Annotated in this window: 69 protein-coding genes and 3 tRNA genes (1 of these 72 running past the window's edge); 28 read left to right on the forward strand and 44 right to left on the reverse strand. The window is 45.3% G+C overall.

Features of this window, described 5'->3' with window-relative positions; translation table 11 throughout:
* On the forward strand, positions 1–1,528 hold a 1,528-nt coding region (locus JFQ59_RS03350), incomplete at its 5' end, for an acetate--CoA ligase family protein (RefSeq protein ID WP_202319009.1).
* Between the two features lie 268 nt (positions 1,529–1,796).
* Here the strand turns inward: JFQ59_RS03350 and JFQ59_RS03355 are convergent.
* The 5 genes from JFQ59_RS03355 to JFQ59_RS03375 all read right to left on the reverse strand — a co-directional run bounded on the left by JFQ59_RS03355 (position 1,797) and on the right by JFQ59_RS03375 (position 4,528).
* Positions 1,797–1,870 (reverse strand) — tRNA-Arg (locus JFQ59_RS03355).
* A gap of 37 nt (positions 1,871–1,907) precedes the next feature.
* Entirely contained in the window at positions 1,908–2,774 is an 867-nt protein-coding gene (locus JFQ59_RS03360; protein WP_202319010.1) for a UbiA family prenyltransferase, read from the reverse strand.
* Positions 2,749–3,438 carry a phosphoglycerol geranylgeranyltransferase gene (locus JFQ59_RS03365; RefSeq protein WP_202319011.1) on the reverse strand — a complete coding sequence of 230 codons (690 nt, stop codon included), beginning with the start codon at positions 3,436–3,438 and terminating at the stop codon, positions 2,749–2,751. The genes JFQ59_RS03360 and JFQ59_RS03365 overlap by 26 nt, the downstream gene beginning before the upstream one ends.
* Positions 3,439–3,478: 40 nt before the next feature.
* Complete coding sequence (locus JFQ59_RS03370) at positions 3,479–3,652, reverse strand: hypothetical protein (protein WP_230972268.1); 174 nt, start codon at positions 3,650–3,652, stop codon at positions 3,479–3,481.
* Positions 3,653–3,670: 18 nt separating this feature from the next.
* Complete coding sequence (locus JFQ59_RS03375; protein WP_202319012.1) at positions 3,671–4,528, reverse strand: PfkB family carbohydrate kinase; 858 nt, start codon at positions 4,526–4,528, stop codon at positions 3,671–3,673.
* A gap of 193 nt (positions 4,529–4,721) precedes the next feature.
* On the opposite strand from JFQ59_RS03375, the gene JFQ59_RS03380 reads away from it, so the two are divergent.
* From JFQ59_RS03380 to JFQ59_RS03415, 8 genes are read left to right on the forward strand one after another with little or no spacing between them, the layout of a single operon-like run.
* On the forward strand, positions 4,722–4,904 hold the full coding sequence (locus JFQ59_RS03380; protein WP_202319013.1) for a ribbon-helix-helix domain-containing protein: 183 nt from the start codon (positions 4,722–4,724) through the stop codon (positions 4,902–4,904).
* A 12-nt stretch (positions 4,905–4,916) separates the two neighbouring features.
* Positions 4,917–6,059: a cell division protein FtsZ gene (ftsZ, locus tag JFQ59_RS03385; protein ID WP_202319014.1), complete on the forward strand. Its 1,143-nt coding sequence runs from the start codon at positions 4,917–4,919 to the stop codon at positions 6,057–6,059.
* A 22-nt stretch (positions 6,060–6,081) separates the two neighbouring features.
* Entirely contained in the window at positions 6,082–6,375 is a 294-nt protein-coding gene (locus JFQ59_RS03390) for an MTH1187 family thiamine-binding protein (protein ID WP_202319015.1), read from the forward strand.
* A gap of 28 nt (positions 6,376–6,403) precedes the next feature.
* Entirely contained in the window at positions 6,404–7,006 is a 603-nt protein-coding gene (locus JFQ59_RS03395) for an amino acid kinase family protein (protein ID WP_202319016.1), read from the forward strand.
* 5 nt (positions 7,007–7,011) lie between these two features.
* Positions 7,012–7,173, forward strand: coding sequence for an HVO_2753 family zinc finger protein (locus tag JFQ59_RS03400; protein ID WP_202319017.1), 162 nt, complete (start codon positions 7,012–7,014; stop codon positions 7,171–7,173).
* Positions 7,174–7,182: 9 nt separating this feature from the next.
* The gene (locus JFQ59_RS03405; protein WP_202319018.1) at positions 7,183–7,449 is read left to right on the forward strand and encodes an elongation factor 1-beta; all 267 of its coding nucleotides are present in this window, start codon (positions 7,183–7,185) and stop codon (positions 7,447–7,449) included.
* Complete coding sequence (locus tag JFQ59_RS03410; RefSeq protein WP_202319019.1) at positions 7,446–8,075, forward strand: MBL fold metallo-hydrolase; 630 nt, start codon at positions 7,446–7,448, stop codon at positions 8,073–8,075. The genes JFQ59_RS03405 and JFQ59_RS03410 overlap by 4 nt, the downstream gene beginning before the upstream one ends.
* Positions 8,072–8,335: a TIGR04140 family protein gene (locus JFQ59_RS03415; protein WP_202319020.1), complete on the forward strand. Its 264-nt coding sequence runs from the start codon at positions 8,072–8,074 to the stop codon at positions 8,333–8,335. Before JFQ59_RS03410 ends, JFQ59_RS03415 begins: the two co-directional genes overlap by 4 nt.
* Before the next feature lie 156 nt (positions 8,336–8,491).
* Here JFQ59_RS03415 and JFQ59_RS03420 read toward each other — a convergent pair whose 3' ends face one another.
* The 13 genes from JFQ59_RS03420 to JFQ59_RS03475 all read right to left on the reverse strand — a co-directional run bounded on the left by JFQ59_RS03420 (position 8,492) and on the right by JFQ59_RS03475 (position 14,840).
* On the reverse strand, positions 8,492–8,782 hold the full coding sequence (locus tag JFQ59_RS03420; RefSeq protein ID WP_202319021.1) for a 2TM domain-containing protein: 291 nt from the start codon (positions 8,780–8,782) through the stop codon (positions 8,492–8,494).
* Positions 8,783–8,984: 202 nt separating this feature from the next.
* Positions 8,985–9,056, reverse strand: coding sequence for a hypothetical protein (locus JFQ59_RS12765; RefSeq protein ID WP_202319193.1), 72 nt, complete (start codon positions 9,054–9,056; stop codon positions 8,985–8,987).
* A 310-nt stretch (positions 9,057–9,366) separates the two neighbouring features.
* Positions 9,367–10,158: a class I SAM-dependent methyltransferase gene (locus tag JFQ59_RS03430; protein WP_202319022.1), complete on the reverse strand. Its 792-nt coding sequence runs from the start codon at positions 10,156–10,158 to the stop codon at positions 9,367–9,369.
* A 124-nt stretch (positions 10,159–10,282) separates the two neighbouring features.
* The gene (locus tag JFQ59_RS03435) at positions 10,283–11,128 is read right to left on the reverse strand and encodes a DUF6544 family protein (RefSeq protein WP_202319023.1); all 846 of its coding nucleotides are present in this window, start codon (positions 11,126–11,128) and stop codon (positions 10,283–10,285) included.
* A 164-nt stretch (positions 11,129–11,292) separates the two neighbouring features.
* Positions 11,293–12,177, reverse strand: a complete 885-nt coding sequence (locus JFQ59_RS03440; protein ID WP_202319024.1) for a hypothetical protein — start codon at positions 12,175–12,177, stop codon at positions 11,293–11,295.
* Positions 12,178–12,364: 187 nt separating this feature from the next.
* Positions 12,365–12,451, reverse strand: a complete 87-nt coding sequence (locus JFQ59_RS12770; protein WP_202319194.1) for a type II toxin-antitoxin system HicA family toxin — start codon at positions 12,449–12,451, stop codon at positions 12,365–12,367.
* Positions 12,452–12,478: 27 nt separating this feature from the next.
* The gene (locus JFQ59_RS03450) at positions 12,479–12,715 is read right to left on the reverse strand and encodes a type II toxin-antitoxin system HicB family antitoxin (protein WP_407928331.1); all 237 of its coding nucleotides are present in this window, start codon (positions 12,713–12,715) and stop codon (positions 12,479–12,481) included.
* A 106-nt stretch (positions 12,716–12,821) separates the two neighbouring features.
* The gene (locus JFQ59_RS03455; protein WP_230972269.1) at positions 12,822–13,091 is read right to left on the reverse strand and encodes a HepT-like ribonuclease domain-containing protein; all 270 of its coding nucleotides are present in this window, start codon (positions 13,089–13,091) and stop codon (positions 12,822–12,824) included.
* 70 nt (positions 13,092–13,161) lie between these two features.
* Positions 13,162–13,458, reverse strand: a complete 297-nt coding sequence (locus JFQ59_RS03460) for a nucleotidyltransferase family protein (protein ID WP_202319025.1) — start codon at positions 13,456–13,458, stop codon at positions 13,162–13,164.
* A 136-nt stretch (positions 13,459–13,594) separates the two neighbouring features.
* Complete coding sequence (locus JFQ59_RS12400; protein ID WP_330999836.1) at positions 13,595–13,858, reverse strand: HepT-like ribonuclease domain-containing protein; 264 nt, start codon at positions 13,856–13,858, stop codon at positions 13,595–13,597.
* Between the two features lie 11 nt (positions 13,859–13,869).
* Positions 13,870–14,010, reverse strand: coding sequence for a HepT-like ribonuclease domain-containing protein (locus JFQ59_RS12405; RefSeq protein WP_230972270.1), 141 nt, complete (start codon positions 14,008–14,010; stop codon positions 13,870–13,872).
* Entirely contained in the window at positions 14,003–14,320 is a 318-nt protein-coding gene (locus JFQ59_RS03470) for a nucleotidyltransferase family protein (RefSeq protein WP_230972271.1), read from the reverse strand. The genes JFQ59_RS12405 and JFQ59_RS03470 overlap by 8 nt, the downstream gene beginning before the upstream one ends.
* A 22-nt stretch (positions 14,321–14,342) precedes the next feature.
* On the reverse strand, positions 14,343–14,840 hold the full coding sequence (locus JFQ59_RS03475) for a hypothetical protein (RefSeq protein WP_202319026.1): 498 nt from the start codon (positions 14,838–14,840) through the stop codon (positions 14,343–14,345).
* Between the two features lie 236 nt (positions 14,841–15,076).
* Between JFQ59_RS03475 and JFQ59_RS03480 the strand changes: the two genes are divergently transcribed.
* From JFQ59_RS03480 to JFQ59_RS03525, 10 genes are all read left to right on the forward strand, one after another.
* Positions 15,077–16,696: a class I adenylate-forming enzyme family protein gene (locus tag JFQ59_RS03480; protein ID WP_202319027.1), complete on the forward strand. Its 1,620-nt coding sequence runs from the start codon at positions 15,077–15,079 to the stop codon at positions 16,694–16,696.
* Positions 16,697–16,731: 35 nt separating this feature from the next.
* Positions 16,732–16,959 (forward strand): Lrp/AsnC ligand binding domain-containing protein, encoded by a 228-nt coding sequence (locus JFQ59_RS03485; RefSeq protein WP_202319028.1) that lies wholly within the window; start codon positions 16,732–16,734, stop codon positions 16,957–16,959.
* Between the two features lie 164 nt (positions 16,960–17,123).
* Entirely contained in the window at positions 17,124–18,050 is a 927-nt protein-coding gene (locus tag JFQ59_RS03490) for a PAS domain S-box protein (protein ID WP_202319029.1), read from the forward strand.
* A gap of 4 nt (positions 18,051–18,054) precedes the next feature.
* The gene (locus JFQ59_RS03495) at positions 18,055–18,696 is read left to right on the forward strand and encodes a hypothetical protein (RefSeq protein WP_230972272.1); all 642 of its coding nucleotides are present in this window, start codon (positions 18,055–18,057) and stop codon (positions 18,694–18,696) included.
* A 39-nt stretch (positions 18,697–18,735) separates the two neighbouring features.
* Entirely contained in the window at positions 18,736–19,509 is a 774-nt protein-coding gene (gene xth, locus JFQ59_RS03500; protein ID WP_202319030.1) for an exodeoxyribonuclease III, read from the forward strand.
* A gap of 37 nt (positions 19,510–19,546) precedes the next feature.
* Entirely contained in the window at positions 19,547–21,136 is a 1,590-nt protein-coding gene (locus JFQ59_RS03505) for a flippase-like domain-containing protein (protein ID WP_230972273.1), read from the forward strand.
* Positions 21,133–23,013: a DUF2298 domain-containing protein gene (locus JFQ59_RS03510; RefSeq protein ID WP_202319032.1), complete on the forward strand. Its 1,881-nt coding sequence runs from the start codon at positions 21,133–21,135 to the stop codon at positions 23,011–23,013. The genes JFQ59_RS03505 and JFQ59_RS03510 overlap by 4 nt, the downstream gene beginning before the upstream one ends.
* 19 nt (positions 23,014–23,032) lie before the next feature.
* Complete coding sequence (locus tag JFQ59_RS03515; RefSeq protein ID WP_202319033.1) at positions 23,033–23,473, forward strand: Lrp/AsnC family transcriptional regulator; 441 nt, start codon at positions 23,033–23,035, stop codon at positions 23,471–23,473.
* A complete protein-coding gene (locus JFQ59_RS03520) occupies positions 23,470–23,742 on the forward strand; it encodes a hypothetical protein (protein ID WP_202319034.1) in 273 nt (90 codons plus the stop codon). Before JFQ59_RS03515 ends, JFQ59_RS03520 begins: the two co-directional genes overlap by 4 nt.
* Positions 23,739–24,173 (forward strand): hypothetical protein, encoded by a 435-nt coding sequence (locus tag JFQ59_RS03525; protein ID WP_202319035.1) that lies wholly within the window; start codon positions 23,739–23,741, stop codon positions 24,171–24,173. The genes JFQ59_RS03520 and JFQ59_RS03525 overlap by 4 nt, the downstream gene beginning before the upstream one ends.
* Here JFQ59_RS03525 and arcS read toward each other — a convergent pair.
* Together arcS and tgtA are read right to left on the reverse strand one after the other, a co-directional pair.
* The gene (gene arcS / locus JFQ59_RS03530) at positions 24,163–25,767 is read right to left on the reverse strand and encodes an archaeosine synthase subunit alpha (protein WP_202319036.1); all 1,605 of its coding nucleotides are present in this window, start codon (positions 25,765–25,767) and stop codon (positions 24,163–24,165) included. The genes JFQ59_RS03525 and arcS overlap by 11 nt on opposite strands.
* Positions 25,754–27,199: a tRNA guanosine(15) transglycosylase TgtA gene (gene tgtA, locus JFQ59_RS03535; protein ID WP_202319037.1), complete on the reverse strand. Its 1,446-nt coding sequence runs from the start codon at positions 27,197–27,199 to the stop codon at positions 25,754–25,756. Before tgtA ends, arcS begins: the two co-directional genes overlap by 14 nt.
* Positions 27,200–27,282: 83 nt before the next feature.
* Here tgtA and prs point away from each other — a divergent pair, with 83 nt between their 5' ends.
* Positions 27,283–28,140: a ribose-phosphate diphosphokinase gene (prs, locus tag JFQ59_RS03540; protein WP_202319038.1), complete on the forward strand. Its 858-nt coding sequence runs from the start codon at positions 27,283–27,285 to the stop codon at positions 28,138–28,140.
* A gap of 24 nt (positions 28,141–28,164) precedes the next feature.
* On the forward strand, positions 28,165–29,085 hold the full coding sequence (hisG, locus tag JFQ59_RS03545) for an ATP phosphoribosyltransferase (protein WP_230972274.1): 921 nt from the start codon (positions 28,165–28,167) through the stop codon (positions 29,083–29,085).
* On the opposite strand, the gene JFQ59_RS03550 is transcribed toward hisG, so the two are convergent.
* From JFQ59_RS03550 to acs, 4 genes are all read right to left on the reverse strand, one after another.
* On the reverse strand, positions 29,082–29,480 hold the full coding sequence (locus JFQ59_RS03550) for a type II toxin-antitoxin system VapC family toxin (RefSeq protein WP_202319039.1): 399 nt from the start codon (positions 29,478–29,480) through the stop codon (positions 29,082–29,084). The genes hisG and JFQ59_RS03550 overlap by 4 nt on opposite strands.
* The gene (locus JFQ59_RS03555; RefSeq protein ID WP_202319040.1) at positions 29,447–30,670 is read right to left on the reverse strand and encodes a translation initiation factor IF-2 subunit gamma; all 1,224 of its coding nucleotides are present in this window, start codon (positions 30,668–30,670) and stop codon (positions 29,447–29,449) included. The genes JFQ59_RS03550 and JFQ59_RS03555 overlap by 34 nt, the downstream gene beginning before the upstream one ends.
* A gap of 72 nt (positions 30,671–30,742) precedes the next feature.
* Positions 30,743–31,357 (reverse strand): acetate uptake transporter, encoded by a 615-nt coding sequence (locus JFQ59_RS03560; protein ID WP_202319041.1) that lies wholly within the window; start codon positions 31,355–31,357, stop codon positions 30,743–30,745.
* A 5-nt stretch (positions 31,358–31,362) separates the two neighbouring features.
* Entirely contained in the window at positions 31,363–33,342 is a 1,980-nt protein-coding gene (acs, locus tag JFQ59_RS03565) for an acetate--CoA ligase (protein ID WP_202319042.1), read from the reverse strand.
* A 190-nt stretch (positions 33,343–33,532) separates the two neighbouring features.
* Between acs and JFQ59_RS03570 the strand changes: the two genes are divergently transcribed.
* Positions 33,533–34,060: a ribbon-helix-helix protein, CopG family gene (locus JFQ59_RS03570; RefSeq protein ID WP_202319043.1), complete on the forward strand. Its 528-nt coding sequence runs from the start codon at positions 33,533–33,535 to the stop codon at positions 34,058–34,060.
* Here the strand turns inward: JFQ59_RS03570 and lonB are convergent, their stop codons facing one another.
* Genes lonB through JFQ59_RS03585 form a run of 3 tightly spaced genes read right to left on the reverse strand, consistent with a single transcriptional unit; the run spans position 34,061 to position 36,564 of the window.
* Positions 34,061–35,923 carry an ATP-dependent protease LonB gene (lonB, locus tag JFQ59_RS03575; protein WP_202319199.1) on the reverse strand — a complete coding sequence of 621 codons (1,863 nt, stop codon included), beginning with the start codon at positions 35,921–35,923 and terminating at the stop codon, positions 34,061–34,063.
* Between the two features lie 36 nt (positions 35,924–35,959).
* A complete protein-coding gene (locus JFQ59_RS03580) occupies positions 35,960–36,343 on the reverse strand; it encodes a helix-turn-helix transcriptional regulator (RefSeq protein ID WP_202319044.1) in 384 nt (127 codons plus the stop codon).
* Positions 36,340–36,564 (reverse strand): LSM domain-containing protein, encoded by a 225-nt coding sequence (locus tag JFQ59_RS03585; protein WP_202319045.1) that lies wholly within the window; start codon positions 36,562–36,564, stop codon positions 36,340–36,342. The genes JFQ59_RS03580 and JFQ59_RS03585 overlap by 4 nt, the downstream gene beginning before the upstream one ends.
* A gap of 65 nt (positions 36,565–36,629) precedes the next feature.
* On the opposite strand from JFQ59_RS03585, the gene JFQ59_RS03590 reads away from it, so the two are divergent.
* On the forward strand, positions 36,630–37,532 hold the full coding sequence (locus tag JFQ59_RS03590) for an NAD-dependent epimerase/dehydratase family protein (RefSeq protein WP_202319046.1): 903 nt from the start codon (positions 36,630–36,632) through the stop codon (positions 37,530–37,532).
* Here JFQ59_RS03590 and JFQ59_RS03595 read toward each other — a convergent pair.
* The 6 genes from JFQ59_RS03595 to mvk are packed head-to-tail and all read right to left on the reverse strand — an operon-like array spanning position 37,521 to position 42,073.
* Complete coding sequence (locus JFQ59_RS03595) at positions 37,521–38,219, reverse strand: DUF1614 domain-containing protein (RefSeq protein WP_202319047.1); 699 nt, start codon at positions 38,217–38,219, stop codon at positions 37,521–37,523. The genes JFQ59_RS03590 and JFQ59_RS03595 overlap by 12 nt on opposite strands.
* Positions 38,216–38,455, reverse strand: coding sequence for a PRC-barrel domain-containing protein (locus tag JFQ59_RS03600; RefSeq protein ID WP_202319048.1), 240 nt, complete (start codon positions 38,453–38,455; stop codon positions 38,216–38,218). Before JFQ59_RS03600 ends, JFQ59_RS03595 begins: the two co-directional genes overlap by 4 nt.
* A gap of 47 nt (positions 38,456–38,502) precedes the next feature.
* The gene (locus JFQ59_RS03605; RefSeq protein ID WP_202319049.1) at positions 38,503–39,456 is read right to left on the reverse strand and encodes a polyprenyl synthetase family protein; all 954 of its coding nucleotides are present in this window, start codon (positions 39,454–39,456) and stop codon (positions 38,503–38,505) included.
* A gap of 1 nt (position 39,457) precedes the next feature.
* A complete protein-coding gene (gene fni / locus JFQ59_RS03610; RefSeq protein ID WP_202319050.1) occupies positions 39,458–40,501 on the reverse strand; it encodes a type 2 isopentenyl-diphosphate Delta-isomerase in 1,044 nt (347 codons plus the stop codon).
* Positions 40,498–41,220: an isopentenyl phosphate kinase gene (locus JFQ59_RS03615; protein ID WP_230972288.1), complete on the reverse strand. Its 723-nt coding sequence runs from the start codon at positions 41,218–41,220 to the stop codon at positions 40,498–40,500. Before JFQ59_RS03615 ends, fni begins: the two co-directional genes overlap by 4 nt.
* On the reverse strand, positions 41,213–42,073 hold the full coding sequence (gene mvk / locus JFQ59_RS03620; RefSeq protein ID WP_202319052.1) for a mevalonate kinase: 861 nt from the start codon (positions 42,071–42,073) through the stop codon (positions 41,213–41,215). Before mvk ends, JFQ59_RS03615 begins: the two co-directional genes overlap by 8 nt.
* Before the next feature lie 74 nt (positions 42,074–42,147).
* On the opposite strand from mvk, the gene JFQ59_RS03625 reads away from it, so the two are divergent.
* Positions 42,148–43,164, forward strand: a complete 1,017-nt coding sequence (locus JFQ59_RS03625; RefSeq protein ID WP_202319053.1) for a TIGR04084 family radical SAM/SPASM domain-containing protein — start codon at positions 42,148–42,150, stop codon at positions 43,162–43,164.
* Positions 43,161–43,928: a histone deacetylase family protein gene (locus JFQ59_RS03630; RefSeq protein ID WP_230972276.1), complete on the forward strand. Its 768-nt coding sequence runs from the start codon at positions 43,161–43,163 to the stop codon at positions 43,926–43,928. The genes JFQ59_RS03625 and JFQ59_RS03630 overlap by 4 nt, the downstream gene beginning before the upstream one ends.
* A gap of 17 nt (positions 43,929–43,945) precedes the next feature.
* On the opposite strand, the gene JFQ59_RS03635 is transcribed toward JFQ59_RS03630, so the two are convergent.
* The 3 genes from JFQ59_RS03635 to JFQ59_RS12660 are packed head-to-tail and all read right to left on the reverse strand — an operon-like array spanning position 43,946 to position 45,979.
* Positions 43,946–44,803, reverse strand: a complete 858-nt coding sequence (locus JFQ59_RS03635; RefSeq protein WP_202319054.1) for a hypothetical protein — start codon at positions 44,801–44,803, stop codon at positions 43,946–43,948.
* On the reverse strand, positions 44,781–44,996 hold the full coding sequence (locus tag JFQ59_RS03640; protein WP_202319055.1) for a hypothetical protein: 216 nt from the start codon (positions 44,994–44,996) through the stop codon (positions 44,781–44,783). Before JFQ59_RS03640 ends, JFQ59_RS03635 begins: the two co-directional genes overlap by 23 nt.
* 41 nt (positions 44,997–45,037) lie before the next feature.
* Positions 45,038–45,979 carry an L-threonylcarbamoyladenylate synthase gene (locus JFQ59_RS12660; RefSeq protein WP_202319056.1) on the reverse strand — a complete coding sequence of 314 codons (942 nt, stop codon included), beginning with the start codon at positions 45,977–45,979 and terminating at the stop codon, positions 45,038–45,040.
* A gap of 91 nt (positions 45,980–46,070) precedes the next feature.
* On the opposite strand from JFQ59_RS12660, the gene JFQ59_RS03650 reads away from it, so the two are divergent.
* Complete coding sequence (locus JFQ59_RS03650; RefSeq protein WP_230972277.1) at positions 46,071–47,015, forward strand: replication protein A; 945 nt, start codon at positions 46,071–46,073, stop codon at positions 47,013–47,015.
* Entirely contained in the window at positions 46,978–47,697 is a 720-nt protein-coding gene (locus tag JFQ59_RS03655) for a hypothetical protein (RefSeq protein ID WP_230972278.1), read from the forward strand. Before JFQ59_RS03650 ends, JFQ59_RS03655 begins: the two co-directional genes overlap by 38 nt.
* 3 nt (positions 47,698–47,700) lie before the next feature.
* On the opposite strand, the gene JFQ59_RS03660 is transcribed toward JFQ59_RS03655, so the two are convergent.
* The 7 genes from JFQ59_RS03660 to JFQ59_RS03690 all read right to left on the reverse strand — a co-directional run bounded on the left by JFQ59_RS03660 (position 47,701) and on the right by JFQ59_RS03690 (position 52,416).
* Positions 47,701–48,621 (reverse strand): DUF1152 domain-containing protein, encoded by a 921-nt coding sequence (locus tag JFQ59_RS03660; protein ID WP_202319058.1) that lies wholly within the window; start codon positions 48,619–48,621, stop codon positions 47,701–47,703.
* Between the two features lies 1 nt (position 48,622).
* The gene (gene eif1A / locus JFQ59_RS03665; RefSeq protein WP_202319202.1) at positions 48,623–48,916 is read right to left on the reverse strand and encodes a translation initiation factor eIF-1A; all 294 of its coding nucleotides are present in this window, start codon (positions 48,914–48,916) and stop codon (positions 48,623–48,625) included.
* Positions 48,913–49,884 (reverse strand): tyrosine--tRNA ligase, encoded by a 972-nt coding sequence (locus JFQ59_RS03670; protein WP_202319059.1) that lies wholly within the window; start codon positions 49,882–49,884, stop codon positions 48,913–48,915. The genes eif1A and JFQ59_RS03670 overlap by 4 nt, the downstream gene beginning before the upstream one ends.
* Positions 49,885–49,926: 42 nt before the next feature.
* The gene (locus JFQ59_RS03675; RefSeq protein WP_202319060.1) at positions 49,927–50,832 is read right to left on the reverse strand and encodes a DUF6206 family protein; all 906 of its coding nucleotides are present in this window, start codon (positions 50,830–50,832) and stop codon (positions 49,927–49,929) included.
* On the reverse strand, positions 50,829–52,103 hold the full coding sequence (locus JFQ59_RS03680) for a class-III pyridoxal-phosphate-dependent aminotransferase (RefSeq protein ID WP_202319061.1): 1,275 nt from the start codon (positions 52,101–52,103) through the stop codon (positions 50,829–50,831). The genes JFQ59_RS03675 and JFQ59_RS03680 overlap by 4 nt, the downstream gene beginning before the upstream one ends.
* A gap of 90 nt (positions 52,104–52,193) precedes the next feature.
* Positions 52,194–52,265 (reverse strand) — tRNA-His (locus JFQ59_RS03685).
* Between the two features lie 70 nt (positions 52,266–52,335).
* A tRNA-Ser gene (locus JFQ59_RS03690) sits at positions 52,336–52,416 on the reverse strand.
* A 117-nt stretch (positions 52,417–52,533) separates the two neighbouring features.
* Between JFQ59_RS03690 and JFQ59_RS03695 the strand changes: the two genes are divergently transcribed.
* A complete protein-coding gene (locus JFQ59_RS03695; protein ID WP_202319062.1) occupies positions 52,534–52,788 on the forward strand; it encodes a helix-turn-helix domain-containing protein in 255 nt (84 codons plus the stop codon).
* Here the strand turns inward: JFQ59_RS03695 and JFQ59_RS03700 are convergent.
* Positions 52,785–53,762 carry the 3' portion of a formate--phosphoribosylaminoimidazolecarboxamide ligase family protein gene (locus tag JFQ59_RS03700; RefSeq protein ID WP_202319063.1) on the reverse strand. 144 nt of this gene lie beyond the right edge of the window, so the window shows 978 of its 1,122 coding nt (coding positions 145–1,122); the start codon falls outside the window, past its right edge — the gene reads right to left on this strand; its stop codon occupies positions 52,785–52,787. The two genes, JFQ59_RS03695 and JFQ59_RS03700, sit on opposite strands and share 4 nt — an antisense overlap.

The raw sequence follows: 53,762 nt of genomic DNA on the forward strand, positions 1-53,762 counted from the left end.
TGTCGATCTCATCGTCAGAGTTGGGGAGATGGTCGAGAAAGAGGGTATAGTTGAGATGGACCTGAATCCCGTCTTCGTCTACGAGAATGGATGCGTTGTTGCGGATGCGAGGATTGCTGTTGGGGAGAGAAAGAGGTTTGATTACGTGATCCCTGATCTTGGCAATCTTTTCTACCCAAAAAGTGTTGCGGTAATTGGGGCCTCGAGGACCATAGGCAAGCCGGGCTTTAACATCGTGTGGAATCTGAAGCAGAACGGCTTCTCAGGGAAAATCTATCCGGTAAATCCAAATGCTGAAAAAATACTTGATCTGAATTGTTATCCGTCAATTCTTGATATTCCTGGAGATGTTGATGTGGCAATCATAGCTGTACCTGCAAAGATTGTTCCGGCAGTGATGAGGGAATGTGCGCAGAAAGGTGTTAAGGGTGTCGTGATTGTCAGCTCTGGGTTCAGTGAAGAGGGAGAGAAGGGAGCGGAGTACGAGAGAGAGGTTCTGGAGATAGCTAAAAAACATGGTATAAGGATATTCGGTCCCAACACCACAGGTGTGCTGAACACCGAAAACGGATTCATCACCTCATTCGCCCTTCAGCCAGTAATAAGGAAAGGTTCGATTGGGATAATCGCCCAGACAGGCCTGTTTCTTGGAATAATGATGGATATCGTTGCATCAAATCATCCGAGTATAGGATTTAGCAAAATCGTGGGGATGGGTAACAAGATAGATGTTGAGGATTATGAAGTTCTCGATTTTCTGCTCAGAGATTCTCAGACAGGTGTCGTTGGGATGTATGTGGAGGGAATAAAAAATGGAAGAGCCTTTTATGACGTTGCAAAAAACGCCTCCAAGCCGGTGGTGATTTTTAAGAGTGGCAGGACTGAGTATGGCAAGAAAGCTGCTATGAGTCATACAGCTTCGATAGCTGGAGATGATGATGTGTTTGATGCCGTCTGCAGGCAGGCAAATCTAACGAGGGTTTATAGTTTTGAGGAACTGTTCAATGTAACCAAAGCCTTCGCTCTTCAACCCCTGCCCAGGGGCGACAGGGTTGCGATAATCCACTACACCGGTTCAGGATGTGTGCAGGGTTCTGATGCGGCATACTTTGCCGGGCTGAAACTTGCCGAGTTTTCTAACGAAACTGTTGAGAGGATACTTGAGGTTACACCCGAATGGCACAACGTCAACAATCCCATTGATATCTGGCCGATGGTGGAATACTATGGTGCATACAAGGCTTATGAAACGGCGATTGAGGCTGTACTTGAGGATGATGGAGTGGATTCAGTGGTGGCCTGTGTCTGGGCAAGCAGAATAACACATGCAAACTTCCAGCCGGACTACAGGAAGCTTAAAAAGTATGGCAAGCCAGTTTATTTCACAGCAGAGGGGCCCAGGGATGTGGTTTTCGATCTGAAGAATGACTACGAGCTGAATGGAATTCCAGTATATCCCGACGTGATCACCGCCATAAACGTTCTCGGAAAAGTTACGAAATACGCTCGGAGAAAATCAGTTCAGTAGAATCCTTTTTTAATATTTACCATTTTCAGGATATCCCTTTTTGTCAGATGTTCCGAACCAAGCTTTACCCTTTCCTTGATCGTTTCGTATTTTCTTGTTTCGATCATAAATTATTACTGACCTGGAAACTTAAAAATTTTTTCATTAAATTCTATATAATTGTTGTAATAGTTATTGTTATCATTATGGTGAAAACGGTCTGTCACGGGATTCCATGCAATGTCTCAGTTTTGGGCTTTCTCAGTTGACTGGTGTGTAAAGAAAGGAGCGGACCCGGCGGGATTCGAACCCGCGACCTTGGGCTTAGGAGGCCCACGCCCTGTCCTGCTAGGCTACGGGTCCCTGATAGTAGTGCGGTAAAGGTATTATAAATCTTGCTCTAAAATGCTCCTGCGAAGAAGCCTATCAATCCAAATATCATTGCTAGCAGTGTAGTCTTTCTGTATTTGCGAATGGATCTCTTACTGCAGTCTTTGAGAAGTCTAATGGCCACATAGCAGAGGATTACATCAGTGACCATTACCGGAAATGCATACTTCACGTCAAGATAGTATTCCTTAATACCGAGGAACGGAATCGGACTGATCGAAACGGCCGAAATGTAAAATACACTTGAGATGACAGCCGCCCTCTTTTCTCCAAAAATCCTTGCAATACTCCTCACGTTTCTAAGTGCGTCCCCTTCAACATCTTCAATTCCCTTCATTATCTCTCTTCCAATCCCTGTCAGGAAGGCCATTGAAGAAAGCAGCGCTGCGCTTTCCGTAATGCTATCTGAAACAATTATGCTGCCGAAGAGAAATGGTGTGGCCATGGTAAAAGCGATGTAAATGTTTCCAGCAAAACCATACTCCTTGAGTTTCAGGTTGTAAAAATAGCCAGCAAATGTGACTATAACCGCAAAAAAGAATGCAAGTGGAGATACAAGCCAGGCAGCGAAGAATCCCAGAGGCATCATGATGATTCCGAGCTTCAGTGCAGTACTTCTATCAAGATCTCCCCTTACAAGCGGTCTGTCGGTGCGGTTGTTGGCCAGGTCAACGGCATAATCTGAGTAGTCGTTGAGGGCAAAACTCGATGCCTGGAGGAATAACGCTGTGAGATAGCCGTAAAATATTTTCCAGAAATTACCGTAAAAAGGATCAGACACAAATACGCCTATAACAACCCCAAATCCGTACATCAGGCCGTGTTCAAGCCTGAAGAGATCCCATATAGCTTTAAGGTATCGTTTGCAGGTAGGCATCCACACCTTTCTCGTAGATTACATTTCCCACAATAATCGTGTCTGCATATTTCAGCATTTCCATTGCCTTTCTCCCGGAATCTATTCCGCCTCCGTAGAACAGTCTTGAATTTGTTAGTGCACTCTTCACTTCTCTCACAAGCTCGGGATCTCCGTATGTACCGCTGTACTCAATGTAGATCACCGGCAGATTCAGCATTCTTTCACCGACAACAGCGTAGCATGCAGCGAGTTCTTTGCTGATACTGCAGTTGGCTTTGGTGACCATCCCAACGGCAGATTTTGGATTCAGCACGATATATCCTTCCATAACAACAGATTTGAGCGTATTGAGAAAATCTCCGAGATTTGAGTAGTGCATGTAAACCCACTTTGCGTGCTTCCCCGTAATCCACTCACCATCCATGGAGTTCAGTACGGTGGGAATGAATAGGTACTCTGCATCATATACCACGTTTGTGGGATCTGAGGGCTCCACAACAACTGGGAGCCCGTGATCGATGATCTTCTCTATCAGCTCCCTTGTCTTTTTATAGGTGACATTCTGGGTTCCGGAGATCATAACGGCATCAGTTCCACTGTCCACTACCGCCCTGATTATTTCGTCGGTGTTTTCTCTATCTGGATCGAGCTTGGTTATGTGCTTCCACTTTCTCCAGTCCATTGTACCTCCACACCACGTTTAAATAATAAATCTTTTGGGTTCAGAACTTCAGGCGTGGGTCTTTCTTTGCCGCCTCTCTAACGCAGAAAAACTCTCTACCAATTTTGCGAAGGTAAGGACATTTTTTGCCGGTGTATCCTACAATGCATAGCTCACAATCCTCCTTGTACACCCTTTTGAATCCGAGTTTTTCAGCCATTATTCTTATGTCCATCATAAATTTATTGAACGTTCACCTTAAAACTGTTGCGAGAAAATCTTTGATGGTTTTTGGGGATGGGAAATTTCTTGCACCAACTCTTTCAACGTTGTAGGCACCACAGAAATTTCCCAGCTTTAAACATACGTCAACGGGGTAATCCATAATGAAACCATAAATAAAACCTGCAGCGAATGCATCTCCAGCCCCAGTGGCGTCTACAACTTTGGCCTTGAAAGCATCTGCCCGATAGCTCTCACCTTTCCTGGTATAACAGACACTGCCAAGCCTGCCCTGTGTGACAATGAGATAGTCAACGTGTTTTAGAAGATCGACAACTTCCACATTCAGCATCGAAAATTCATCCGAGGATAAAATGAGCATGTGTGTGCTGTCGAGAAGAGGTTTGAGTGCCTCATACCCCAAATGCACGTATGGGAATCCTGGATTGAGGATTACAAATCCGTCAAATTTTTCGGCAGCTTCCCTCTGCAGACCAAAGCTTTTTTCCGATGGAAATGGGTCAAGGTACAGAAACTCACCCCCCTGAACTTTGACGAAAGGCTTTCCAGCAGCGTTTGGTTCAACAAAAAAAGTCCTTTCTCCATCTTTGTCAACAAAAACATGAACTCTTCCGGTTTTTCTGTCAGTGAATTTCGCAACAACCTCGGCGGCTGTATTCCTAATAAAGTACTCCGCATCCTCGTCTCTGCCCAGAGTTGTGTAGATCGAAGCTTTTATTCCAAGAGATGCAATATTGTGTGCCACATTGCATCCCGCACCTCCCGGTGATTTGCTGGTCTTTTTAATTACGGAGTGTCCTCCTCGGGTGGGATACCTGTCAATCATGTAGATGTAGTCGACCAGTGCCGGAGCGTAAGCTGAGAACACAGTATGGTTTCAACCCGGGTTTATTTAATGCTTTCATTGGAATTTTTTAAACCTTTTATCATAATAGAAACCGAAACTCTTAAATATTATAATGTCGGACAATTGATACCTGATTGAGGTACATTGGCGGACAGGTGGAGGCTCATGTTATCCACCATGTCCGCCAATAGAGGGCATCGCTTCCGGTGGAAATATGCCTCCGACCAGAAAGATAAGCATAAGGCTGACCGAGAAATATTACACGAAACTCGAGCTCCTCGTGGAGAGCGGGGAGTTCACGTCGGTTAGCGAAGCGATCAGGGAGGCAGTAAAGCTTCTGCTTGAAAAATATAGTGCCCAGCTTGAGAGTATTGCTAAAATGGATAGTTTCAGGTAGGAGGTAATGTGAATGAAGAGTATAGTTAGTAAGGCCCAGATGTTTTTGGAGCAGGAAAGGTTGAGCAGAGGAGAGGACGATATAAAGGACTTTGAAACGCCAAAGATCGTTGTTGTCGGCTGCGGTGGGAGTGGAAACAACACCGTTAACAGACTTTCAAACATGGGTGTTGAAAGTGCGATGACAGTTGCAATAAATACGGACAAGCAGCAGCTTTTGAGGACAAAGGCCGACAAGCGAGTTTTGATTGGCAGAAGTATAACAAGGGGTCTTGGTGCCGGCGGATATCCAGATATAGGGCGGAAAGCAGCGGAACTGGCAAGAAATGTACTCGAAGAGCTTCTCTGCGACTCGGATATGGTTTTTGTATGTGCAGGACTTGGTGGCGGTACCGGAACCGGTTCAGCGCCTGTTGTTGCTGATGTAGCCAAAAAACAGGGAGCGATAGTTATCGGCTTCGCCCAGATGCCGTTCAAGGTTGAAAGGGCCAGAATTCAAAAGGCGCTTGACGGTTTGGAGGAGATGAAGGAGGTCTGTGATACTGTCGTCGTTCTTGACAATAACAAACTTCTCGAATACTATCCAAATCTGCCAATTGATGCCGCCTTTAGTGTTATGGATCAGCTCATAGCCGAAACAATAAAGGGCATTTCTGACACGATAACAGTCCCATCCCTTGTTAACATCGACTTTGCGGATGTTAAGGCGATAATGGGTCATGGTGGAGTTGCAGTAATGCTGGTTGGCGAGGCAAAAGCTCAGGACAAGGCAAATGCAGTTGTCAGGGATTGCCTAACCCACCCACTGCTCGATGTTGATTACAGAGGTGCAACGGGCTCTCTTGTTCACATCTCGGGAGGGCACGATCTGACTCTAAAAGAGGCAGAGGAAATCATCCGGAACCTCACCTTTGAGATTGACGACTACGCCAACGTCATCTGGGGAGCAAGGATAGACAGGGAGTTTGAGGGATTCGTCAGGGTTGTTTCAATAATGACCGGGATAAAGGACAGGGACTTTGTCGGTTCACTAAACTATGACATCGTTCCGCAAAAGAAGAAAATCAGGGACTTCAGAGTTGAGGAGAACTTTACCAGACCGAATGGAAGGGTAAAGTCCAGCAAGGCTGCAGTACCGATAATAGATAGACTCTAATCCAACCACCTCCCATTTTTTTATGATAGTGGAGATTTCTGTTGTGCCGATTGGTGTTGGCGAATCCTTGAGCAGGTATATTGCTGTGGCAATACAGGTTTTAAGCAAAATGGGGTTGAAATTTGAACTGAACCCAATGGGTACGGTTTTTGAAGTAGGCGATTTTCAGAAACTGGCAGAGGTGCTTGAAGAAATTGACAGAAGTCTCTTTGAATCGGGATCTCCGAGAAACTACTTTGTCGTAAAAATCGATCACAGAAAGAAGGGCGGAAAAATGGAGGACAAGGTTAGGTCGGTAATTCAGAAAACGAAGTAGTTTTTAAGCATCAACTCAATTTTTTTCTGTGATCGTAAAGGTCGGTGGTAGCGTAGTGGGAAACCTTGAAGAAGTTTTTGAGGCTCTCGGCTTGACGGACAGGGTTTGTGTTCTGCCAGGAGGATGGATTTTTGCAGATACCGTTAGAAAAGTTGACTCGGAATTTGGCCTGTCCCAAAGCGCATCACACTGGATGGCGATAAATGCGATGAACATGTACGGGCATGTGCTCGGAGAGGTGGGCAAAAAATATGGATTTTCACTCATCGAACCGGAGAGCTTTGACGAAATTGTGGATGGCAGGTGCATATTGCTTCCATACATTTTGCTCAGGAGATACGACGAGCTTCCCCATTCCTGGGATGTGACCTCAGACAGCATAGCCGTGTGGATTGCATCAAAATTAAAGGTCGGTGAAGTTGTCAAGGTAACGGCAGCCGGAGGGGTCATGGGAGAGGCTTCAGTTTTATCCAGAGTCAGAGCTTCGGAACTTTCCACAGATGTTGTTGACAGACTCACTCCCGAGCTTCTCTGTAGATATGGAATAAACATGTTCGTCTGCTCTCCGAAAGAGCTAAAATATTATATATTGAGAGGAAGAGCGAATGGCACGCTGATAGAAGGGAGGTGATCAGGATGGACATAACAAGATGCATTAGTTGTGGCGCAGTACTTGTGGGTGCTAATTATGTAGCTTTCCCGTGTCCGGAATGTGGTGAGATGATCTATCGCTGTAAGAAGTGCAGAAAGCTGTCAAATCCCTATGTTTGTGAGAACTGTGGATTTGAGGGTCCATGAGGTGATAGAATGGGTAGTGTTGTGATGAAAATCCGTGTGATGCCGAGCGATGTCGACGTGAATCTTGATGAGGTTCTGGAGAAGATAAAAAACATTCAGATGGAGGGTGTGGAGCTGAGGGATAGTGCGATTCAGCCGATAGCCTTTGGGTTGAAAGCGCTGGTACTTATGGCGGTGATGCCCGATACCGGGGGAGTCGGAGACAGGTACATAGAGGAGATAGGAAAGATAGATGGAGTGGAGAGTGTCGAAATAGAGGATATGGAGTTGCTATGAAACCGATAAGGATTGTTGCTCCACCCCTTGCAGCAAACTGCTATCTTCTTGCTGATGAGAAGAAGGCCTTGATAGATGTCGGTGGGGATATAGAGTTCATTCTCAGGGCTGTGTCGAAGTATATCGATCCCAAGGAACTTGACTACGTCATCTTGACACACTCCCATTATGACCATGCGGCTGCTGCGGGGCACTTTAAGGGTTTGGCGAAGATAGCAATTCACAGGGATGAGTATTCGCTGATAAAGGCTCAGGGGTTCACATCATTCATGTTCGGTGTCAGCTTCAAACCCTTTGAGCCCGATATTATGCTTGAGGGTGGGGAAAGAATAGAGCTTGGAGAGATAAATCTGGAGGTCATTCACACTCCCGGACACTCTCCCGGAAGTATCTGCCTTTACGAGCCGGAAAAGAGGTGGCTTTTCAGCGGAGATACGGTTTTTGCCCACGGTAGTTTTGGCAGGGTTGATCTGCCCGGTGGAAGTGCGAGGGAACTGATAAAATCTCTGGAAATGCTCTCCAAGCTTGACGTTGAAAATCTGTATCCGGGACATGAGGACATTGTTGAGGGAAATGCGAGCAGACACATAGCCAACTCTCTCAGAATCGCAAAGATGTTTCTGTGAAGTACATACACCTCTTCGGAATGAATGCTGAGGAGATAAGGGCTGAAATCAGGAGAGTGCTTGATAGACTTGGATTCGAGATTTTTGAAAAAGATTTTGAAATCGTTGCATCAAGGGATGAAGAAAAGGTAAGGGTAGAAATGAGGTATATGGGGAAAAGCAACCTCAACCTGCCCCAAACTGAAGTGATTTTTGAATGTGCTGAAGACGTTCACGCCGAAATCATCAAAGAGCTCCGAACTTCGAGGATGGGGGGATGATACTCGTTAGCATCTTTTAGACTTCCGGTTTATCTCTCCGTAAGTTTTCATTCATGGCGATCGCTCCCGCATTCCCGTGTGTGCTAACTTCTGGGGATAGGTGAAGTCCGGCGAAGCCGAATTCGGGAGCGAAGGCTGTGGGAGTGGCCGGTGAAGTTATTTTTTAGCCTTCCGTGCTCTGTATTCAGCTTTAGCTTCCCTTTCCTCAAGTGTTCTCTCTAACCAGTGAACACCGAATAGGTAGTGCATCGATATTCCAATTCCCCAGCCGATAAGCGGGTAAATGAACCAAATCGCTTCTGGAGAATATATCAGGTTGATGACTATCAACATGGCGTTAACCAGTAAGTATACCGCTAAATGGACTAAAAACCCTCTTTTCTCCTCCTCCTTTCTTATTTCTCTGTATGCTTTTTTATAATCCTCTAATGTAATTTCCTCTGCCATTTTATTTTCACCTCTTTTTATGAATTATTTTTTCTTTTTAAATTTTTTTAGTTGAAGTTGAAACTTGGTGGGTGCGACCGAAGGGAGCCGATCCTGGCGTAGCAGAGCGGAGTCAAATATCTGCCCGTTAAGCGACATTAGGCGATTTGGGTTCTGTAAGAACCGTGTATCCACTGTCAGATGACTTCTGGAATTCTCTTTTTTACAGAGTCCCAACCACCTTCAAATCCACCCCAAAATATCCGTGAATAACTTTGTCTTTCATCCCAGCCATTCCTTTCCATGGAACTTCAGGATATATCCATTTATATCTTCAATAAAGTCACCAGCTTCTCTTTTCATATGTAAACTACCTCTTCCAATATGCGCTTTCCTATTTGCGGCTTTAAAGCGGATTTCATTACCAGATCAACTTTTGCTCTCAGTAAATCAGACAAATATTCTTCGAGTTCAGCAAATTTTATTAAGTCCATTATTGTTTTTTAAGGTTTCACTTAATATCCAGTATGCGAAGTCCTGAGCGTAGCGAAAGATTTGGCTAAAGCATAGCGAAGCCAGATGCCCACTGTTATCTGCCGCTACTATCACTCTTTTACCGCTATCAGAAATACCCTGTTGAATTTTAGTTTCACCATTCCATTTTCATCTGATTGCCGTTCAAATGCTTTTTTCACGATTTCCATGAATGCTGAAATATAGTCTTCTGTCAGCTCCACCTCATAGCAGTCTTGGTTTAGATATCCGGCTATTGCTCCAGAGGAAAGTATCTTAAACACGTCTTCAGGCGTGTGTTCCGTTGTGATTGAAAACATAACTTTAAAACCGCATCTCTCGAACAGAGATTTATATTCTTCTGCAGTTTCAAGGAAGAACCATGGTTCTCTAAAGTGAGCGAATATTTTCTCCGTTCTTTTGTCTCTCTTCATCATTTCAATAGCCTCTATAAAATTGGGACAGTATATTTTCTTCGCAGGCGCCTGAGTCCCGATTCTTCCACTCCTCTTCAATGATCTGTAGCAGTTTTTTATCGCTTTCTCCGGATCTTTAAACCACTGAAAGGCTGAGTTACAGAAAATAACATCAAAACCTTCTTCATAATCCATGTTTTCTGCACTTTTAATTTCGTATGTTATGTCCAACCCTTTGCTTTTTTCAATGGCTTCCCTTATCATCCCTTCAGAAGGATCTATTCCCACAACTCTTCCCTTCGTCAGACTCCTTATCTTTCTCGTTAAATGTCCGGTCCCGCATCCCAAATCTAAAACATCGTCATTCTCTCCGATTTTCAGAAGTTTTAAGAGTATTTCTGATGCTGATTTTTGAACAGTGGCATATTTTTCATACCCATAGCAATTTTTGAAAAATCCACTTTTCATACCCCCGCAATGAGCGTTCTGGGAACATGTAAACTTTGCCGTAGGTTGAGCCTGAGGGCGAAGACACACATTAACCCCAATGGAGCAAGGCACTGCAGAGTGCCAAGCACAGTCTCATTCCCGCTTAATACACTGAAGGCCTGTTATACTCAATGTCGGTGATCTCAATTTTGTCATAGCAGAAATCTCCGGTTTTTAATTTCCAGACAATATTTACCTTGTTCGGAATGATAACGCCGTTAAACTCCCTGTATTCGGCGATCAGCCCTTCCCAGTCCTCAAGTACAAATCTGCCATCCACTTCCCTATATCGCTTTGCTGTTATCTTTGTTACCTCTCCTTTTTCATTAAAATGAAAAATGGCAGAGGCTTCAGTTCCTTTATAATTAATTGTTGCTTTTGCTGAACTGCTATTGATGGCTTCCCACCTGATGTAGTCATTCAAGAACGCTGAGGGAAACCATATGCACTCAGCAAGAAATCTCAGGATTTCTCCATTATCGACTTCATATCCCTTTGCATCAGCAACCTTGACAAGTCCGAGCAGTTTCACCTCTAAATTTCCTTTACCATCGATAAATTCGTCCTTTGCGAATATTGACACAAATGGAAGGATTCTAACTTTTGCGATCCAGACAAACTCAACAGAATCAGCATTGAAGTATTGTTCTGCTTTTATTGGCATCCACTTTTGATTCTCGTTCGTCCGAAAATATCCACCCTGTTTCAACCTCACTGTTTTGATCTTTTCTTTACCTATAATCTGCGTGTACTTCAAATACCTTTGAACGGGTTCGGGCAATCCTTCTATATCCCTCTCAGTAACGACTTCCAGTTTCTCTTTGTCCTCTGTAAATAGTGCCTCCGCCTCTTCTTTCGCCTTTTTGGTAAATGCAAAGCTGCCTATAACACAAGCTGATACTATTAGGACAACAGTTAGGCCTAAAATAATCAGAGTAATTTTTAACATTTTATCTCCTTTTTACTGATTTAGTAACTATCTATATAAATGTTTTTCTGAGCTTAGACATCTCGTTTAACGATCGGCGGGTATGCGAGATGTGAAGCGAAGCCGAGGATTTGGGTGAACACCGTAGGTGCTAAAACTGCATGCCCACTGTTAGACGGAGGAACTTATCCAGTTTCTTCTGACCACCGAAGTAATTCGCGTAGAGAACCGTGGTGGCGGTTCAATAGCCAGACTACGATCCAGCCGAATATGAAGTTTGAAGATGACACCTCTACAAAATGGGCAATTCGTATTGTATGGGGCATATAGGGGTTCGGCAGCAAAAGAAGTGATCCCATCAGAACCGAGAAAAGCAGAGCTACTGCCATCCCTGCCTCCCACCATTCACCCCTCATCATCTGAATTATCGGCAGTGCCAGAGCAGTCCATATCATCGCCCTCACCATCTGAAACGGGAGTATCCACACGGGCAACTGGAGGCCAGCATAATACTTCTGGAATGCATTGCCTGCGAGCGGCTTAAAGACAAACATACCAAATGAGATGTAAAGGATGACGTAGATAACTACAATCAGTGTCAGTTTCCAAACCCACTCTGTCAAAGGCATGATTAGGCGTTGATTGGCTCCCTGCGATTCCTTAGCCGTTTTCATTCGTCCGTGGATCAGAACGGCTAATGGCGAAAATAATGCTGCAACGATAGCTCCATGCATAAACAGCATGGGAATGATCTCAGCCGGCACAATGTCCACTAAATATCTGAGAAACACAACAGTCTCGATTTGAGACTGAAATGTCATCACTCCATAGAACACGAAGAAGATCGTTAAGACCAGTCGCCAGCCACTCCATCGGGATCGTATGATTGGATAGCTCAGTACGATGGTCTGAAGAGCGCACACAGTCAGCAGAGCCACTACCGTACCCGTCAGATCGGCAGTTTGTGCTGGCAGTCTAACCGCCATTGAGGCTACCGAATAACAAACGAATAGGAGGAAAGTCAGGACAAGTATTTTCAATCCAAGCGTAATTGTTGTTTTGGTGTTCATTGAATCTCGCCTTACCTCAGGTGATTTTGCCTAACGTACCGCGGAACATACCCATAGGGAAATTTGGGCAAGCATTAGCGAGTTGCATATCCGTTAGCAAAGCTCTCATAATAAATCTTTCAATTCCTCCTTAGTTATACCCGCCTGTTTCAAAATTTCGAGCAATGTCCCTTTTGGTAAATCCCGTTTATGGAGTCGTGTCTGGGTGATAGTAGATACGGTGACTTCCTTTAACTCTATCCAGTACGAATCCTTTCCTTTTAAGAGCCTTGATAACTTTCTCAGGGGTGAGTTTGGAAGCTTAGGCATGAGTCTCTACAGTCAATGTGTATTCCAAGGTTCCTTCATCCGTTGGAATCTCTTCACCATGTTCTCGTAGGCTCTCTATATACAATTCTATGGCTTCTTTTGCCATCTCAATTGCTTCTTCTATTGTTTCGCCATATGTAATGCATCCCGGGAGGGATGGAACTGTTACTGTGTAACCTCCTTCTGGCTCTTTTCTAAGCAAGATTCTGTAACTTAACCTCACGTTGATCACCTTTCATTTATTAAAATTGGATGCTTTTAATCTTTTCTTCCAAGTTGTTTAACAACAGCTATCCTTATTTTATCTTTAATTCCTGTATCCTCAGCTATTCCATTCATTCCTCCAACTCCTCCAGTATCTTTTCAAATTTGGGTTTGAGAGGTTGAATTTCTTTTTCTATGACCTCCCGTACGATTTCTAAATCAACACCGTGATACTCATGAATAAGCTTGTCTCTCATACCTGCAATGTATTTCCACGGAATTTCTGAGTATTTGTTCCTGATTTCTGAAGGAATTTTCTTCACAGCCTCACCCATCACTTCCAGACTTCTAATAACAGCATTTACAGTTTTTCTATCTTTTACGAACTCTTCAAAGCTCATACTTCCATGAATTCTTCAATTTCCTGAATAGATGACAAGATGTCCAGTATGTAATCCCTGTATGTTCTTTTCATACTGTTACAACCTCTTCAAGGATATATTTTCCAATATGTGGCTTAAGCGCCTTCTTAGATACAAGGTCTACTTTCCTACCTATCAAATTGCTCAGATATTCCTCCAGTTCGAGGAATTTAAAGAATCCTATCGGTTTTTCGAATTCAACCAGTATGTCAACATCACGGTCCTCTTTCGCTTCTCCCCTCACAAAAGAGCCGAAGATACCAGTTTCTTTAACACCATATTTTTCTTTAAGCTCTCCTTTGTGTTTTTCGATAATCTCCTTAATCTCATCAAGTGATTTTTTCATTTTTGCTACCTAATTATTTATTCTACTCTCAGTTTTAAATCTTTTCACGGCGATGGCTGGCATTTCACTTAACGTTTGGCGGGTATGCGAAGCCTTTAAGGGTTTGAGTGAGCGAAGCGAACTGCATACCTGCATGTTAGCAGACCCAAAAGGCAGCAACGAAGTTGCGGAGAATTTCGCATGCTACCACAATTTTTACTTTTTGCTGTTCCATCCTTCCCTTTGAATTATTTCTTTCATTTGTTCTCTCAAATGAGGGATGTCTAGGTTTATTATATCCCACACAATATCCCAGATCAACACCAAAATATGAGTGAATGAGTTTGTCTCTTGTTTTAGCGATCTCTTTCCATGCTATTTCGGGATATTTTTCTTTTAACGTTTCAGATATATTTTTCACAGCTTCTCCAATTATCTCAATCTAATGATTGCATCCTGTGTTTTTCTATCGCCTATGAACATCTCATAATCATACCCTTCTTTGTAACACAGTATGTTTTCGCAGGCAGTAAGAATATCCGTTACATACTCCCTGTCCCTTCTCTTAGACATATATAATTCCCTGTTTTATGCTTTTCTTGATCTCATCGCTTCTTATAGACTCTATACCCGTCGGGGTTAAGATATCTACGGATCTGCCAAAAAGATTCTCGAGATACTCTACTAAACCCCCAAAATTCTTAAATGTGCCTTTTCCTCTTTCAAATTCGACAACAATATCAATATCACTCTCCTCAGATGTTTCATCACGGGTAAACGAGCCAAATATCCCAATCTTTTTTACACCGAATTTTTCAAGTTCTTTTTTGTGCACCCTTATTAGTTCAATAATTTCTTTACTATCCATTTTACTCACACTCATCAGACTGTATATGCTTCTAAAATTAAAATTTTCCTCCTAAGGCGTATGGAATTTTGCTAATAATAATATCTGCTTCATCTTTTCCACCTAAATGTTTTGCATCATTGAATCCTAATATCTTAAAGGCTTCTGTTAGTAATTTTTCAAATAATGTTGGGTCGTCGCTATTTCTTTGACTCTCTCTTAATCTCTCAATTAGAGGCACTTTTATTCCGTTACTATTTTCTGCCGATTTTACAAAGCTTCTCCTTCCTTTTTTGTTTATATATATTTTATTATTTTGTCTTAATATTTCAACAATATCGCCGTCGTTATATTTCTCTTTTAGTTTCTTTCCTATGGATATTCTCCGCATATTCCAATCTGCTTTTTTACCTCCTATATTTTCTCCCTCAAGAATAATTTCTACCTCTTCCTCTTCAGGAAAAATTTCTTTAAATTTTTCATCTTCTTTTTTTAACCATCTGATATATCCGTAACTCAATTGCCAACCAGTTAGTTCATGTTCTATCTTTTTCATTTTTATTCCTCCTTAAAGCGGGGTTCGGGATTTCAGACAACTCGTTCATATACAATTGCATATATCTGCATTACGTATATACTCATTCTGGATGCTCCTCATATGACTTGCCTCCCATTAAATCTAATGGGCTTCTAATCCTTTCATAGCAAACGAGTATAAATCTCCGTCGTTTTCGAATGTTTATATCCCAGTGGTGAGCCAAAAATATTTATTCGTCAAAGTCAAGAAACTTCATGATTTTACATGACGAAGATTTGATTAGAGAGTACACGGAGAGGGGTTTTTGGGGCAAAAGCACTTTGCTTGACAGGTTTTCAAAGAACGTGAGAGATTTTCCTGAGAGAGAGGCTATCGTCGATCCCCCCAACAGGAAGGAGCTTGTTGGCAGCGATGCTGAAAGGTTGAATTATAGGGAACTTGGCAGGATTGTAGATTCAGTTGCTGCAGAGCTTCAGGATGCGGGGGTAGAGAAGGATAGCGTCGTCCTGGTGCAGCTACCAAATATTTGGGAGCTTGCTATGCTGTATCTTGCAGTTTCAAAGGCTGGAGGAATAATTTCCCCCATGCCCATGCAGTGGAGGGCAAAGGAGTTAAAATACGTTGCAGAACTGACAAAGGCCGGACAATACATAACTGTTGAGGAATTCAAAGGTTACAAACATGCAGAAGCCGGGAAAGAAGTTGTTGAGAATGTTATAACGCTTGATGAAATTAGAGAAATGGCAAACAGGAATAGAAGGCCCGAAGAAGTTGAAGTCAGCGCCAACGATGTGTTTACGATCTGCTGGACTTCTGGTACTGAAGCTGACCCGAAGGGCTGTCCGATGACCCACAACAACTGGTATTACATCTCCAATTTCAGAAGTGCAATGAACGTCCCGCCGAATCCACGAATTCTCTGTGTTGCCCCGCTCGTTAACATGACCGGTGTTGGGGTTAACTACATCCCCTGGATATTCGAGGCTGGAACTTTTGTCCTCCACCATCCCTTCGATCCCGTTATCTGCCTCAGACAGCTTGTTGACGAGAGGATAGACTTCACAATTCTCGTTCCAGCAGTTCTGAACATGGCTCTCAAATTTCCGGGAATCGAGAAGTTCGATCTAAGTGTTGTTAAAACAATTACAACAGGAAGCGCTCCTCCGTCAAAGTGGGCGATAGATGAGTTCAAGAAGCGGTGGGCGATAGATATCGTCAACATCTGGGGGCAGAACGAGGGGACTGCATTAATAGCCGGTCCGCTTGACGTTCCCGATACGGCGAAGAGGGTTGATCACTTTCCGAACTGGGGCAGGGATTGCGGATGGAAGAGTGGAGTTGAGGGTGTTGAGACAGAGATTGTGGATGAAGAAGGAAGAGAACTTACAGAACCGGGAGAGATCGGAGAACTGCTTTACAGAAGTCCCGGAGTGATTCCATGCTACTTCAACAGGCCTGATCTAACTGAAAAGGCTTTTGTAGAATACAACGGAAAGAGATTCTTTAGAACCGGAGATCTTTTCGTAATCAAGGATGAGTGCCATATTGGCTTCTACGACAGGAAGAAGGACATAATAATCAGGGGAGGGTTCAACATCAGTGCTGCAGAGATAGAAAATGCCCTGCTTGAGCATCCAAAGGTTCTGGAGGTTGCTGCTGTTGGAATGCCGGATGAAATTCTCGGTGAGAGAGTTTGCATCTTCGTTGTCCCGAGAGATGAAGAACCGACTCTTGAAGAGTTGCGGGAATATTTAAAGGAAAAGGGATTTGCCGTTTACAAGCTGCCTGAGAAGCTAATACTGGCTGATGGAATACCCCGAAACCCCGTTGGCAAGATACTGAAATCTGAACTGAGGAAACGGTACAGGTTTTGAAATATTTTTTTATACTTTTCTGGCCTAGAGAATTTATGCTATATGCCTACGTTTTGATAAACACTGAAGTTGGTGATGAGGAGAAAATCCATGAAGATATGATGAGGATTGAAGGGATTGAAGAGGTACACATTGTTTACGGGGTTTACGACATTATAGGAAAGATTAAAGCAAAAGATATGGACGAACTGAAGATTATACTGGAAAGAATCAGAAGGATGAGTGGTCTGAGATCAACGCTAACTCTCATTGTAACGAAGTGATCACAAATGACGCAGATGGGACTGAGCCTCGGATTTCCGGTTTTTCCTTCCCTCCCGGTTTCCCGTGAGGGCTGGAATCACCTTCCATCCGAAGCATGCTCCCCATCTGCAATTACACATATGTAACTAATAATATTTAAAGTTATTGGTGGAGGTATCTGGCGATGAGTGTGGGTGATGAGGATTTCAGAATCCTGAAATCTGTGCTTGATTCATTCCCATTTTACGTTATCCTTGTAGATGAGGAGCACAAAATAGTCCTGGCGAACAGAAAATTTGAGGAGCTATTTCCGGATGCAATTGGACACTATTGTCCTGGAGTGGTTCATGGTACCGATAGCCCGGTTCCCGAGTGCCCTCTTGAGGAGGCAGTGGAGAGAGGGTTGGATGCTCTGGAAAAAGAGGTGTACGATCCTGAACATGATCGGTGGTTTATTTCTGCAGTATACAGAGTTGATCTATCGTACAGGGGCAAACGGCTCTACTGCCACTTTCTTGTGGACATAACAGAGAGGAAAAGGTATCGGGAAAGGCTGGAGAGAATAAACGAGCTTCTGCTAAAAATTAATGAGGTGAATCGGCATATCGTAAACGCCGAAGATATTGAAAGCCTCGTTTCAGCCGCGGTGAAAAATCTTAGAGAAATTTTTAGCGGAGTTCGGCTCAGAGTTCAGTTCGGGAATGACGAATGGGTGAAAACGGAGGGAGAGCTGAGAAATCCGACTAAAGTCACTTCCACATATGGTAAACTTTTGGCAGAGATCATGGTGTGTCCGGAAATTTCCGATCAGGAAAAGGAGATACTGAGGACATTTCTGTGCAACTTATGCATTGCGCTTGAAAAAATCAAGCTGGATGAGGAGAGGAAACGGGCTTTTGAGTCCATTGAAAAGAACGTATATCAAATGGCAGTATTAACGGATCATATCAGAAATCCTCTCGCCTCAATAGCTCTTCTGGCGGAAGATACAGAGGTGGGTGAGAGGATACTCAAAGAGGTTGACAGAATTAATGAAGTTCTCCGAAAGCTCGATGAGGGATGGATTGAATCTGAAAAAATTAGGGAGTACTTAAAAAAGAGCTGGAAGTGATAGCTTGAACGTCGAGGATTTTGTGAGGGATCTGGACACCCTGGTAAAGAGACTCTGCGAGGGTATGGACGAGGAGAAATGCAGGGAGATTCACAGACTCCGTAACAGGCTGGTTGAGCTGAGGGAAAGAAAGATGGTAAATACCGCACACTCTGTGATGGAGCTGATAGTTGCCAAGTACCTTATTTTGAGGGGTTACAGCGTGGAAGTTGAGTATTTGCTTGATTCTCTGAGCTGTGACGTTTACGGTGTGAAAGGTCTCGGTAATGCTGTCGTCGAGATTGAAACCGGATACGTACCACCCTCACATTCGCTCGACCCCTACAGATATCTCAGGGCCAGAATTGCAAGCAAAATAGCAAGGTATAGTAGTTACTCATCCAGATTTGTTATCGGCATCCCGAGACAGTATATCATGCCACTCGAAGAGATTTTCCTGCTTCCACCGAGACGGAGAAGAAGATCGGACATCATCAGGGTTAAAGAGCTATGCGACATCTACTACAGCAGCCCACCGGTTTCGATGAGTGAGATAAAGAATGCACGTCTCCACGCCGTCTTTGTGATTGATGTGGATAACATCTCCGTGAATGAACTGGATCCGGAAACCTACTATGAGAAATACGCCGGAGGAATCAAACCCTGATGCTTAAGTTTTTTAAGTTAGGAGAAACAATCTTCAGACATGTTTAAAATAGCAACTTTCAACGTAAATTCCATCAGGAGCAGGTTGCACATTGTAATTCCGTGGCTTGAGAAAAACAAACCCGATGTTCTGTGCATGCAGGAGACCAAAGTGGAGAACAGGAGGTTTCCGGAAGCTGATTTTCACCGCATTGGATATCATGTGATTTTCAGCGGGAGCAAGGGGAGAAACGGTGTCGCCATCGCGTCCCTTGAAGAGCCCAAAAATGTGCACGTTGGCCTTGATTCGGAGCCGAGAGATGAAGATAGATTGATCAGGGCAGAAATTGCGGGAGTTGATGTCATCAACACCTATGTTCCTCAGGGATTCAAAATAGATAGCGAAAAGTATCGGTACAAGCTCCAATGGCTCGAGAGGCTTAGAGAATACATGGAACGCAACATTGACTTGAGCGGTTATGTTGCATGGTGCGGGGACATGAATGTCGCTCCTGAACCTGTTGATGTTCACAGTCCGAACAGGCTTAAGAACCATGTTTGCTTTCATGAAGATGCTAGAAGGGCCTACAGGTCCATTCTCGAGCTGGGCTTCGTTGATGTGCTGAGAAAGATCCATCCGGACGAGAGGATATACACCTTCTACGACTACAGGGTTAAGGGGGCAATCGAGAGAGGACTGGGATGGAGGGTTGATGCGATACTTGCCTCACCGCCTCTGGCTGAGAGATGTGCTGACTGCTATGCAGACATTGAGCCCAGACTGGCAGAGAAGCCATCGGATCATCTACCGCTTGTGGCGGAATTTGACATTTAGGGAAAGGCAAATATTCCATCAAGGTCAGCTTAGTGCAATGAAAGTTAGCATTGTTCTGCCAGCATACAATGAGGCAGGAAGACTGAAACAGACCGTTGAGAGGGTGCAGAAGGCAGCCGAGGAAACCGGTTATGACTATGAAATCATAATAGCGGAAGACGGTTCTGAAGATGGAACAGATGCAATAGCCAGGGAGATTGCTGAGTCAAACCCGAAAGTCATCCATCTTCACTCAGACGAGAGGCTTGGCAGGGGAAAAGCGTTGATGAACGCCTTTGAAAAAGCTGAAGGAGATATTGTTGTCTATATGGACGTAGACCTTGCCACAGACCTCAGACACCTGAAGGAAATCGTAGATGCAATAGCCAGAGAAGGCTACGACCTGGCAACGGGTTCCAGATTGATGAAATCAAGCGACACTGACAGACCGGCTAAAAGAGAGATTGCATCAAGGGGGTACAACTTTCTTGTAAGACTCTTTCTAGGCTCTAAAATCCGCGACCATCAATGCGGGTTCAAGGCATTTAAAAAATCGGTGGTTATGGAGATTGGTAAGAGAGTCAGGGACAACCACTGGTTCTGGGATACTGAGGTTCTGGTTCTGGCGCAAAAAATGGGGTACAGGGTCAAGGAGATCCCCGTGCGGTGGCGGCATGGTGGTGAGACTAAGGTTGAATTTGGCAGAGATGTCACGTACATGTTCTCTCAAATTCTGAGGATGTGGCTCGATGAGAAAAAGAAAAGCAAAAAGTATCTTTTCATAACTACGCTGCTGGCTGTTGCAATACTGGCGGCCATAGCCCTGAAGGTTGGAGTTGAGAATGTCTACCACAATCTGCTTTCGCTGAATCTCTATTATGTTGTTGCAGCCTCAGCCCTCTACTCTGCATCTTACCTCCTCAGGGGTTTCAGATTCAAGTACATTATAGACAGGCTGGGTTACAATCACTCCACAGCCTTCTCAACCGCTGCCGTTAGCATAAGTCAAACAGTAAATGTTCTCACTCCTGTCAGAATCGGTGACTTTGCAAGAGCTTATGTTTTCAGAAGAAAAGAGGTACCGTATTCTGTTTCAATTGGAGGGATAGCTGCTGAGAGGGTATACGATTTGATTTCTGTAGCTCTGATAGCACTGGTGGCAGCTTTACTTCTTGGATCCGGAATGAGGGAGCCAGTTTATGCTTTCCTGTTTGCTCTGATAATCTTTCTTGGAATTTTTGGTCTTTCAAGGATGGAAAATGTTTTGGGTAGAGTTTTCAAGAATGCAAGAAGGGTTATGGGGGTGAAAGAGGGTCTTGTTCTTACCGTGCTGTCTCTGCTTCTATGGTTCTCGGACATAGCCGTTTGCTATATAGTCTCCATGAGCTTTGGAAGCCCGGACATCCTCCTCATATCTCTGGCAGTGGCGGTTGGGAACATAGTAAAGGCGCTGCCGGTAACCCCTGGAGGTGTTGGGACGTATGAAGCAGCGCTGACGGCAATTCTGTCCACCAGCTATCCAACGGGAACGGCATTCATAATAGCCCTCGTGGATCATGCCGTAAAGAACATAACCACTCTAATTCTCGGAATGATTTCTCTGGGAGCACTCAATCTCAGTCTCAAAGAGGTGGAGGGTCAGGAGTGACGTACACGCTTGTTTATGCGGTCTGCTTTTACACATCATCATTGCTGATAGCGATACCGTTTCTCAGATTTTTCAAGTATGGGGAGGCGAGATTTCTTTCTTTGCTGATTTTAACCTCGGTATCTTTTGCCATTGGTTTTTTTGCCCCTTTTAGAGTGGTTTTCTATTCAGTCTTTGCTCTGACCATTGCTATATCCCTCTACATCATTTATACTGAAAAACCCGAACTTGAATTTTCTGAGGCAATTTTTGTGGCAGTATTCGCCTTCTTTATCTTTTTGCGATTTTTGAATCCTCATATATTTGATTCGGAGAAATTCATGGACTCTGCTTTCATGAATGCTGTGCTGAAGTCCTCGTCGTTCCCTCCGAACGACCCCTTCCTTGCAGGAGGTAAACTTGATTTTTACTACTATTTCGGTCATGTTATCTCTGCCGGAATAACTCTGATGTCTTTTTCTCCACCAGAAGTCGGGTATAACATTGCAGTTTCCGCCCTCCCTGCCTACACAGCAGCAATCATCTACGAAATTCTGAGGAAGAAAGGGAATGCTGTGGCCTTCTCCGGGATAGTGCTGGCCATTTTTTCTGGCAACCTCTTTTCCTTCGTCGACTTTTTCAGAAGAATTTTTGAAGGCATTCCGGTGGACGGGAGCTACTACTGGAACGCCACGAGGGTGATAGAAAACACCATCAACGAATTTCCTTATTTCAGCTTCATACACGCCGACCTTCATGCCCATGTTGTTGCGATTCCGATTTTTGTTCTGATCCTCTCCCTTCTTTACAGGACGAGGTGGGGAAAGACAGAAGTAATGGCACTCGCTCTTGCACTGTTCGCACTGTTCGCCACGAATTCCTGGGATTACCCTCTTGCCGTTTTGATCTGCATTTTTACAGCTATTGCATTGAGAAAAAGGGAAATTGTAATTGCTGTGGCTATCTCCGCTCCGTTTGTGCTTTTACTCTTTCATTCCATGAACGCTCCGGCAGCACAGATTAAGTTGGTTGACGAGAGGTCAGATTTGGTACAGTTTCTGATGTATGCTTTCACCCCCCTGTTGTTTGCATACGTATTCACCGGAAACCGCTACACTATCTACCTTTTACCGGTCTCCTTTCCACTTTACTTTCTCTCTCCAGTCCTCGCCCTTGCAGCTCCTCTGCTTCTGTCCTCGTTTTACGGTTTGGTCAAAAGAGATCATGTTTCTGCAACAGTTCTTGTTGGATTGCTTGCCTTTATAATTCCCGAGTTTTTCGCAGTAGAGTCAAGATTGAACACGGTTTTCAAATTTTATCTGATCGGATGGCTTTCTCTGATGATATCTCCTGCAGTGAAGCTTGACTTCTCCGGATCGAAAAAATACATTGCCCTCATTCTCCTGGTAATCAGTCTCGTCTACCCTCTGGCCGCCACGCCAGTCAAGTACAGTCTGCGGGAGTATACGCTTGATGGCATGGTCTTCATGCGAAACTTCGACGGCGATTATGAGGCAGTAAAGTGGCTGCAGAGCAGGGAAGGGGTAATCATTGAGGAGGGATGTACTCATGGTGCTCTGTGCGCTTACCATTATGGAGGGAGGGTGGCGGCATTTACCGGAAATCCAGCAGTGATAGCCTGGACGAACCACGAGTATGTGTGGAGAAGAAATTACACTCTCGTGGCATTGAGGGCTGCAGACGTCAGGGATTTTTACAACGCAACATCATGCCGCGAGATGTACAGGATTGTGGAGAAGTACAATGTGAGCTACATCTTTCTGGGTTACGAGGAAAAGAGAATTTTTTCGGTAAAACCTGAAAAATTTGAGAGGTGTTTTGAAAAGGTCTTTGAAAGCAGGGGCACTTACATTTTTGCAACAAAAATTTTATCATAAACATAACACTTTTTTCGGTATGGATGAAAAGGATTTAAAAATTATTTCAGAGCTCGTAAGAGATGCACGCACAACCCTTTCGGAACTTTCCGAAATTCTCGGTATGTCAATCTCAAGCGTTCACAAGAGGCTGAAAAAGCTTGAAAGCGAGGGAGTCATAGAGAGGTACACTGCGGTGGTCAATCCGGATAAGTTTGAATCCGTCACGGCATTTCTGCTTGTGAGTGCCGAAGACACCGAAAGAGTTTATGAGCTTTTCAAGGACGTCAACGATGTTGTGGAAATATACAGAGCTCTGGGAAACTTCAACATGGTTTTAAAGGTGCGAGGAAAAGACTTGGACAGAATTGGAGAGATCACGTCAAAACTCTCGGCCACGGAGGGCGTGATGATGGTTGAATGCATTGTCACAACGAGGAGACTGAAAGAGGCGATATGGTCTCCAGATGAGGTGATATGATGTACTACTATCGGGTGCTGACACTCATTCTTACGGCAATATACCTTCTTATCGGAGGTGGATTCATAATTTACATCTACGACTCATACAAGAGGACCAGACAGACGTTTCTTCTGCATATGTCGGTGGGCTTCTTTTTCCTGATAGTGGGTGCCGCTTTGCCGGTTCTGAGCTACACTGTTCAGATTCTGGATAGCAGCATGGTTGTTGTTGCAATTCTAATGCAGATTGCAGGTCTTTCGACAGTGTTTTACTCGATAGTGAGATGATGGATAGGGATAGGGCTCTGAAGGTAACCAAGAAGTGGAGATTGATAAAGCTCTCAAAAATGCAGAGAAGTGACTTTGCCGCCAAATTCATTGAGAACTGTCTGAACACCGTTGAGGGTATCGACATCCTGCTCCACAGCTTTGCAGTGAAATACGGAAGAGAAAAAGGTGCGGAAGTGAAAAAAAGCATCCCGATGAAGAGTATTGATGATGTGGCCGAATTTCTTGGCATGATTTCAGGAATAGCCGTGAAAAAATTTGAAGGTTATGTTGAATACACGGGTTGTCCGTCTTATTCGATGACAGAGGTGAGGAGAACCGAAGTTTGCAGAGGTTTTCTTGAGGGTTTTTTTAAAGCCTTCAACCTTTCTGTCGATGTTGAGCTGAATTGTGGGGAAATCTGCACTGTGGTTGTTAGACTTAAAGACTGAATTTCCTTTTCACCTTTATCGCAATACCCCTCTTGCTCTCGGTCATCTCTCTCCCGTCCATAAAAGCGATTCCGACACCAAAAATACTGCTGTTGTGGAACACCACAATGTCGTTCGGCCTGATTCTCTCATCTGCATTCACAACCCCTGCTGCGAATACCGTACTCGTCAGATCAAAGTCTCCAATCTCCACGGTGTACTTACCACTCTCAAGCAGGAGCCTTGCCAGCTTCTCGTATATGTCAAGCATCCCGTATTTCGTGTCGACTCTCGCCACCCTCTCCTTTCCGTCAAGCATTTCTATCTCGGGGTATCTTCCCCTGTAGCTGTGCTTTTCAGCTTCAATTTCGAACTGGTAGCGCAACATGTGGTCAAATATCTGATGGTAGAGGTCAAACCTGCTGTAGCCGTCAATTTCCTCTTTCAGCCTTTTAACCGATTTCTCATTAAGAATGCCATTTTCAGCAGTGAAAACGATCTCGGTATCCAGATCCCGCACAGCCTTTTCAACGACCCTTCTGTATCCTCCCTCTACATGTGCCACCACTTTCCTGAATTTCCCTCTCTCAATGAACTTTTTAAGCCAGAATGCAACGAAAGAGATCTCTTCCTCAGTCCAGTGTCCGGTTACAGGAGTGTCATAGTTTATTGCCGGGTAGGTGAGCTCGAATTCTCTTGGGACGACAAGAGGGGAGGAGATTATGATTTCGTTCACATTGATCTTCACTTTGCTTCTCAAAGCTCTGTGGGTTTTTGATGTGAGGTATGGTTTTCTTGCAGTACATGGAAGCAGCAGAACAGTGTCAGTTACGGGTTTGTAGCACCTCACCGCCCTGTTGAGGAAGTAGCTAACTTCAAAACGATTCACACTTTCCACAGCAGAGAAAAGACATCTGGATTTTTTGAATCTTGCGAAGCTCGCCTTTTCTCCAGTAGCATCGGCGATTCTGAGACTAGCAGTCATTTCAGGGTTGAGCTTAACCCTTGCCTCAACGTAGTTTCTCATCTCCTCGTTGTCAATCAGACGTCTGCATTTTTCAATCTCAATTCTCAGCAGTTCAGTATTGTGCCCGGCAACAGTTCTGTTCACATCACTCTCATCCATGTTCTCTAAAACCTGATTTTTGCAGTATCTACAGCTGCAGGGAAATTTTTTGAGCTTTGAAACGGGTATTTCAAGATCACCAAGAAAATAGGTACCGTTGTAGGCCATGGCAACTGCGAGGATGTTGTCAACGATATCCGCCCCGAGATACACGAGCAACGCCAGATTCCAGGGTGTTGCAGAAGCAGCAGCATATATCGGGTTTGTTTTGGGGATGCCCTGAAAAGCCTGAACCAGATGTTTTGGAGAGAGATGCCACAGTCCGGTGAGGACGGTAACTTCTTTGTTGGATGGCCCAAGGCGCTTGAAGAGATCTTCAGATATGAATTTCAGCGGATAAGGAGCCCTACCGAAGTCTATCTTTTTTGCTATTTCTGGAATTCCCGAATCTACATTGAATTCAATCAGGGCTGGAGTTATGAGCTCCACGTCGTCGATCCTCAACCTTCCTCTTCTTGAGTAGCCATCTCTTTTTTCAGGGTAGAACATTCAGGTCACCGTTTGAGGGTAGATTTTTAAGAAAATCAGCCCAGACTCCTGAAACGTAAATCCTGAATTTTTTGTCCGGATTGGATTTCATCATTCTGATCAGGTTTTCGACTGCTGTTTCAAGGGCTTCTTTTTCTATCAGATCCTCGTCGGGTATCTCCGCATGCCCGGCAGGATATGTTTCGAGCATCTCTGCAGGAACCGGTCCGAAGACCGGTCTCAGGTAGAGGTCTGCGAGCATCCCGAGGTCTGAGGAGATCACAAGCTCATCTTTTCCCCATTCCAGATTGAGCAGTGCCTTTCCATGTCTTCTGACAGCAGGTCTGTAGATGCTGTCAAGGCCTGTATAGAGAAACTTCTTTTTCACTTTCGGGTCTGATCTTTCAATAATGGAAAAGTACTTCTTTATGAGTCTCCACCCCGCCAGCATGCTGGGATGCGCCCTCACTCTTTTCTCAACTAGCTCGAACAGGGAATTTTCCTTGATTGCCTGCTTTATATTCTCAATTTCCTGAAAGCTTACGTAAAGATTGTGGCGGGCTATTAGCTCCTCTCTCTCTTTCTTCTCCATTCTTCTCAGTTCCTCTGGTGAGTATGAGGAGCATACGGGGCATTTGCAGGGAAAATAGTTCATTTCTGAAAGTTTTTTCGTTCCATAAACTGTCAGATATCGATCATCTTTGGCGTAAAGGGCGTATGCCGCTGAATCAAACAGATCGCAGCCCAGTGCCACAGCCATCGCAAAGAGCATTGGGTGCCCGCATCCAAAAAGGTGGATGGGTTCAACCGTGATAATGCTCCTCACCTCTAAAATGATCCTTGCAAGGTCCTTGAACCGGTATGTGTCCATGAGAGGAACGATGGCACCTATGGGATATATGTCTCCACCAATATTTCTGGCTTCCTTTGCTGCCAACTTCCTCAGTTCGGAGTGTGTCGATCCCTGGATGGGAATTGCCAGCAGCGAATCCGTGTTAACGATTTTTCTCGCCTCTCTTTCTCTTTGCAGGGTGATGTTCAGGTCTCTGATTGCCGTATCGAAATCAGCATCCGGTGGTGTGGGTATGTCGAGAGGTACGATGATATCCGATCCTATGGATTTCTGAAATTCGATTATCTCTGCATTTGAGATTTCGACATCACCATATACCATAAGCTGATAACTTCCGCTGTCAGTCATTACGGGCATATCTGTTCCCAGAATGGCATGAACACCCTTTTCAATCGCCTCATCCTTCATTGTGCGGTAGATGATGTATGAGTTCGTAATAACAGCCTGTGCACCGAACTTTTCCATTTCATCGGCTGGAATGAAGGGAATATTCGGATTGATTACTGGCAAAATGGTCGGGGTCTCTATTCTGCCGTGAGGTGTATCCAGTCTGCATATCCTTCCCATCGCATCTTTATCCGTTATCTCGAACCTTTGCATTAGGGATAGGTGTCTGGAGAGATGATAACGTTTCCGATCCTCTCGACCCAAACTATATATTAACCTGTATATGTACACACTACATGCCACTGCTGGTTGCAGGTACAAACGGTGTTATGGCGCTGAAGATCGCAAAGTTAACGGGTTATCCGATATGCTACTCTCAGATCGACAGGTACCCCGACGGTGAGAAATATTTCAGATTCGCATGCGATGTGGAGGGAGAGGATATCATAATCTTCAACTCCATGCATCCGAATCCCGATGAAATTCTCTTTGAAACTATACTGATAGCCGATACCGCCTACCAGAGTGGGGCGAGGACTGTGAGCTGTGTTTTTCCATATTTTGCATATGCCAGAACCGTGGAGAGGGGGAAGGGTGAGGCTTTGCCAATCACAACAGTTGTAAAAATGCTGAAAAATGCTGATATCAGGAAGGTCTACACCGTCGATTTCCATTTACAGAAAAACGTTTTTGGGGTGGAGCATATTGACCTCACGGGGATGGACAGACTTGCGGAGTACTGCATGGAGGAGTTCTCCGATAGCCTCACCGTCATCGCTCCCGACGAGAAGGCGACCTTCTGGGCAAATAAATTTGCGGAAAAGTTTGGTGGCGAGGTAATAGCACTTAAGAAGATCAGGATAGATGCAGAAAACGTCATCGTGGATCCGATAAGTCTGAAGCTCGAGGGTGATGTTGTGATTGTGGATGACATAATTTCCACGGCTGGTACAGTCTGTCAGGCCGCAAGAATAGCCAGAAAAGCAGGTTGCAGGAAAGTTTTTGCCGCATGCACCCATGCCATTATGGCTGGAGATGCGATGATGCGTCTGCTTGAATCTGGGATTGAGGACGTGGTTGCAACTGATACAATTCCAAGCCCTATAAGCCACGTCAGTGTTGCCGAGACAATAGCTTCTGCACTAAATTTTTAAAACCGTGAATTTCATGGCTTAGAGATGATGGAAAACAGCAAGGTTAAGGTTTACTTTCCTGACGGTCATCTGGAAAAGCCGATCTGGGATGCACTGACGACTGCCGGTTACAGGCTGGGAAAGACGGAGAGAGGCTATCTGATTGATGTGGATCACCCAAAGCTGGTGTTCAAGCAGGTCCGCCCCCAGATAATGCCGTTCTACATAGAGATGGGTAAGGGCGATGGAGGGATTACTGGAGAGGACATTCTGGAAAACTGGATGCTAAAATCGAACCTGAGGAATGTGGAGGTACTGGCGGAACTTCCCCTGAGACCCACAAAGCTTGTGGCTGCGGTATCTGAAGAAATTTATCCGAATGTGAAGACCATTGAGGATTTCAAGGCTGAAGTTGGTGATAGAAAGGTCTTCATAGCATCGGAATTTCCTGAGATAGCGAGAAGGTATGCCGAAAGCCACGGACTGAACGCAATAATCTTTGACCCCATCGGGAAAACTGAGGCTTCGCTGCTCCCACCAATGCCTGAAGCAGACCTTATTATCGAGATTACAGAATTTGGAACGACGCTGAAGGAGAACATGTGCAGAATAATTGATCTTGTGATAGATAAGGTTCACTCCGTCTTTATAGTGAACAAGGACTCCCTGAAGGACGTGGAAAAGAGGGAGGTTATGGAAAATCTGGTTACAGATCTCAAGGAAGTTATCGAATCTAGAAATCTTGTTAGCTTTTATTTCAACGTCCCGGATGAGGACGATCTCAAGAGAATAATAGCTTATTTAACTGAAAAAGGTTTCGATCCGACGATATCACCGCTCGCAAAGGGGGGTGCTGCGGTACACATAATAATAGATCGTTCGGAGGTAAAATTCCTGAAACCGGTAATCAGAAACATGGGAGCGAGAAGGATCGCAACGACGCCCGTAATAACTTTCGGGGATTAGTCAACCACAACCCTTCTATTTTTCTTGAGGTAGCCAACGGGTATACTTCTTGCCCTTGCCTTTTTCTTTAGCTCCTTGTCATTGGTAATGAGAACATATCCGTGCTTCTCAGCTCCCTCAAGAAGCGAGGAATCTCCAGTAGTCTGGGTTTCTATGACTTCGAAGGACTCAACGAGCTTTCTGGCGAATTTTGCTGCACGCCTTTCTTTACCCTTCAGACTCTTCTCGAGTTTTTCGAGCTCCTTTAAAACACTGCTGGTTACGGCAAATCTGGTGAATCCCTCTTCCCTGAGCTGGGTAATAACGTCTACCCTGTTCAGAAATACGTACATGAGAATGTTGGTATCCAGTATTGCTCCCCTCACTTTATTATTCCCGAACCTATCAGCCTCCATCTGCTTCCTACTCTCCTGCTTATTGCCACTCGTGATCCCTTCTCTGCGCACACAGGTCTTCTGAGGGTTACGTCAACAATATCATCCCTTGCCGAGGTGACAACACCGAGGGTAATCGCAGTCCCCACCGCAAGCATCAGGGGCTCGTTCATCTTTATCCTTTCCACATCCATCTCCTCGTCAAGTCCCACAACCCTTTCCAGGAGGTTGACTTCCATTGTGAAGCTTGTGAGTACTTCAGGCAATTCATTGGGGTAGCCTATGACATTTCCTACGAGTGCATCACTTTTGGTAAGAGCCGGATCGAGTTTGGTGGCGACACCTATCAAACCTCCTGGAGTAGCCTCATCAACGAATTTTCCAGATGCGACGATACTCTGAACCTCTGTTGTAAGTGGGGACCAGTTTCCCCTGCCGTCTTTAATTCCGGGACGTATCTCTATCTCATCTCCGACCCTGATTTTTCCTCTCAGCAAGCTTCCTCCCAGAACACCACCGAGAAGTTTTTCAGGAGGTGTTCCCGGTTTGTTGACGTCAAAGCTCCTGGCAACGTGCATTAGCGGGGGCGAATCCAGGTCTCTTTCGGGTGTGGGTATCGTCTCCTCTATTGCCTCAATCAATGCGTCCATGTTAACCTTCTGCTGTGCTGAGATAGGTATTATGGGAGCATCTTCAGCGACTGTACCCTTAACGAACTCCACGATTTCGGCGTAATTCTCAATAACCCTTTCTTTGCTAACTATGTCTATTTTGTTCTGGGCGATTACGATTCTATCAACGCCTATTATCTGCAATGCCATCAGATGTTCTTTTGTCTGCGGTTTCGGACATTTTTCGTTTGCTGCAATAACCAGAACAGCACCATCCATAATCGCTGCACCGCTGAGCATTGTCGCCATCAGCATTTCGTGACCGGGGCTGTCAACGAAGCTTACGGTTCGCAAAATCTCGGTTTCTACATTGTGAACGGGACAGACCTCCTCCACTGTGTACGCCTGAGGTGGGCTGCACTCCGGACATTTTCGAAATGTTGCGTCCGCATAACCGAGTTTTATGGATATACCTCTTTTTATCTCTTCACTGTGTCTGTCAGTCCACACTCCGCTTAAGGCTGCGACAAGTGTGGTTTTACCGTGATCAACGTGACCAACAAGACCGATATTAACTTCTGGAAGTGGAACCTCACTCATAAACTCAATTTGGGGAGCATGTATTTAAATTTTGAGTAAAGTCAAAAAATAAAACGTTTAATCCTAAAAATATTAGGAAAGTGGCAGCACATCCCTGCCGTTCACGGTGTTCACAAGCTCGGCCATCGCAATGTACCATGCGAGCAATCCTGTAATGAAGATTTCAAGTCCCATTCCAACTCTGAATCCGGCCATGTCCATACCTTTCGACAGGCCGAAAGTGAAGATTGTCAGCAGTGCAAAGGCTATGAATAGCAGGAAGAATAAAGCTGAGAGATACTTGCCAACTTTCGGCGATGCTATGAGGAATGCAAAGGTAAACAGTGTCCACATCAGGAAAAAGCCGAACTCGTCTGCTGCGGTGACTGTAACTCCCGTACTTGGAAGTAGGTATGCAAGAACAAACACGGCCCACCAGAAGGCACCGTATGAGCAAAAAGCAGATCCACCAAAGATGCTCCCCTTTCTGAAGTCAATAACTCCTGCAATAAACTGCGCAGTACCACCAAAAGCAATGGCAAGTGCCAGCGTAGGCCCTGCACCCCACATACCCATGTGATATAGCCCGGTGGCCATCGTAGTCAGGGCGAATCCCATCAGTCCAACCACTGCAGGGTTTGCCCACCACTCCTTATACATTCCAACTTCCTCAAAAGCAGATTTCAGCTCGTATTCTCTTTCAGTCATCTCGATCACCCGTAATATTCTTCACCGGTCACGACTTTCTTAACAACCTCAACCGCTTCGGGATTTGCCAGGGTTGAGATGTCGCCGGGATCCTGACCGAGCAGGCACGCTCTGCAAACTCTCCTCATGATCTTTCCACTTCTGGTTTTCGGCAGATCCGGGACAAAGTAGATCTCATCCGGCCTGGCGATTTTTCCTATCTCCCTGGCAACGTGCTCTCTGAGCTCGTCCTTCAGTTCTTCAGATGGGCTGTATCCCTCTTTCAGGATAACGAAGGCAACTATCGCCTCACCCTTAACCTCATGCGGCTTCCCCACAACAGCAGCCTCACTCACAGCCGGATGACTGACTAAAGCGGATTCAACCTCGCTGTTACCTATTCTGTGTCCCGAAACGTTGAGCACGTCATCAAGCCTGCCCTGAATCCAGAAATAGCCGTCCTCATCAACTCTTGCTGCATCTCCGGTGAAGTAAATGTCCTTGTACGTGCTCCAGTAGGTATTGATGTATCTCTCCTCAGCCCTCCACAGTCCACGGAGCATTGCTGGCCATGGCTTCTTTAAGACAAGAAAACCACCGGTATTCTTCTTGTACAGGGATTGCCCATCAGGGGTTAAAACGTCTGCATCGATTCCCGGAAATGGCTTTGTGGCCGATCCGGGCTTGAGCGGTGTTGTTGGCAGGGGGGAGATTAGCTGCATTCCCGTCTCCGTCTGCCACCATGTATCCATTATCTGGCATCTCTCATTTCCAATGTACTTGTAGTACCAGACCCAGGCTTCTGGATTTATTGGTTCACCAACGGTTCCAAGCAGTCTGAGACTGCTCAAATCGTGCTGCTGCGGCCATTTTTCACCGAGGCGCATGAACATTCTGATCGCAGTTGGTGCGGTGTAGAATATCGTTACCCCGTATTTTTCGATTATCTCCCACCATCTGTCCGGTTTGGGATAGAGAGGTGCGCCCTCATACATTATCGATGTTGCGCCAAGAATAAGCGGTGCGTAGACTATGTAGCTGTGCCCCGTTATCCACCCTATGTCTGCGGAACACCACCAGACGTCATCTTCCTTTATATCAAAGATCATCTTCAGTGTTGCGGCAACACCGACAGCATATCCTCCATGGGCGTGCATGACTCCCTTTGGCTTCCCGGTCGTTCCGGATGTGTACAGAATAAACAGCAGATCGTTGGCGTCCATAACTTCGGTTTCACATTCATCACTCTGCTTTTCTGTTATCTCGTGCCACCAGAGGTCTCTGCCTTCTTTCATGTTTGTGCCGTTCTCGCATCTCCTGTATACGATAACATGCTCCACGCTTGGGGCCTGGTCTAGGACGGTGTCGGCCCGGTTCTTCAGCTCTACAACATTACCTCCTCTGTAAAAACCGTCAGCAGTGATTAGAACTTTCGCCTCTGCGTCCTGAATCCTGTCCAGCAAGGCCTTCTCACTGAAACCTGAGAAAACGACTGAGTGTATAGCTCCGATTTTGGCACAGGCGAGCATTGCGATGGGCAGCTCCGGGATCATGGGAAGCCAGATCGAAACCCTGTCTCCTTTTTTAACTCCAAGCTCCTTTAATGCGTTGGCAAACTTGTTAACCTCTCTGTATAGTTCAGCATATGTAATCTTCCTGACATCTCCCGGCTCTCCCTCCCAGATGTAGGCTATTTTATCTCCTCTCATTTTTGCCTGCTTGTCCAGAGCATCATGAACGATGTTGTACTTCGCACCAACAAACCACTTTGCATAGGGTGGATCCCATTCGAGAACCTTTTTCGGTTCTTCGAACCACTCTATGCCCACTTCCTTCGCCATCTCACTCCAGAACCACTCGGGATCCTCAAGAGCTCTCTTTCTGAGCTCATCCTCATCCTTGATCCCGAGTCTGTCCATGAATCGCTTGATGTTCGAGTTCTCTACAAGCTCCTTGGGAGGATGGAATATCCTCCCTTCCTGGAGCAGACTTTCTATCGTCTCCATTTGATCACCAATAATAGGATTAATTATTGATATTTAATTTTATTTGTTATTCGCAAATAAAAAATTGCATATTCTGACATCCAAGTCGGTGATTGACATTAGTTTATTGACAATTAAACGGAAAAACATAAACATGATTAAATTTGTGCAATCGAAAAAGTAATTAAGCATGTGATATGTAGGAGGTTCAATGGTCGAACGTCTTAGTATCTCGCTTGATGACAGCTCAAGAGAAAAGCTTGAGAAGCTAAAAATTAAAACCGGAAAGAGTACCAGTGAGATGGTAAGAGATCTGATTGAGCTTGGTTATGAAATCTATCAGAGTGGTGTTGATTTTGAGGCACTTAAAGCGTGGATCGATTATCTCGCCAAGAGACAGCACATGATTCTGGATATAGAGCACTGGAGGGTTATTTTCAATGAAATAGAGAAGATCAACGGTGGTGAATTCTGGGTTCAAATGGAGGAAATAGGGTTAAGCCATGCGTTTCAGTACAAGATGAAGGGTCTTGATACCGTTGAGAAGATACTGCGTTATGTGGAGAAGGCGAACTGGTATGAAATCAAGGATGAGGGGAATGGTGTTTACACGCTAATTCTTAACGATCTGAAGATAAAGAGGTTTGTCAAAACGTTCCTCGAGAAGGTATTTGAGGGCCAGGGAATAAAAGCGGAGGTGAATGAGGGTTTTGGAAAGCTGATAGTTGTGGAAAAATAGTTAAACTGCGACAGCAAGCTCCCTGAACTTGCTAATCAGTCTCTCCTTTTTCTCCCCCTCCAAAAGTACATGTTCCAGAACCTCATCAATTCTTGAAACAGGTATTACCTCTATCTTTCCTTCGTGCTCAGCATCAAGCAGCACGTCGTCTGTGTTGTCCTTCGGAATGACGACCTTCCTGATTCCTGCCTGAATTGCGGCTTCGATTTTTTGAGTAACGCCACCCACCGGCAACACCTCTCCCTTCACGGACAGGCTTCCTGTCATCGCAACAGACTGGTCTATCGGGATACCCTCTATTGCTGAAATAACGGCTGTTGCCACACTTATACTGGCCGAATCACCTTCAACACCCTCGTACGTTCCTACAAACTGGATGTGTACGTCCATGTTTGAGATATCCCTTCCGGTGTACTTTTTAATTATGGCAGAGACGTTTATCACAGCCTCCTTTGCAATCTCCTGAAGCCTTCCTGTTGCTATAACCCTGCCCTCTGATTTGCTCATTGATGGTGTCACTTCTGCGATTATTGGCAGAACGATTCCTGCAGACTCGCCTATCACCGCAAGCCCGTTCACTCTCCCCACTTCGTATCCCTCTGTCAGGAACAGCTTGTAGTCCTTCCTTCTCTCGATGTATTTGTCAGCGAGCTGTTCCTCAATCGTCTTTGCGATCTTTTTTGCCATCAGCACGTGTTCGACTCTGACGGTGTCTGAACCCTCACTTTTGGCAATATCTCCGGCAGTTCTGATAAGTCCACCAAGCTCTCTCAGTCTTAAGGTCAGATGATTTCTTCTTCCAGCTCTTCTCCTTGCTTCTTTGATTATCTCAGCGACAGCATATCTGTCGAAATGTGGAATCTTACCGTCTTTAACGACCTCCTGGGCAACGAATCTCACAAGCTTCCTTCTGTTTTCGGGAGTGTCTGGCATTGTGTCGTTCATGTAAATCTCGTAGCCATAGCCCTCAATTCTGCTCCTCAACGCCGGATGCATGCCCATCAGAGCATCGAGATTGCCCGCAGCTACGAGAATGAAATCACAGAGTACCGGTTCGGTTCTGACCATAGCCCCGCTGCTTCTTTCGCTCTGACCGGTAATTGGAAACTTCTTTTCCTGTAATGCTGTCAGGAGCTTCTGCTGAGATTCGATAGTCAACGTGTTGATCTCATCGATGTAAAGTACACCTTTGTGGGCCCTGTGAATTGCCCCCGCCTCCACCCTCTCATGTGCTGGAGTTTCCAGACCACCGCTCTGGAAGGGATCGTGTCTGACGTCTCCAAACAGAGCTCCGGCATGGGCCCCGGTGGCATCCTCAAACGGAGCGGTGACTTTCTCAGAGTTGTCAACCAGCAGTTTTGGAACGTTTCTGTCTTCTCTGGGGACGAAATAGCGGGACATCATCAGTATTAGCACTGCAGCAATTATACCCCATATCAGGTTTGCAGGATTTGTGATGATGGTGTAGCCGATTACCAGAAAAACAAGCGTGAATATTATGAAGTTCCTCGCCTGAGCTTTTTTCATTGCCTCCTCCTTGTAGGCCTCGACGATCTCTCTGCCCTTACCTGCTGGGACAAGCCTTATTTTCGGTTGATTTGGGTCCTGTGGATTTGGGTAAACCAGGATATCTTCCAGCTCCTCCTTCGGGAGCAGCTCTGCCATCGCCTTTGCCAGCATCGATTTTCCGGTACCTGGTGAGCCTATGAGCATTACATGCCTTTTCTGAACTGCAGCTTTTCTTATAGCTTCTACTGCGTGATCCTGGCCAATAACCTGATCAATCAGCCTTTCAGGTACCGATACATCCCTGGTCGATTCAAATTCCAACCCACCGAGGATTTCAGCTATTTCGTCACTCATCTCAATCAAATCTTTAACCCCAAGGTATTAAAATAACTAACCCAGCATTCTACACCTTCCCAAATACCACACCTCAAGTTTAATACACTTGGTTGCTTCGCAGTCAGTCTCGGTGCATGCGAAACAGGGAGGGAGTCCTGTGACCTCCTCAACTCTGTCCAGCACCGCCTTGAGGTCAAATTCTTCTTCCTCTTCCTCTTCCTCTGCACCAGCCGGAACTATTTTGAAGGTTTTGACACCGTCAACAACGACCTCGACTCTCCTTATGAGCCCCTCTTTTTCCAGTTTTCTCAGAATCCTCGAACATTTGCTGCTGTCAATGTTCAGTTCTTTCCACAGGTCTTTTTGCAGAACTGCTCCTCTCTCTTCGAGAATCTTCAGTATTTCTTCTCTCGTATCCACTATCTGAAACTCGGTCATTCTTCTTGTGGCTGGATTAAAACGACGTTATTGCCTCTTAGCACTATCTCGCCAAGGTTCCTCAGCTTTTCGTCTCCCCTGCACTCGGTGGCATTTGTAAGGTACAGATTCATGTAGTCATCGACCCCTTCAAGTCTGCCTACCAACTGGTTTTCCTCACCCTTCATTTCGACCCTAATTATTTTTCCTATCAGTGATCTCACCATCTGGTTCGGAAGCACCCTATCACCTCTCACTGAGCATTTGCAGAAAAAGTATATAACTACTCATTTTAAAATCTTTCCCAATGATCGTGGTAACCGGTGGAGCAGGGTTTATAGGGAGTCATGTGGTCGACAGGCTGGTAGAATCCGACGATATAATAATTATAGACAATTTCTCAAGTGGAAAGCCTGTGTTTGTGAACAAGGAGGCACAGTTGGTCAGAGCGGATTTAACCTCTGATGATATAGGGATGTACTTTAAAGGTGCAGATGAGGTATGGCACATTGCAGCAAACCCGGATGTTAGGGTTGGGGCCGAGAATCCTGACGAAATCTACAGAAATAATGTTCTTGCAACCTACAGGGTTCTCGAGGCTATGAGGAAGGCGGAGGTGAGCAGGATTATTTTCACGTCAACCTCAACGGTCTATGGTGAGGCAAAGGTAATCCCAACACCTGAAGACTACTCCTGTCATCCCATAAGCATTTATGGGGCATCTAAACTGGCGTGTGAGGCTTTAATAGAATCTTACTGCCATACCTTTGAGATGCAGGCGTGGATCTACAGATTCGCCAACGTTATTGGAAAGAGGAGCACGCACGGAGTGATATATGATTTCATAATGAAGCTGAGGAGAAATCCAGATGAGCTGGAGATTCTGGGAAACGGTGAGCAGAATAAATCCTATATCTATATAAGTGACTGCGTTGATGCCATGTTTGCAGGATTAAAGGCCAATGAGAGAGTCAACATTTTCAACATAGGCAGTGAGGATCAGGTTAAGGTCAGGAGGATAGCGGAGATCGTTTGTGAGGAGCTGGGATTAACTCCCGTGTTCAGATTTACCGGTGGGGAGAGGGGATGGAAGGGAGATGTGCCTGTAATGCTTCTGGATATCGGGAGGCTGAAAGCTTTGGGATGGAGACCAAAGTACAGCAGTGAAGAGGCTGTTAGAATGGCGGTTAGAGATCTGTTAAATGAATAGAACCGAGAAAACGACGGCAAAGATACCTGTCAGGAATATTCCATCGAAGGTTCCAGCTCCACCAATGCTTACGACGCCCGAACCTATTTTGTCAAGGTCTTTCAGATGGAGTATATCTGCCCCGAAAAGGGCGGATAAAACTCCTGTTGAAAATGCGAGCTTTGGCAGCAGTATAAGTGGCTTTCCGAAAAGAATCAGTACTAAAAATCCAAAGAACGCTGCTGAGAGTGGAGGAACAAGCATGGGGACGACGATCCCAACACTCGGAACGGGTCTGGCAAAGCTGTAGATTATGGCTGTGCTGAGAAGAAAGACGATCAGCCATGCATCAGGAGGTAAATGCCTGAAAAGATCCATCATGGCCTTAACTGCAAGAATTGAAGGAAAAACGCACCCTCCCAGATTTACGGCTATAACCATTTTCTGTTTTCTCCTCACTGCATACATCAGGCCGAAAATTCTGTACCTCGTTTCGTATACAACACCCTCCTTTTCGTAAACGGGGATGTTTATGAAACTGCCAACCAGTATGAAGAAGAATATCGTCATGGCAGTCTGACCATCAACACCGAAAACGACCTGAAAAACAGTTGTGCCGGTGAATATGAATAGTACGAGAAAGAGCGGTACCACTATAAGCAGCAGAAACAGGGGAAGAATTAGAGGGGGAAAGAGGTAATCCCTCATCTGACTCTTCTTCTATCCACCACTATGAAATCCTTAAGGGATCTCACACACTCAAATGGAATTATGTAGAGCCCCTCCTCCTTTTTAAAGTCCGGTACCTCGTTTTGGGGCTTTACCAGCAGGTTTACAATACTTCCAGTCTTAAAGTCAACCGTTATGTTGTAGAGAGTACCAACCACAGTTCCATCAGTCAGCACAACTGATTTGCGGGCCAGACTTTTTGCAGGAACGTACATTTTATCACCATTTAAATTTTCAATCAACACATATAAATTTTTGTCGCTCACTTCCTTCTTGTGACAAGGTATTCGGTCAGTTCAACAAGCAGATTCTTTGCATCGTTGTCGGGAAGAACATTTAACTTCTCTTTTGCGATATCTGCTAATTCTCTCGATTTGGTCATTGCGTAGTCAACAGCTCCACACTCTTTCAGCTTGTCGATGTCTTCCCGGATTTCCTCTTCCTCCGCTCTCTCTTTACCAAATGTCTTCAGCTCCACACCCCTTTCAAAGGCTTTTATTACGATCAGGGTCTTTTTACCCTTCAGAAGGTCGCTTCCCCAATCCTTTCCGGTTTCCTCCGTTAAGTCCAGCAGATCATCGTGGATCTGAAATGCCATTCCACTCAGTATTCCATAGTCCCACAGGCTGTTAACGACCTCTTCACTTTCTCCGAAAAGAATTGCAGGTATGGAAGCCGCAGCAGCAATCAGGACACCCGTTTTGAGTTTTATCATCTGCATGTACTCCTCTTCGGACACTTTATCCCTGCCCTCAAAGCTCATATCCATATACTGACCTTCACAAATCTTTATGCACACCTCGGACAGCCTCTCCACAGCCCTGACGATATCACGTTTCTCAACATCACACCTGGTGAGCAGCTTGAAAGCCTCGGCAAAAAGGGTATCACCGGCGAGAATTGCAGTAGCCTCTCCGTAAACCCTGTGGACCGTAGGAACACCCCTCCTCATCTCATCTCTGTCCATTATGTCGTCGTGGACAAGGGTGAAGTTGTGGATAGTTTCAACACTAACAGCAGCGGGTAGAATTTTCCTGTAATCCTTTCCCAGTGCTTCCGCTACCAGCAAGCTGATTACAGGTCTCAGCCTCTTTCCTCCCGCCTTTATCAGATGTCTTGCGGCTCTGTAAAGTCCTTCCGGCTCAAGCTCGGGGAGGTATTTGGCAATTGCCTCGTTTATGACATCCGCTCTTTTAGCAATTTCATCCTTCAGCATGCTATCTACCCTTTCGAAATTCTATCCATTCTCTCAGCCTGCCCGTTATGAACGTTTTTGCCATTTTCAAATTCTCTGTATCCCGACAACCCGTTAAAAACATTGCCGTTTTTAACCCTTTTCTAAAGTACTCCAGCATGGCCTTCACTTTCTCAGCCCCTTCAGTTGCTGGCCTGAGGAATGGCAGTGCAGCACTCCCCAAACTTGCTCCCAGGGCCAGACTCTTTGCAATATCGAGACCGCTTCTTATACCACCGGTCGCTATAAGGGGCAGAATTCCCCTGCAGTCCACTATGCTGAAGGCAGTAGGCAGTCCCCAATCCCAGAAATCGAATCCAACGGCCTTTGATACATCGTCCTCAACTCTGTATACCTCAACTCCGCTGAAGGTTGTACCGCCCTTACCACCAACGTCAATTGCAGAAACTCCTGCGTCTTTAAGCATATTCGCAATTTCCCGGCTTATCCCGGCACCGGTTTCCTTGGCGATTACCGGCACATCTATTTCTCTGCAGACCTCCTCTATCGCTTTAAGGCAGTTCTCGGCGTTCACATCTCCCTCAGGCTGCACAGCCTCCTGAAGGTAGTTGAGATGGATGGCGACAGCGTCAGCTTCTATCATCTCAACAGCCTTTTCAACGACCTCAACCCCTTTTTCCAGTACCTGCGGGATGCCAATGTTTGCATAAATAAAAGCAGTCGGTGCCTTGTCCCTTACAACGGTAAAGCTGTCTGCCAGACTTTCGTCCTCAATTGCAGCTCTCTGACTGCCAACTCCCATTCCAACTCCGACCTCTTCAACAGCTTCAGCAAGATTGGCGTTTATGCTCTTGGTTTCAGGATGGCCTCCGGTCATTGAAGCGATCAGAAACGGAAAGCTTAGTTTTTTTCCAAAAAACTCTACTTCAGTGTTTATTTTGTAGTAATCTATTTCTGGAAGGGCCTTGTGTATCAGCATGACATCTTCCAGGCCGCTGTAAAGGGATTCCACCTCTTTATCGAGGCAGATTCGTATATGATCCATCTTTCTTTTTGACGTCATCATACAATCACCTCGGTTCCAATATCTCCCCCATCAAGGAACGTCCTGATGTTCTCATAGCATCCTCGGAAAATGTAAACCTTCTTGTTCTTCATCTCAAACACTCTTTTTACCTTTTTGATCATTCCGCCGGTTACATCTTCCCTTCTGCCCCCTTCTTCTCGAATTCTCTCAATATCTCCCAGCCTCAGCCTTTTAATTACTTTTCCCCCGAAAATAACTCCGTCAACGTCGGTTGCAAACCCCACTCTTTTGACGTTCAGTTTTTCTGCGAGATATACAACAATATCGTCTCCGGATAAGACCTCCACCCCGTCAGCTCCGATGATTACATCCCCATGGAGGACGGGAAGAAAATTGTTTTCCAGGGCTCTCCTGATATGTCCCAGATCACACATCAGATCGGTATCTTTCCTGAAGAAGCAGAAAGGGTGGATGGGCATAGCCGGGACATCAAATTCTGTCAGGGTTGAGCAGAACCTCTCACTCAGCCTTAAACATGCGAGATGTACTTTTGAAGCGCCATGCGAGCTGAGACCGTACCTCCTAACGTGAGGATGCCCAAAGGAGCCTGCACCGTGCACGACAATCAGCCCGCTCCAGTCTTCTGAGATTGCTCTGCAGACCTCCTCAAGATTGCTCTCATTTAGCTTCTCAAATGCACCTTCTCTCTTGTCGGTTATCACCGATCCACCGATTTTCAGTATCCTGAGTTCATTCATCTTCAATCCTGACCCCCTCCTCTCCGCACCTCACCACAATGCTGTTTTCCGGGATAACTCCTTCAAGGATGCCAAACAAACATCCTCCACCACCAGCTCCAGTAATCTTTGCATTAAGCCCCCTTCTTTCAAGTTCAGCAATCACCCTGTCAATTTCCGGGGTGCTCACGCCTATCGCTCTCAGCAGGGACTGGTTGATCGAAATCAATCTTTTTATTGTTTCTTTGTCACCCATATTCCGGCTGGCCTCAATGGAGATGCGATCAATTGCGTCAAAAATTTTCTCGGTGATTTCCGGATGCTGTTTTTTCAGCACTGCCACCTTTGAAACCATTTCTGCAGTTGACCGCCTTCCCATGTTGATCACGAAGAATTCAAAAGGCACATTCAGCTCTCGTCTTTCTGGAAACAGCCATGCACCACCGTATGTGGAGATGAACGGATCTATGCCACTTGCTCTTCCCTGCACATCGATTTCTACCTGCTTTGCCATCTCAAAAATTTCCTCTCTGCTCATTTCAATTCCGAATTCGGCACTCAGGGCCTTAATTGTAGCAACGATTACAGCTCCCGAGCTTCCCAGCCCTGAGCCAATAGGAATATCGCTTTCAATCTCAATCTGGGCTCCGCTCAAATTGAAAACCTCTCCAAACCTTTTTACGGCGAAACTGACGTATGGATGAACTCTGAAATCCAGTCCTGTAACTCCGATCTGTGATTTTATTTTGAACTCCCGTGCCCTTCTTACCTTAACTCGGCAACGCAGATTGATGGCAGAAACAATAGCATGTCTTCCATATACAACTGCATGTTCGCCGAATAGTATTATCTTGCCTGGGGCGGAAGCAATCATTGAGAACTGTAGGCTGATTATTTAAAGAATTTTGTGATGCTCAAAATTTTTTTTAACTTGGTGGTTACTTGCATGTGTTGTTCATTCTTATACTTACCTCAAGGTGCAACTCAAACTGCAGATACTGCGGTGGTTATGATCCGCACCTGATGCCCGAAGAACCGGAGTACTCGATAGCTGATCTGCAAAACTTTATCTCACAGTACGACAGGCCGTCAATAGCTTTTTACGGCGGAGAACCCCTTTTGAGAACAGATCTGATAATGAAAATAATCGATTGCGTAGATGCCGAACACTTCATACTTCAGACTAATGGTTTGTTGCTGAACAGACTTCCCGGGGAGTACATAAGGGAATTCTCAACAATTCTGATCTCCTTTGACGGAAGGAAGGATGTTCATAACTACTACAGAAGAGGTACTTACGACAGGGTTCTGGAAAATGCCAGAAATGTGAGCAGACAGTTTGACGGAGAGCTAATCGCCAGAATGGTGGCCAGCTCGGAAACCGACATTTACCTGGATGTGATGCACATTCTGTCTCTGGATGTTTTTACACACGTTCACTGGCAGATAGATGCAGTCTGGAGCCGTTACAGGTGGAACTTCGAGGAATGGGTAGGCAGGTATAATGCAGGTGTTAGAAAACTTGTGAATTTCTGGATTGACGAGCTGCAGAGGGATAGGCTGCATAACATTGTTCCGTTTCTCGGCGTTGTGTCAGCGTTAAGGAGAGGGTATCAGAGTCCGCCTTGCGCTTCAGGCTATGAGTCATTTGCGATAACTACCGATGGCAGGATTTTAGCCTGTCCGGTATGCCCCGATCTGGAATGGAACAACCTGGGTGACATTTTCTCCGGGTTTAGGAGGGGCGTTAATATTCTTGAACCCTGCCCGAACTGCAATTACTTCAGATTTTGCGGTGGAAGGTGCCTCTTCTTTAATAGGGAAAGGCTCTGGGGTCAGAGAGGATTTGAACTGGTTTGCTCAACGGTCAGAAACCTCGTGGATTCCATACTTGCCAGGAAGGATGAGATCTCATGTGAAATAGCATATCCTGAATTCCTCAACACCACGGAGATCATTCCATGAAGTATATATTGAAGAAAGGCGGAAAGAGAAATATGAAAATTGTATTTCATCCGAAATTTTACACCGTTTACACAACCGATCCTGCAGCAGAATCTGGTAGAATGGAAGCAATAGTTGAAGAATTACAGGATTTTGAATTTGTTGAGCCAGAGCCTGCGAGAAAGGAAGATATACTGCTCGTGCACACGCCCGAGCACTACGCATACGTTAAAAGCGATGAGAAGGTGTATGAGGTTGCAGCACTGGCGGTTGGCGGGGCAATTATGGCCTCAAGGATCGCATTTGATGAACCCTCGTTTGCCGCAGTAAGACCCCCCGGTCATCATGCAAGTCCTGATAGTAGCTGGGGCTTTTGTTATTTTAACAACATCGCAATAGCGGTGAAAAAGCTACTTGAAGAAGGTAGAATCGGCAGAGCGGTGATCGTTGATTTTGATCTCCATTTTGGCGATGGCACATCCAACACCTTTGCAGGGGATGACAGGGTGAAGTACTTTCACATGCAGGGAGGGGATCTCGCTGGAATTGATGACTTTCTGGCCGGAGAAGAGTATGACATCATAGCAGTTTCAGCCGGTTTTGACAGACACAAAGCCGATTGGGGTGGTATCCTGGAAACTGAAGATTACAGAGAGATCGGGAAGATAGTTAAAGAGAATGCGGAGGAAAAGTGTGGGGGAAGGAGATTTGCAGTACTTGAGGGTGGTTACAATCATTCAGTCCTGGGGAAAAACGTAAAAGCGTTTGTGGAAGGAATGGAGTAGCCTGCATAATCCAGATTTTATTTTTTACTGTCAGTTAGAAAAGACCCCACAGCTTTTCTGAATTCCTCCTCGCTCTCGCACTCCTCCGCAATACCCCTGGTGAATAGTTCGATGTATCGCCTTTTATCCACACCGAAATAGTCCCTTTCGCATGTTCCCCTGAAGTACATCCTGTTCACAGGGTTTTGAGGATCTTTAAGCACATCTGGAGGGCAGAAAGGGGCGCCATAGTAAAACTGGAAAAAGCAATCGTCACTCACTTTTTCAAACCTCGTTACGTCGAGAAGAATCAGTCTGCCGTCCTTGTACATCACCTCGTAGTCTTCCCATGGTGTATATACGTAACCGTCCCTCCACAGTCTGTATAGCAGCCTTGCGGTGAGATAGATGGACTCCTCGATTATCTCAATACTCTCAGCATCGTTTTTCATGATGTCTCCTTCTTTGAGTTCTGAGAGGGGCAGGCCGTCATACCACTCCTGAAGCATGAACTCGTCTGTGTAGGCTACAGGAACTGCTATATTTTCTTTGTAGTTTCTGAACAGGCTCTTTAGAGGGTCAAGAATCGTGCAAAAACTTTCAATCGGGGAGTTGGGAGACAGGATATTTAAAACGAAGCTTTTGTCGCCAGCTTCGATTTTAAAAACGTAATACCTCACCCACGCAGAGATAAGTGAAATCCTGAACTCGTCTGAAATCTCATCAAGTCCCAACTCCTCTATTGCCTCGGTCACCTTCCTCTTGATGACCTCTGTCCTTTCTTCCGGGGTTTTTCCGAAGAGGGACTTCTTCAACAGTGCTACTGTAATACCCCAGCAAACAACGTGGTCTGCGGTGACATTACTCGAAAGTTCAATCCTCAAACGGGAACTCATAACTCTCCATGTTGATTTGCTCCACCCTCCGAACAATCCCCTTCGTTTTGCAGTCTTCGCAGAGCACAATGAAAACCGTCGCATCAAACTCGGATGTTCTCCTCTTGAATTTTCCCTTTTTCGTCTCCAGAATTCTGGCTCTGTGGGTTTTCCCATCATCACATATCGGACAGTCAATCTCGATGAACTCCATGTGGCCAGACCTGCAGAAGTTAATAAAGCTTTTTTGAAAATTTATGTCCTGAATATCCTCTCTCCGGCGAGTTTTTTCAGCCTGTCCATCACACCTTCATGCTCTTCCAGTCCCTCGATCACAATCAGGTTCGGCCTCATTGATTCAGCTTTTCGGATTGCAGAGAAGAGATTGGATGTGTACTCTTCTGGCGAGCTTCCTATGGTTATGACATTTTCACCCTCCAACTTTTTGGCTATAATCGCAACGCTTAACCCCCTGCTTCTGGCCTTTTCAGCAAACTCCCGGACTTTTTCCTCAGCTCTCCTGCCGATAAATACGTAGACAGGGCATGAGATATGATAAGTACCTTCCCTCTCCTTGCCGACAATCAGATCAACGTGCTTTTTAAGCTCGGCCAGTCCTATGGCGCCGGTTCTTACGACCCTTGCGGGTTTCTCCGTTACGTCGACTATGGTTGATTCGATGCCGACAGAACACTCCCCTACAACTATCGCTTCAATGTTGTCCCCCAGATCCTCAATCACGTGTCTGTACGTCATCGGGCTCGGTCTTCCGGAGATGTTGGCTGATGGAACGACGATTGGATTTCCAAGCCCTTTCATGAGTTTTAGCGGTATTTCATGGTCCGGCATCCTCACTGCAACCTTACTCCCCCCTCCGGTAACTATGTCCGGGACGGATGATTTTTTCCGGAGGACGATGGTCAGTGGGCCGGGAAAAAATGCGTCGATCAGTTTTTCAGCATCCTCAGGAACTTCGGCAAGGGAATACACCTCGTCTTTGCTTGAAACCCCCACTATCAGTGGCTTTGAGAGCGGTCTTTTTTTTATCTCAAATACCTTCCAGACAGCCCTCTCGTTCAGAGCATCGCATCCCAAACCGTATACGGTCTCTGTGGGAAACGCAACAAGTCCACCGCTGGCAAGAATTTCGACTGCTCTTTTTATTCCTTTCCCGTTGCTTTTGAGTATCTCAACCACACAGAAAACCTGCCGGAAGGTTAATTTAATTTACGTTGGATTTCTGCATCTTTAAATGGTAAAAAAAGTTTTAAGATTTCGTCCCTTAACCATGTTGGGTGATCTGATGGACAGAGTTGATGCAATTGCAAAGGAATTACTGGAAAAATACGAGGGGGTTGACAGGAAAGAAATTATTGAAAAATTGAAAAAACTGCTCATTGAATTTAAGGTTCCTGAAAACGAAGCCAGAAGGACAATGGAGAACTATATAATGAGGGAGTACGGTATTCCGAGAGAGAGTGTTAGAGAGACTTTTACGAGAATAGGCGATATAACGGAGGCAGGTAAGTGGGTAAATGTAAAGGCGAAGGTAATTCAGATCTGGGAGTCCAGCAGCCCGTCAATTGCTCAAACTGGCCTGATTGGAGATGAAAGTGGTGTGATTAGATTTTTAATGTGGACCAAAGCCAATAAACCCCCGCTTGTCGAAGGTAAGAGTTACATTTTCCGGAATGTTGTTGTGGACGATTTTGGGAATGTATTGAGACTGAACATTAACAGAACAAGCGAGATTGTTGAGGTAAATGAAGATATTGAGGTGAAACCGCTTGAAAACCTGAGAGAGGACATAGAAGTTGTTGGTGCCCTCGTGGCAATTCAGCAGAACAGCGGTTTAATTCAGAGATGCAGTGTTGAAGGATGTAATCGAGTTGTGAAGTCTGGAAAATGCCCTATTCACGGTAAGGTCAGGCCAGTGGAGGATTTGAGGATAAAGGGTGTGATTGACGATGGTGAGAGAACTTACGAGGTCATAATAAATGAAGATGGAGTAAAAGAGCTTACTGGGATAGACATTGAGAAGGCAATAAAGATGGCTGAAGAACACTTTGACAGGGGAGTGGTTCTCGCAGAGCTGAAGACGCTTTTGCTTGGTAAGTATCTGAAGGTTACTGGCAGTCTGACCCCAAGGTATCTCATTGCAAGAAAGGTGGAGTTTTACAGACCGCAGATAAGGGATGAGGTGGATAAACTTCTGGCTGAGCTGGAGGGATAAAATGACCGTGTTTATGAAGAGAGAGGTGGCAAGAAGGGTTTTTGCGAAGGAACTGATGAGTTCAACCTATGCCATGCGTGATGAGGGTGAGAAAAGTCCCGTGTACGTTCTGACACCGCTCGGGCTTAAATGCAACAGAGTTTTTATAATTGGGGCACTTACCGAGAAAACGGATGTTGGAGAGGATTCAAGCATTTACAGAATTCGTATAGCTGATCAGACTGGTTCTTTTATAGGATACATCGGCAGGTATCAGCCAGAGGCATATGATGCCATTGCAGAAATAAACGAACTCAGTCTGGTTGCTGTGACAGCGAAGGTAAGACTGTTCGAAGGGGAGACGAGAACGTTTGTGTCCATAAGGCCCGAGACCATCAGCATGGCAGAGCCGGAGTCGAGAGACTACTGGGTTGTCGAAACGGCAAGATCAACGATAAAAAGGATAAAGGAGATGGAGAGGGGAGAAGGAGAGAACGTTAAACTTGCAAGGGAGATATATGGTACAGATCTCAATGAGTACAGGAGAATGGTAAGAGAGGCGCTTTTAAGGTTGAAAGAGGAGTACGTTGAAGAAACGGAGGAAGAAGAGGTGGAACTCGAAGATGTGGAGGAAGAGGGGGAGCTTGACCTTATGCTGGTTGAAGAGGAGGAAATCGACCTTACAAAGCTTTTGGAGGATTAACAGCTAGAATTCTCCACTCACCGCCCTTTCAAAGTCGTATTCGGTCAGAATTCCTTCGGAGTGAAGTAGTCTGTTTGCTTCGAAGATGTCACCTGCATTTTCAACAATTTTTGCCGCTTCGTTCAGCTCAAAAACAGCATCGGCCGTAAAGTAAAATATCAGAGTGGATAGGGGAGTAATCAGAGCGGTTCTTCCTTTTCTGAGCTTTTTGAGTCCAAATTCGCCTTCATATGCAAGAACCGGTATCAAACTGGCTTCGGTGGTTACCTCCTCTGTAATCTTTCTCATCCGGGCGTAATCAATCCGGCTCATTGATGTGCAGCCAAGAAAACCGCCCTTTGTCAGAATGCTTGAAATGTTCAGCAGAAGCTCTTCGACTCTGAGTTCACCATCGCTTCCAAATCCTGTAACTGCCACAATGCCCCCAACCCTTTTCAAAGCCGCAACACACATCGCATCTGCAAGGGGACTTCTCACTCCAGATTCAAAGCCTACAGAAATTGCGTCTCCTCCAGCATCCACCCCTATTATCAGAGAAACGTCAAACTTTTCTGCGAAATCAGAAAGGCCCTGAACCATTTTTTCCACGCCTTTAGTGATGTCTATGGAAACAACCCTGCCAAACACCTTCGCCGCTCTCGCAATGTTGGGGGTAACTCCATCGACAGTCCTGGTATTTTCGCTTGCAATCCCGACTGTTTCGTTGATGATCTCAACATTCCTGAGCTCTTCAAGACTTCTCGGTCCGGGTTTCGGATCCACAACGATTCTATCCCAGATTACACTTCCGTGATACACCTCAAATCCAAAATGGCCGAGAAAATTTGCAACAGGGATTGTACTTACGATATCTCCTCCCCCACCAATCCCGAAGGCAAGAGCCCTCCTGCTTTTCGCCTTTTTGAGAATATCGATTATCTCCATGTTAGAACTTCAGATATCCCTTCCTCTCCAGCCATTCGACCTGCGGATTAGTATATCTCCAGATTATATCGCCCCTATCCTTCTGGAATGACCATGGGACAACGATCACAACATCGCCCTCTCTTATCCAGATCCTCTTTCTCATTTTACCGGGTATTCTTGCCAGTCGCTCCACGCCATCCTCGCATCTAACCTTTATGTGGCCAGCTCCAAGCATGGAGGTAACTACTCCGAAGAGTTCTCCCTTCTTTCTGTCTGGCAGCCTTACCCTAATAACATCGTCCTCATTACTCAGACAGACACCCCTAATCTTTTTCTTGCATCTTTGAGAAGCTTGTTTAAATATTTTGCCACTGCTAATTTTAAATCGAGAGGATGGAGACTTCCAGAGATAAAGTCTTCGGCCAGAGCATCAAAAGAAGTGTACTCGACATCTCCTCCAAACTTTGCATCCCTCTCAACTCTTAAAACCCCGAATCTGGGGAGGAGATGATACTTGGCTATGTCAAGTACAGGATTGTCCTCAATGACTCCAGCAGGACAGTAAGCCTTTCTGATCTTTTTTTCTACCTCTTCGGGTGGGTCCCTGACTGATATATAGTTTCCCTTCGAACTGCTCATTTTCTGGCCGTCAAGACCTACTAGGATTGGGGTGTGGAGACAGACAGGAGACCTGTAGCCGAGTCTCGGCAGATTCTCTCTTGCGAGCATGTGTATTTTCCTCTGGTCAATGCCACCCACTGCCAGATCAACACCCAGGTGAGCTATATCTAGGGCCTGCATGAGAGGGTAGATCATTTGCGAGACCATCGGATCCTCTTTCCTTCTGCTTACCTCATCCATACTCCTTCTTGCCCTGTTCAGGGTTGTTATTCTGGCCATTTTCAGTACATCAAGCATGTAATCCTGAGAAAGCTGATAGCTACTCCCGAACACGAACTTTGCTCTGCTCTCGTCAAGACCGAGAGCTATGAAAACTCTTTTATTGTAATCTGCAATTTGCTCAATCTCCTCAAAGCTTCCCTTCTCATTTAGATAAGCATGAATATCGGCAAGGAGGATGATTACCTTAAATCCAACCTTCTGCAGGTCCATGAGTTTCTGGACAGTCATCATGTGGCCCAGATGTATCTCACCGCTTGGTTCGTATCCAACATAGGCCGTGGGCTTCTCTGAGCTCTCGAGTAGCTGTCTCAGCTCATGCTCAGTAACAACCTCTTCCGTATTCCTTGTTACAAGCCTCAGTTTTTCGCTGATATCCATGTCCGCAAGATTTCAGAACGACTTTTAAAGTTGTCCTTTCTGCTACCTCTTTATCTTTCCGGGGAGGATGAATTCGTATCTGCCGAAAAGGAGCCTGGTAACTATAAAGCGATGGATTTTTCTCAGGTTGAGGTAAAGGCTCCATATAAACGCATCTTCTCTATAGTACTTTTCAACTTCCTTCATTACTATGGGCTCGAATGTGTATCCCTCTCCTGCGAAAAACTCATTTGCTAACTCAATAAAGTCGGAAATCAAATCTTTTCTTCCCTCCTTGAACAGATTGGCTATCAGGTCGAGGACCACCAGTCTGAAATTGTAGTATCTGTCCAGAATTCCCGGAAGAAATACTTTCTCGAGCAAAATTCTTATTCCCGGTGGACACGCACGCAGGAATATATCTGTGTCAAGCTGGTCAGCTCCGTTCCTCCTTATCATCGGCGTACTGGTGTCGAAGTAGTAGATGTCCCCGTTGATTATTGCCCAGTTTGAAATCTGCCCATCCAGACCTATTTCCAGCCCTTCACTCCTCTTTTCTTCGTTAAAGTCCCATACTTTTTTCATTTCAGCAAGAATACTACTGAAAATTCCGATTGCCTCCTCTTTTCTGGCTCTGTGGATTATACTGTGGCATATCTGCTCAAGTTTTTTCTGCATTATGAACAGCACTATCCTACCATCACCCGTAATAACGTACTCTGCACCGCTCTCCGGTATTTTTAGTCCCGCCTCGCTGAGGAGGTTAATGTACTCGTAGTAGGTATCAATGTACATCTTCACCTGTTCTTCAGATTTGAACATGGGAATCCTCTTAAAGGCAATGCCCGGGTATTCTGGAAGCTCGAAAACTGTGCTTATCTCGCCGTATCCGAGAATTCTGATGTTTTCCGGCCTTGCCGGGTTTAGCCTTTCCTCAAGGTCTAATAAAACTTCTTTGTCGACCATCATAACATTGCCCTTATTAATTTCAGCATGTCTTTTCTCTTACTTGCGATCTCAAACGCCTTCCTGAGGTTCTCTGAAATGTACGCCACATGCTCTTTATGTATGATGAGTGGTGGCAGGAACTGCAGGACTGAGGTGTCGTTGTTGGCGTACACAGCAAGGATCCCGCTATGGTAGCAGGAAATGGATAGCAAAGGACCATAACCTTCGTCATTCATTTTTATCCCCATGAAAAGACCCTTCTGTCTTATTTCTTCCACAAATTCAAATTCTTCCTTTGTTGCATTGAGATCACGGGAAATTAAAGACGCCGTGGTGTTTACATTCTCAAGAAATGAGTTATCCGACACAATTTCCAGAACCTTTTGTGCGACCACACAGCCGATTTCTGCTCCGCCAAAAGTGGAAACATGGATAAAGGGATCTTCTGCCATAAAGTCATCAAGACCTGCCCTGAAACATGTTGCGGAGATCGGATACATCCCACCAGAAAGCCCCTTTGCGGTGACTATAACGTCGGGAACAACACCATAGTGCTCAATTCCCCACATCCTGCCAGTTCTTCCGAGTCCGGTCTGCACTTCATCCATAATCATCAGACAGTCTTTTTCGTCGCATATTTCTCTCACCCTTTTGTAGAACTCCTCTGAAGGAATCGGCATGCCCAGGGTTGCGGGAATCGTCTCGAAAAGAACTGCTGCTGTATCTGAATCAACGGCCTTTTCAAGTGCTGCTGTATCTCCGAATGGTACCGCAACGAATCCAGGTGCAACAGGTTCAAATGGTTTTCTGTACTTTTCATCCCCTGCAGCAAGTGCAAATCCTGTATGGCCGTGATATCCTCCTCTGGCATACACTATTTTCTTCTTCCCGGTGTGACCTCTTGCGAGCTTTATTGAGAAATCAATTGCCTCTCCGCCACCTACACCGAAAACGACTCTTTCAACATCACCGGGCATAGTCTTTGTCAGCTTTTCTGCGAGAATCGCTCTGTGCTCGCTCATCAGGTGGTGATTACCAATGTCGAGCTCTTCCAGGGCATCTTTCAAAACCCGGGTTATTTCGGGATGTCTGTGACCGAGATTGAAAACACCTCCATTACAGTGACAGTCCATGAGCTTTCTCCCGTTTAAATCCCAGTACCAAACACCTTCTCTTTTTCCGGGAACAAAATCTATTCCAACTGCTGTGAAGAACCTTGCTTTGGCCGGAGAGACGTGCTTGGAGAACAACTCGGTAACTGCCTGCTTGTCCATACGTCTCACAAATACCATGTTTAAAAATTTGCATTGAAATTAGATATAGTTTTTGAGAATTATCCTGTACACCCAAAAAGTTGTCTTAATCCGAAATAGGTCTCGGAGGGCCCGGACCGGGATTCGAACCCGGCTCCTGGGATCCACAGTCCCAGAGGATAACCACTACCCCATCCGGGCCATTTCAAAGGTTCAGTCCATCCTGATACATTACGATTTAAATCTCTTTTCTTTAACTTCAGAAACCGAGCGCCGGGGGTGGGATTCGAACCCACGCGGGCAACGCCCAACGGCTTAGCAGGCCGTCGCCTTACCGCTCGGCAACCCCGGCACTTAAGTAAGTTTCTCCAAAGCAATTTAAGAATTTTGCTCATGGTTGTGAACTGGTAGTTCATTAGTGGGAAACAGTTAAATTAAATGTTGGGGGATAATTAAATGAGGTGATAATGTGGGAGAAAAGGTGAGGGATAGAGAACATCATGAAAGACTCTTCAAAGCATCAATGAGTCCGGTGAGACGAAAAATTGTTGCGGCAATTGGAGTTCAGGGCAAAACCAGGGAGGAACTTAAAAAGGAGCTTGATCTCTCCGACTTTCAGCTTAAGTTTAACCTCGACTGGTTGCTGAGGGAGGGATTTTTAAAAGAGGAAGATGGAAAGCTAAAGCTCACTGATGATGGGATCGAACTCCTTGAAGCTGGTTAAGTTACGATATCACCAACTTTCTCGAGTTCCATAGCCTTTTTTATTTCCATCATAGTGAGATCGAGAGGATCATCGATCTTTACTCCGTGTTTCAGGCTGAGATTCCTCATTTCAGGTGATGTGGGTCCAATCGCCGGATCTCCGGGAACTCTGAAAGATACATCGAAGATAACAAACTCCAACTTTGTCTCGTCTTCGGGAGAGTAGGCCATAGCACCCTGGAGACCAAACATTCCTATTATGCCTGGCGGAATCTCTCTCTCACACGTTTCGATAAACCTTTCCGCTGCCTCATATACTTCTTGCTGTTTACTTTCCCGCATTGTGACTCCAAAGTGTCCGATTTCTTCATTCTTTACAGGAACATTGATTTTTAGCTGATCTTTTGCCGGAAGATTGAGAAATCCCTGTAGATTAACCTGTCTCCTGTCGCTGAATCCCACGAAGTCAAAATTGCCAAAAACGTCTTTAAGAGCGTAGCTGTGGAAGTTTGCGTTGAATCTTGCTCCAAGCACATATTCCTCTATTCTGGCTTTTTTCAGACCTTCTTCGTCAATTACACCAGCTTTCAGGAGTTCTTCGGCCTGTCGGTAGTAATCCTCGGGTGAAGATGCGTAGAAAAACGCCCTTTCAAGCGGATTTTTTGCCTGCTGAACCTTCACAACAACAAGTCTGTCTATGTCTTCCGGGGATTTGAACTCCTTTGGAAATCTCAGACCTGCCTTCTCCAGCAGATAATACTGTCCCTTTTCGTAATCTCTTTCTTCAGCCCTCAGCATGAATCTGTTTCCGTATATTGGGACCCTGAATTCTCTCTCAATTCCATCATAGCCAACGTAGACAGCAAAGCTTCTGTTTGGAATGAAGATGGTGTTCATTTCCACAAGCTTTTCCTGAACATCCTCCTCAAGAAGATCTCTGAACCTTTCGAGCATTATCACCTCATCGTAAAGGTGTCTGTTGTATCTGGTGTA

Origin of the sequence: Archaeoglobus neptunius (assembly GCF_016757965.1) — an archaeon.
Lineage (GTDB): Archaea > Halobacteriota > Archaeoglobi > Archaeoglobales > Archaeoglobaceae > Archaeoglobus > Archaeoglobus neptunius.

What these genes read in the sequence shown, in the direction of transcription:
- JFQ59_RS03360 (WP_202319010.1), bottom strand. Translation starts at nt 2,774, where the DNA reads ATGCCTACCTGCAAACGATACCTTAAAGCTATATGGGATCTCTTCAGG.
- JFQ59_RS03365 (WP_202319011.1), bottom strand. Translation starts at nt 3,438, where the DNA reads ATGGACTGGAGAAAGTGGAAGCACATAACCAAGCTCGATCCAGATAGA.
- JFQ59_RS03370 (WP_230972268.1), bottom strand. Translation starts at nt 3,652, where the DNA reads ATGGACATAAGAATAATGGCTGAAAAACTCGGATTCAAAAGGGTGTAC.
- JFQ59_RS03380 (WP_202319013.1), top strand. Translation starts at nt 4,722, where the DNA reads ATGCCTCCGACCAGAAAGATAAGCATAAGGCTGACCGAGAAATATTAC.
- ftsZ (WP_202319014.1), top strand. Translation starts at nt 4,917, where the DNA reads ATGAAGAGTATAGTTAGTAAGGCCCAGATGTTTTTGGAGCAGGAAAGG.
- JFQ59_RS03390 (WP_202319015.1), top strand. Translation starts at nt 6,082, where the DNA reads ATGATAGTGGAGATTTCTGTTGTGCCGATTGGTGTTGGCGAATCCTTG.
- JFQ59_RS03400 (WP_202319017.1), top strand. Translation starts at nt 7,012, where the DNA reads ATGGACATAACAAGATGCATTAGTTGTGGCGCAGTACTTGTGGGTGCT.
- JFQ59_RS03405 (WP_202319018.1), top strand. Translation starts at nt 7,183, where the DNA reads ATGGGTAGTGTTGTGATGAAAATCCGTGTGATGCCGAGCGATGTCGAC.
- JFQ59_RS03410 (WP_202319019.1), top strand. Translation starts at nt 7,446, where the DNA reads ATGAAACCGATAAGGATTGTTGCTCCACCCCTTGCAGCAAACTGCTAT.
- JFQ59_RS03420 (WP_202319021.1), bottom strand. Translation starts at nt 8,782, where the DNA reads ATGGCAGAGGAAATTACATTAGAGGATTATAAAAAAGCATACAGAGAA.
- JFQ59_RS03430 (WP_202319022.1), bottom strand. Translation starts at nt 10,158, where the DNA reads ATGAAAAGTGGATTTTTCAAAAATTGCTATGGGTATGAAAAATATGCC.
- JFQ59_RS03435 (WP_202319023.1), bottom strand. Translation starts at nt 11,128, where the DNA reads ATGTTAAAAATTACTCTGATTATTTTAGGCCTAACTGTTGTCCTAATA.
- JFQ59_RS03440 (WP_202319024.1), bottom strand. Translation starts at nt 12,177, where the DNA reads ATGAACACCAAAACAACAATTACGCTTGGATTGAAAATACTTGTCCTG.
- JFQ59_RS03455 (WP_230972269.1), bottom strand. Translation starts at nt 13,091, where the DNA reads ATGAGCTTTGAAGAGTTCGTAAAAGATAGAAAAACTGTAAATGCTGTT.
- JFQ59_RS03460 (WP_202319025.1), bottom strand. Translation starts at nt 13,458, where the DNA reads ATGAAAAAATCACTTGATGAGATTAAGGAGATTATCGAAAAACACAAA.
- JFQ59_RS12405 (WP_230972270.1), bottom strand. Translation starts at nt 14,010, where the DNA reads ATGTCTAAGAGAAGGGACAGGGAGTATGTAACGGATATTCTTACTGCC.
- JFQ59_RS03470 (WP_230972271.1), bottom strand. Translation starts at nt 14,320, where the DNA reads ATGAGTGTGAGTAAAATGGATAGTAAAGAAATTATTGAACTAATAAGG.
- JFQ59_RS03475 (WP_202319026.1), bottom strand. Translation starts at nt 14,840, where the DNA reads ATGAAAAAGATAGAACATGAACTAACTGGTTGGCAATTGAGTTACGGA.
- JFQ59_RS03480 (WP_202319027.1), top strand. Translation starts at nt 15,077, where the DNA reads ATGATTTTACATGACGAAGATTTGATTAGAGAGTACACGGAGAGGGGT.
- JFQ59_RS03485 (WP_202319028.1), top strand. Translation starts at nt 16,732, where the DNA reads ATGCTATATGCCTACGTTTTGATAAACACTGAAGTTGGTGATGAGGAG.
- JFQ59_RS03490 (WP_202319029.1), top strand. Translation starts at nt 17,124, where the DNA reads ATGAGTGTGGGTGATGAGGATTTCAGAATCCTGAAATCTGTGCTTGAT.
- xth (WP_202319030.1), top strand. Translation starts at nt 18,736, where the DNA reads ATGTTTAAAATAGCAACTTTCAACGTAAATTCCATCAGGAGCAGGTTG.
- JFQ59_RS03505 (WP_230972273.1), top strand. Translation starts at nt 19,547, where the DNA reads ATGAAAGTTAGCATTGTTCTGCCAGCATACAATGAGGCAGGAAGACTG.
- JFQ59_RS03515 (WP_202319033.1), top strand. Translation starts at nt 23,033, where the DNA reads ATGGATGAAAAGGATTTAAAAATTATTTCAGAGCTCGTAAGAGATGCA.
- JFQ59_RS03520 (WP_202319034.1), top strand. Translation starts at nt 23,470, where the DNA reads ATGATGTACTACTATCGGGTGCTGACACTCATTCTTACGGCAATATAC.
- JFQ59_RS03525 (WP_202319035.1), top strand. Translation starts at nt 23,739, where the DNA reads ATGATGGATAGGGATAGGGCTCTGAAGGTAACCAAGAAGTGGAGATTG.
- arcS (WP_202319036.1), bottom strand. Translation starts at nt 25,767, where the DNA reads ATGTTCTACCCTGAAAAAAGAGATGGCTACTCAAGAAGAGGAAGGTTG.
- tgtA (WP_202319037.1), bottom strand. Translation starts at nt 27,199, where the DNA reads ATGCAAAGGTTCGAGATAACGGATAAAGATGCGATGGGAAGGATATGC.
- prs (WP_202319038.1), top strand. Translation starts at nt 27,283, where the DNA reads ATGCCACTGCTGGTTGCAGGTACAAACGGTGTTATGGCGCTGAAGATC.
- hisG (WP_230972274.1), top strand. Translation starts at nt 28,165, where the DNA reads ATGATGGAAAACAGCAAGGTTAAGGTTTACTTTCCTGACGGTCATCTG.
- JFQ59_RS03550 (WP_202319039.1), bottom strand. Translation starts at nt 29,480, where the DNA reads ATGGAGGCTGATAGGTTCGGGAATAATAAAGTGAGGGGAGCAATACTG.
- JFQ59_RS03555 (WP_202319040.1), bottom strand. Translation starts at nt 30,670, where the DNA reads ATGAGTGAGGTTCCACTTCCAGAAGTTAATATCGGTCTTGTTGGTCAC.
- JFQ59_RS03560 (WP_202319041.1), bottom strand. Translation starts at nt 31,357, where the DNA reads ATGACTGAAAGAGAATACGAGCTGAAATCTGCTTTTGAGGAAGTTGGA.
- acs (WP_202319042.1), bottom strand. Translation starts at nt 33,342, where the DNA reads ATGGAGACGATAGAAAGTCTGCTCCAGGAAGGGAGGATATTCCATCCT.
- JFQ59_RS03570 (WP_202319043.1), top strand. Translation starts at nt 33,533, where the DNA reads ATGGTCGAACGTCTTAGTATCTCGCTTGATGACAGCTCAAGAGAAAAG.
- lonB (WP_202319199.1), bottom strand. Translation starts at nt 35,923, where the DNA reads ATGAGTGACGAAATAGCTGAAATCCTCGGTGGGTTGGAATTTGAATCG.
- JFQ59_RS03580 (WP_202319044.1), bottom strand. Translation starts at nt 36,343, where the DNA reads ATGACCGAGTTTCAGATAGTGGATACGAGAGAAGAAATACTGAAGATT.
- JFQ59_RS03590 (WP_202319046.1), top strand. Translation starts at nt 36,630, where the DNA reads ATGATCGTGGTAACCGGTGGAGCAGGGTTTATAGGGAGTCATGTGGTC.
- JFQ59_RS03595 (WP_202319047.1), bottom strand. Translation starts at nt 38,219, where the DNA reads ATGAGGGATTACCTCTTTCCCCCTCTAATTCTTCCCCTGTTTCTGCTG.
- JFQ59_RS03600 (WP_202319048.1), bottom strand. Translation starts at nt 38,455, where the DNA reads ATGTACGTTCCTGCAAAAAGTCTGGCCCGCAAATCAGTTGTGCTGACT.
- JFQ59_RS03605 (WP_202319049.1), bottom strand. Translation starts at nt 39,456, where the DNA reads ATGCTGAAGGATGAAATTGCTAAAAGAGCGGATGTCATAAACGAGGCA.
- fni (WP_202319050.1), bottom strand. Translation starts at nt 40,501, where the DNA reads ATGATGACGTCAAAAAGAAAGATGGATCATATACGAATCTGCCTCGAT.
- JFQ59_RS03615 (WP_230972288.1), bottom strand. Translation starts at nt 41,220, where the DNA reads ATGAATGAACTCAGGATACTGAAAATCGGTGGATCGGTGATAACCGAC.
- mvk (WP_202319052.1), bottom strand. Translation starts at nt 42,073, where the DNA reads ATGATTGCTTCCGCCCCAGGCAAGATAATACTATTCGGCGAACATGCA.
- JFQ59_RS03630 (WP_230972276.1), top strand. Translation starts at nt 43,161, where the DNA reads ATGAAGTATATATTGAAGAAAGGCGGAAAGAGAAATATGAAAATTGTA.
- JFQ59_RS03635 (WP_202319054.1), bottom strand. Translation starts at nt 44,803, where the DNA reads ATGAGTTCCCGTTTGAGGATTGAACTTTCGAGTAATGTCACCGCAGAC.
- JFQ59_RS03640 (WP_202319055.1), bottom strand. Translation starts at nt 44,996, where the DNA reads ATGGAGTTCATCGAGATTGACTGTCCGATATGTGATGATGGGAAAACC.
- JFQ59_RS03650 (WP_230972277.1), top strand. Translation starts at nt 46,071, where the DNA reads ATGTTGGGTGATCTGATGGACAGAGTTGATGCAATTGCAAAGGAATTA.
- JFQ59_RS03655 (WP_230972278.1), top strand. Translation starts at nt 46,978, where the DNA reads ATGAGGTGGATAAACTTCTGGCTGAGCTGGAGGGATAAAATGACCGTG.
- JFQ59_RS03660 (WP_202319058.1), bottom strand. Translation starts at nt 48,621, where the DNA reads ATGGAGATAATCGATATTCTCAAAAAGGCGAAAAGCAGGAGGGCTCTT.
- JFQ59_RS03670 (WP_202319059.1), bottom strand. Translation starts at nt 49,884, where the DNA reads ATGGATATCAGCGAAAAACTGAGGCTTGTAACAAGGAATACGGAAGAG.
- JFQ59_RS03675 (WP_202319060.1), bottom strand. Translation starts at nt 50,832, where the DNA reads ATGATGGTCGACAAAGAAGTTTTATTAGACCTTGAGGAAAGGCTAAAC.
- JFQ59_RS03680 (WP_202319061.1), bottom strand. Translation starts at nt 52,103, where the DNA reads ATGGTATTTGTGAGACGTATGGACAAGCAGGCAGTTACCGAGTTGTTC.